The sequence below is a fragment of the Candidatus Avelusimicrobium luingense genome, assembly GCF_902757105.1.
GTDB lineage: Bacteria > Elusimicrobiota > Elusimicrobia > Elusimicrobiales > Elusimicrobiaceae > Avelusimicrobium > Avelusimicrobium luingense.
The window spans coordinates 170,989-228,659 of record NZ_CACVTK010000002.1; the positions used below are offsets into that span (position 1 = coordinate 170,989).

Below are 57,671 nucleotides of genomic sequence, written 5' to 3' on the forward strand. Positions count from 1 at the left end.
CAAACCGAGCCCGTCGGTGAGCATCCCGGTTACCGTTCCGGCCCGGTACGCGATACGGAGCGCATCGCCGAAACTGCGTTTAGAAGCAGCGGCCACGCGCACGTTGGCATCTACGGCAATACGCATACCCAGTTGCCCTACGAGCAGAGAAAATACCGCCCCCAAAATAAAAGCACCCGCACGACCAAACGCGGCAATCAGTTTTACTTTTTCGGGAGATAATCCGGCAAAGCGTTCCATAGAATCTTGCGAAACAGGAACGATATACACCGATAAGAACAAACAAACAGTTAATAATCCGATAAGCGGCAAAATTGTTTTTAATTGCCGTTTAAGATAGGCGTTTGCGCCTTCTTCAATAGCGCTCCATACTTTAATCATTTCCGGAGTGCCTTTATCTTCACTCATCACTTGCTTGCGCAAGAATAACGCATACAATAACCCTAACAAAGCGATGAAAAGCACACCAAATAATGCGTACTGTTCAAAGCAGCGTAGGGAACCAATTCCGTACCACATGTTTTTCTCCTTATTTTTAAGATGACGACCCGACTATCTATATTATAAGAATCCCGCTCAAAATGTGCAAGCCTTACCGGATAACAAAAGAAACATCCCCCGCCAATTGGCAGGGGATGTTTTTCAAAACAATAGATTTTTATTTATCCGCACCACAGCATTTCTTATATTTTTTGCCGCTTCCGCACGGACAAGGGTCATTACGTCCGACACGTGGGCCTTCATGCACGACGGTTTCCACTTTTTGCACCGGTGCGCCGCCTTCGGCACGCAGTTCGGCTTCGTGGGTTTTCATCCACTTTTTCATTTGGCGGATACTCTTAAAGTCCACTCCATCTTGTTCCATACGTTTGGCGATATCAATAAAACGCTTTTTGACTTGCGGATCTTTGAGTTTGCCTTTAAGCATAGCCGGCAAGGCATCAATTTCCCGTTCAATGCGTTCCTCTATAGATTCCTTTTTTTGCGGCGCGGACTTATCCGCGTTTTGTTTTTTCTTAAACGGATTCCAAATCATACGACTCCTCAAATTTATTTAGAAATTAACTGCTCTATAAAATTTTTAATAATTTCCGCTTTTTCAAAATAATGTTTTTCACGCGGAATAACCAAGCGGTTGGGATGTTTTTCCCAGATCTTCAAAATTTTGTCATCAATTTCAAAGGCTTGTTGCAAGTTTTCCGTACGGACATTCGTAGCCTGATAAAAATCTTTCTCAGGCGGTGGCGACAAGTGAATTACCCCGTCATAAAGAGCCAACTCTTTTTCTAAAGTTGTTCCCATGGCCTTGAAGAAATCTTCCGGCCCGTACGGCCAATATACCGCTCCGTCAATAGAGCCGCGGTCACAGACCATGACTTTAGCATCTGATGTACGCTCGGCCAGTTGCTCTAACTGGTGTACGGTATAGAAAATAATGTTTTGAGCGTGCTCAATATGTACCGGGCTGTTATCTTTACGGGGAAAACCGCCACTATACACAAGCGTCGCCGCTTCTTGCACAAGTGCAATTTTGTTACCGAACGTCTCTTTCAAAATAGAAAGGGCCGTTGTTTTGCCGCCGCTGGGGCCGCCGGTTAAAACGATTTTTTTCATAATTATCCTTTTATAATTTTTTCTACAAAATTTTTAATGGCTTCCGCTTTTTCTAAAAAGCGTTCTGTCCCACCGATAACCATACGGTTGGGATGCTTTTGCCAAATATCTTTAATTTTACGGTCAATTTCAAAGGCCTGGTCTAAACTTTCCGTACGAACATGCGTAGATTGATAAAACGCAGGATTCGTCGGCGGGGACAAGTGCAGTACCGCATCATACCGGGCCAGTTCGGCCTCTAAAGACGTTCCCATCTGCTCAAAAAAATCATCTACTCCGCCGGGCCAATACACAGCAGCGTCCACGGTGCCGCGGTCGCAAACAATAAGCGGAGCATCGGATGATTTTTCCGCCAGACTTTCCAATTGTTTGGTAGTAAAAAAGATAATTTTTTGGGCCGCTTCAATATGCGGGATGCTGTTATCGGTACGCGGGAAACCGCCGCTAAACACAAGCGTTGCCGCTTCGCGCACAAGTTCTACTTGCGGGCCGAATGTTTCTTTCAAAACAGATAAGGCCGTCGTTTTCCCGCTGTTCGGGCCGCCGGTCAGAGCGATTTTTTTACGTTTCATGGGTGAGTTGCCTCCGGGGCGGCCGTTTTTTTGGCGGCTGCCTCTAATTCCTTTAAGTATAACACTTTTAACTCATTAAATTCTTGTTTTTTTTCAGCCGGGATATCCCGCACCGCCGAATTACGGTTTTTCATCTTAAGAAAATCAACAAATTTTTCCTTTTCTTTTATGCGGAAATCCAAATGCGGCCCGGTAGAAAGCCCCGTGCTACCGATATATCCGACCGTTTGGCCCTGTTTTACTTTTGCGCCAACCTTGACCCCTTTCCCGAAACTTTTTAAGTGTCCGTACATGGTGGTATAACCGTTAGCGTGTTTAATTTCCACAAAATTTCCAAAGCCCCCTTTCCAGCCGGCAAAGCGTACCGTACCGTCGGCTACTGTTTGGACGGGAGTCCCCACCGGGGCTGCGTAATCAATACCCAAATGCGGGCGGCGAATTTTCAAAATAGGATGTAAACGCCCATAAGAAAAGCGTGATGAAATGCGGTAATTGCGAAAACTAATCGGCGATTTTAAGAACATCTTTTTACTGACTTTACCCGTTTCATCGTAAAAATCATCTTCAAAGTAAAAAACGTAGGTCGTAGTTTTTGTTTCCGCGCCGGTGTAAGAAGCGGCCAATAAATCTTGGCTGGTAATTTCGCCGGTAGACGTATAATTTTCTTCCCACAGGGCGGTGTATTTATCGCCGTTGCGGGTATCGGTATTAAAATCAATTGTCCACGAGAAAGCATCCGTAAAATCTAAAATCAGCGGCACTTCTAATCCTTGCGAAAGCATAGAGTTAAACAGCGAATTTTTCACTTCACCCGCCGCCGTTTTGATACGGGTTTTAATTTCCACATCACTCACTCCGCCGACAAGTCCGCCGTCTACATTAGCCACAAAGAACCGCTTGAAACCTTGCGTAAGCAGCAACATCACAAATTGTCCGTTTTCTACGGAAAGCGAATACGTATCTTTTCTTTGCAGTTTGCGCGTATCTACGAGTTTACTTAACTGGGCCACAATTTGCGCGACATCTTGTTTGGAAAGCCCGGCTTCTTGCAAGGCTACATAAATCGGTTTTTCGCCGACGGTAAAAACTTGCTGAGGGATTTCGCGCGTTTGCATATTTTCTCGCGCTTGGGCATTTTTCTGCTGCGTAATATGCAAAGTGACCAGCGTAGAAACGATTATCACCGCTAAAACGAGTGTATAAAAAATCAAATCGTGATACCGCCGATAGTGTGTAGTAAAAAACGTCAAAAATTTTTCTTTCATACGTGCAGAAAAGGGGCGGAAAATTCCGCCCCTGACAGGTTTATTTTTGATCTTTCAAGAACGAGCAAAGAGCAATTGCGTTGAGTTTGACTTTGGGGTCATCGGCACGAGAAGGCAAGATAACCGGAATTTTCGGCCCGACGAGCACAGCGGCGGCTTCCATATGGTCACCAAAGAACGCGAGTGCTTTGTAGAGCGGGTTGGCCGCATCCAAATCGGGCAGCATTAAAATATCCGCATTACCGGGAACTTGTTTATCTTTGATGCCTTTTTCAGCGGCTTTTTCGGCAGATAACGAGATATACAAATCGTACGGACCTTCCACTACGCAACCGTTAATTTTGCCTTCGGCATTCATTTGCGCCAAAGTGGCGGCTTCTACGGTGCTGGGGATTTTTTCATTGACTTTTTCCACCGGGCATACGCAGGCGACTTTCGGGGTTTCCACACCGAGTTTGTGCATGGTGTTGACGGCATTTTGTACAATTTTGACTTTTTGTTCTAACGTCGGCGCGATAACAACCGCAGAGTCGGTTACGGCAAACGGTTTTTTGTATTTCGGCGTGCTGAAAAGCACAAAGTGGGATAACAAAGCCCCTTCCGGAACGAGGTGGGCTTCTTTATTCAAAATGGCTTTCATGTAGTATTTGGTATCTACTAACCCTTTGATTAAGAAGTCGCCTTTGCCGGCTAAAATTTGGTCAACGGCCAATTTGCACATCGTGGGGACATCTTCGCAATCAATAAATTCAAACTTGCTTTCATCAAGTCCCACCGATTTGACCATTTCTTTTACGGCGTTAATCGGCCCAATTAAAATACCATGGGAGATGAGTCCGTTTTCGTCAGCCATTTTAATGGCTTCAAGGGCTTCGTGATTGTTGGCCCCGGGTACTACTACACGGTTAGATTTGCCTTTAACTTGGGCAATCAAATCCGCAAAACTGTTGAATTTCATAGTTTTTCTCCTTACTGATTTATAAACTAAAATTACGTATATTGCTGTACGATTTTCGGGTCGCTCAGCGCACGGGTAGCGGCCACACGCAACGCGTCTTTTTCTTCGCTGCCCGGAAACACATACAAGGGGGCTAACCACCCCACTTGCCGCCCGATTTCTTGCGGGATATATTTACTGTACATCAGTCCTCCCGTAAGCGCAATAAAATCTATTTTCCCTTCTAACACAACGGCCATCGCGCCGATATATTTAGCCATTTGGTAAATCATCGCGTCCAATGCTTCTTTGGCTTGGGTGGGTGAACAAGCAATCAAGGAACCGGGCCGTTTTTTACCGGTTCGGATAAATTCTTCCAATTCCTTTACGTCCGATGTGCCCGTATAAGCAATCAGGCCGCCTTTACCGCGCAGTTTCAAGCGAATTTCGCGCTCGGTCAACTCGCCCGAAAAGCACATCTGCACCAGTTTGGCCCCCGGCACACTGCCGCTTCGTTGCGGCGTCATGGGGCCTTCGCCTTCATAACCGTTGGTAACATCCACGACTTTCCCTTGGCGGTGCGCTCCGATGGAAATTCCGCCACCGCCATGACAAACAATGCAGTTTAATTTCTCATACGGTTTGCCGATTTTATCGGCAATCAAACGCGCCACCCGTTTTTGGCTTAAGGCGTGAAAAATGGAAATACGCGGATTGTCTGGCATGCCTGAATAACGTGCAAGCGGCTGGAGTTCGTCAATAACGACCGGGTTGGCGACAAAGCAAGGGCATTTGGCATAGCGCGCAATATCACGTGCCAAAATACCGCCTAAATTACTGGGGTGGATACCGCCGTATTTGCCGGTTTCCAAATCGCTGACCATTTTATCGTTAACGGCATAGACACCGCCTTGCACGGAACGAATAAAACCACCGCGCCCGATTACGGCATCAATTTCAGTCAGCGGAACATGGTGGTCTAACAGATAATCTAAAATGATTTTACGGCGAAGGGGTAATTGTTCGGTTACGTTTTTGCCTTCGTAAGGTTCCAAGTCGGCCATGGAATAGCGAACGGTCACTTCAAAGACGGCCTTTTCGCTCCGGTAATAACCGATATCATCCGATGTAGAACCCGGATTGATAACCAGTATATTAAAGTCCATGTGTCCCCCTTATAACTTCTTATATTTTAACAAAATATACGGCAAGGGGACAAACGGAAAAACTCTTTACTCTCTAATTCTAAATACGTTACACGGGTTATGAGTACAAGAAGTTTTTACGACAAACGTACCGCCTTCTTTTTGGCAAAGTTTTCCGTATTTATCGGAATTAGTGGCAGAAAACGACCAGCAAACTTCAGTGCCCAAATCAGGCCGTTCCCAATAGAGCGCATACCCGTTTTGTAAATTTTTGGTATCTTCACAGTGCACACGTTTGGGCCCTAAATCTACGCCGCAATTTCCCCACGGATAGGTACACGTGCTTTTATTAGCCGATAAAGTACATCCTGTTAAATCTACCGATAACGCTTCCAAATCGTTGGTATATTCTCCGTTAGCCATGTGGTAAATTTCTTCTGCCTCCATTAGCGCCTTGACGTTGGCTTTTAAGGTTGCATAACGGCTGCGCATAACCGCCGCTTCGTATTTGGGCAGAGCCACACTGGCCAAAATACCGATAATCAAAACCACCACCAATAATTCTATTAACGTAAAACCACCTGTACTGCTTAATTTGTTATGTTGCATAATTTTTCTCCTTTTGGACATTATACCCTATCATTTCATGCGTTGGCTGATACGTTCCGCCAGCGATTTAGCAAAAAACAATTGCACTTCGTTAAGCGGCAAATTTCCCACCAACCGGCGCAAAAAGGCTTTGCGTTGTTCGGTAGTCAAATCGGGCCGCAAGTTGGCCTTTTCGCAAAGGGTATATAATTTTTCTACTAAAATTTCTTTTTGCGCGTCCGTCGGCGCCTCCGGAGAGAACTCCCCCACCGGACGCAGCGGCGCAAAACCGCTTCGGCGTGATAATTCGTAACACGTTAAAATAACGGCTTGTGCCAAATTGATAGACGGTTGTTTGGAAACGGTAGGGATATTCAAAACGGCCACACACCGCTCAATATCATCACCGGACAAACCTGTTTTTTCGTTTCCAAACACCAACGCAATTTTACCTTGCGGTGCTTTTTCCAAACGCGTATTTAAGACGGGCAGTGTTACAATTTCCTGCTCCAAATGGCGGTTGCGTAGTGCCGTAGCCGCGAGTGAAAAAGAAGTATCGGCTAGGGCTTCGTCCAAAGTTTGATATTGCACCGCGTGTTGCATAATATCTTCCGCGCCTACCGCGCTGACGGCTTCGCGCCACGCAACGGCAAACGGATCTACTACGCGCAAATCGGACAAACCGAAATTGGCCATTGCCCGCGCGGCGGCCCCGATATTATTAGGGTCACGTGGACGGACTAAAACAACACAAAAGGTTTTCATTTAAGAGCATCTCCCCAAGTTTCGGCAAAGGTAGGGTGGGCAAATATTACTTCGCGCAATTGCGCTACGGTTAGTCCGGCCTCTAACGCAACGGCGGCAATATGTATCAGTTCCGTAGCGTTTGTCCCCACGGAACATGCCCCGATAAGTTGACCGGTTTTTGCGTCGCTTAACCACTCCACATATCCGTCGGTTTGCGTTTGAGCAACGGCACGGCCGTTGGCTAAAAAGAACGATTTATGCGCTTTTATTTCAATACCTTGCGTTTGTGCTTGCGTGCGCGAAAGACCGATAGAGGCAATCTCCGGCGTTGTATAAATAGCACGCGGGACACGTTCATTGTGATAGACCGCGGGCACACCGCATAAATTACTGGCCGCCACTTCGCCTTGCCGGGTAGCCGCGTGGGCTAATTGCAAAAGGCCCGTTACGTCGCCCGCGGCATAAATATGCGGTTTAAGTTGCAAGGTTTGCGGGTTCACTTGCACCCCTTTTCGCGCGGCTTCTACGCCGATACGCTCTAAATGCAGTTCGCTTGTGTCCACCGTGCGCCCGATAGCGGCTAATACGTGCGGCACCTGTAATTTTTCACCATCGGATAAAGTTAATTCTATGCCGTCCTGTGTTTTTACGGCACCGGTTACGCTGGTTCCCATGTGCAAATGAATGCCGCGTTTGGTAAATTGTTGGGTAAGTACACGCGAAATGTTTTCATCTTCCTGCGGCAATAACCGCGGTTGCAATTCTATCAAATGGACTTCCACGCCAAACGCTTGTAAAAAATCGGCCATTTCACACCCGATGACACCACCGCCGATCACCGCCATAGATTTAGGCAAATTTTCCATGGTAAAGAAATTGGAATTATCGTAAATTTGTCCGCGCAACGTATCTAACGGAGCCGGATAAAAAGCGGTAGAACCCGTGGCAATAATGGCACCGTCAAAAGAAATCGTTTTTTCGCCTTCGGCGGTGGAAACCGACAGCGTATGCTCATCTATAAAACAAGCCGTTGCGTTCATCACCGTTACTTGGGCTTTTTTAAGTAGGAAAGAAATACCTTGCGCAAGTTTTTGCGTGGCGGCCCGTTGGCGGGTTTTTAATTGGGAGAAATCACGCGTATTAAACAACGCCTGCGCGTGTTGTAAGCCATCCGTTGTACACAGTGCGGCAGCCGAAAAAGCCGTTTGAAAGCGGTGGGCTCCGTCCAAAAACGATTTAGACGGTATGCACCCGCAATTTAAGCATACTCCGCCTAGTTTATCTTTTTCAATTAAGGTTACCTTTGCTCCTAACGATGCGGCTTTGAGTGCCGCCGGATAACCGGCCGGGCCACCCCCGATTACAACCACAGATTTCATGTTGCCCCCTTGGAAACAGTCTTAACTCTATTACCATTGTAGCATTAAAAACAGTATAATAAAAAAAGAATATATGACGACAAGTAAATCCCCTTCCCACACCGGGCATCGCCGACGTTTGCATGCACGCATTGATAACAGCGGGTTTGATTCATTTTTAGATCACGAAATTTTAGAGTTGCTACTCACCTGTGTGATTGCCCGCAAAGATACAAAACCGATTGCATGGGATTTGTTAAACCGTTTCGGCTCTATAACCCATGTATTAGATGCCGATGAAACCTCTTTATTAGATACGCCCGGAGTCGGCCCGAAAACCGCACATTTCTTAAAACTGATACACGAAACGATAAAACGCTATATGCGTGCACGGATACCCAAACAGATTAAACTGACTTCCCCACAAAATATTTTAGATTATTGTCATACTTCCTTATCCGGTAAAAAAGAAGAATTATTGGAAGTCATTTTTCTATCCGCACGTTGCACGGTATTACGCTCGCGCATTATGGCCATAGGCTCCATCACAAAAATTACCGTTGAGCCCCGCCAAATTATTGAAGAAGCCTTAAAAGAAAAAGCCTCCGGAATTATAATCGTGCATAATCATCCGTCGGGAAACCCGACACCGTCAACTGAAGATATCACGTGGACCAAACAACTGGAAAAGGCCGCAAAATTATTCAATATTATTTTATGGGAACATTTTATTATGGCCCAAGGTTCACATTTTAGTTTTCGCGGCAACAACCTATTGGATCCGCCACCCCAACTGCAAAAACGTTAATTTTCCCGCGCATAGGTATAAGCCATCACCCGTTTAGCCCCGGCTTGCCGTAAGGCTATTGCACAACCTTCCAACGTGGCCCCTGTTGTGGCCACATCATCAATCAGCAAAATTACTTTCCCCTTAATCTGTGACGGATAAGGGCACGAAAACGCGTTTGTCATATTAGACAACCGCGCTTTACGCCCCAATCGGGTTTGGCTAACCGTATCGCGCAAGCGCACAAGCAGATGAGTCGCCAGTGGCAAACCTGTCTGTTGTGAAAAATAACGGGCCAATAATTCACTTTGATTATATCCGCGTCTGCGCTTTTTAGTCTTGAATAATGGTACGGGGATGACAAGTTGTGCAGCGGATAATTCCGGATAATGCGCGAAGTTTTGAGCCATTTGTGTTCCCATTGTTTTAGCAAAATAATCGGCTCCGTTATACTTAAGCCCATGGACAAGCGCCCGCGAAGAAGCATTAAATATCCACGCGGAGCGGATGAGTTTGCATTTATACTGTTTGGCTTTACTGCCCCGGCAAGCAAAGCAATGTGCTCCGCCCGACGGCAAATTAACGCCGCAACGCAAACAGATCAGCGGACCGGGACGGACCAGCGTTTGGGAGCAGGCAGGGCATAAATAGGTTTCGCAGTTCCACGACAAATCGCACCCGCAACAAGCGCAAGTCCGCGGGAAAAGAACATGCAGAAAAAGACGAGAAAAGTTAACGAAAAAACCGTTCATACTAAAATTGTACTGTCATATTAGCGGCTACATTATAGGAAATATAATCTTCCGTTTTGACGTATGCGTGCTCCAACATCGTAACGCCGCCGCCAAACGTAAAACGTAAGTTTTGAGAAAATTCATAATCTAATGAAGTGGTTAAATCGTATTTTTTGTAGTTATCCAATACTTCCACGGCGGAACGTTTATCGGTGTAACTGATATTGGTGTTCCAAATAATACGGTTCGTGGCCGAGTAAATACGGTTGATAAACGGCAACTTCAACCCATGAGGCAAATTGAAATCCCACCGCAAATTCAAACTCGGGATAGTCTCTTGCGTGCTTTGGCTGATTTTGCCTTGTACCAGCCATTTTTCAAAAGAGGTATGCGTAATTTTAGGAGTGACACGTAAAGACTTAATGTAAAAAGAAGTTTGGGCCGATAAATTTTTCTCGCGCACACGCTCTAAACTTATGTTGGTACGTAAATCATCTTTATCTGAAGATTTATATTGTGCATTGAGCACCGTATCTAAATAATTCCACAACATAAACCGCAAATCCGCCCCGTATTGGCAAGTATCTTGCGTATCGGTACCTGTATTGGTTTGTTCTACCAAACTGTACGATAATTTCAAGTTACTGTTAGAAACCCAATGTTGGGCAAAAACGAATTTTTCCAAATCGGAAATAGAGAATGTTAAATCGGGCAGCGTCATACTGGTAGAATTATAGAGCGTGCCGGTTTGGTCATTTTTCTGTAACGTCTTACTAAAGTTATTGATAATGGAAATCGTTTGCAGCGGGGCGAGCACGCCGGATAATTCATACCGAGAAAGCGGATTCCACCGCTGGGTAGATGTAAAGGTATCACGCAAGGTCATATTTTTACGGTACCCGTAACGCCCCACATCATTAAGCGAACTGCGAATCCATAACTCTTTGCGCGAATCAAACCCGCTGTCCACATCGCTCCAAGCATCCGCGTCCTGGATGCGGTATCCCGACGAAATAACAAACGTACTTAACAGTTTATTATTCGGCAACAAATCACTCCCGTTAAGGGTTAACGATAAACCACCGTCCGCATTACGGGTAATTGTCTTGACTTCGCCCACCCCCACCGAGACCGATGAGCCGGAAGCCGTTAATGTTTTGGCGGACAAATTGTTGTTTTCCACCGTGCTGATATTATAACTGGCCGACGGGGCCAACCACTTGGCGATTTTCCACGTACTGTTAAAACCGGTACGCTGGGTTAAGGCTTTGGGATAGTGCAGTTGGGTGTCGCCCGTAGTTTCGTAGCGGGTGCGGTCTTCGGTACTTTTACGCAAATTGTACGACGGAGTAAAATTAAAATTGTTCGTGGGTTGATAGGTAAATTTAACATTCATTTTTTGGGTATTTTCGTCGGTATTATAATAAGTAACGGACTCTGCATGCCGCACTCGTGCATAATCTATGGACGAATCTGTAATATGATATCCGGCCGAAATGTTTTTGAATACCCCGACGGAATGGCTCAACGTGGCCCCATACGTACGGGCATCATCTTGACGTTGCAAAAGTTGGTAATCGGTTTGGTCTTGTGTATATTCCACACCAATACGAGGGAATTTATCCTTTATAAAATCGCCGCGCACTACGGCATTTTGCCGCTCCACCTTACCTTTATCTAATAAAGAAATGGTGTTATAGTCAGTCGTATCCGTGATAAGCGGCGTTGTAACGGTACTGCGCAGTAATGTGGCGCTCATCGGAAATTCTTTAATGCGGTTAACTTTGACAAAATATTCTTCTTCGGTCGTTTCTTGATTTTTGGCAACCGAGAGCGGTGTTTCAAAGTTACTGTCTTGATGCTTATATTTCGCTCCGACACTTCCCCAGCCGTCCCAGTTCATGGTCAAATCGCCTTTATATGCTTCACCGGTGAGCGTAATGGCATCTGCCAAGTGAATCACATTCAACCACACTTCCCCGTCCGTTACGTCGGTACCGGAACCGGTCGGCTTTTGCACACCGGCTAAAATTAAACTGACTTCGCGGAAATTGAGCAAACCGCCGGGAGCCCGATAATTAAAAATTTTCACTCCATAATTCGGGGCGGACACATCCACAAAAGAATCGGGGATTCCGTCACCGTTTTTATCTACCATTTTGACGGAAATTAACCGCCAACCCGTAAAATCTAACGGCACAACAATCTTATCGTAATTATTTTGCGTACCGACTTTTAAGAAAAATTCCGCCCCCGTATTAGCCGCTTTACTGTGCAGTAAGAAACGAAATTCGCGGTGTTGTGAAAAATCCATACTCTTAAAGTTGCGGTTAGCATAATGTTCGCCGGTCAGCACCGCAATGGCCGGGTCCGAATCGTCGGTTACGCTGCTCCATCCGGTTGTATTAAATTTAAGCCGCAAGGCTTGGTCCAACACATTGGCCGAATCTAACGTACTGCGGTAATTTTGTATGGAGCCGTATAAATAATTAAACACTTCCTGCCCGTCACCGGGAGAACTGAAAATCGGTTCATAGGTAATGTTATCTACATTGTTAATACCGGAGACGGAAAATTCCGACGTTTCAGCCGTCGTGTTCCAAGCCGTTCCGGTAAGACCGACCGTAGCAATTTTGATTTGTCCTTTTAAGTTCGCCCCTTTTTTAAGCGTAATACGCAAATGGCGTACGGCCGTCCACTGGGTTTTATCCGTCATAGTAAAAGGCATTGAATAGGTTTGCCAGGTCGTATTTTGACCGGGGGCCCCCTGAGCGGGATCAAACGTAATCGCCCGACCGGCAAACCCGAAGTTTCCTTCGCCGTTCCATAATGCCAAGGCATCATCTTCTTCAAATTTCCCGTTGCCGTTTAAATCTTGCGTATCAATACGCCCGTTGGGTTGTGCTTCGGGGTTGTATAGATTATTTACAAACGGATTATACCGTTGTTCGGTGCCGTCGGGATTGGTATAGAGCCAACCGATATCTTCGTTGGGGGCTAACGTATTGCGGCAATAAATATCTTCCGTCTTGGGCACGCCTGCTCCGCATTGGGTTGTCATGCCGGAAGCGTTATCGGAATATTCGGAGATATTACCGAAAGTAAAGTTCACGTCCGGACCGCCTGCCTCCCCCAAAATGGTCAATTCAAATGAGGTTTTAGAGGATAAATCTATCCCGCTTTGGCTTAAGGGATATACAATAGAAACTTCATCGCGTCCGTCAAAATCTATACCTTTGGTAAAATCGTAATTTAAAACCAATACTTGTTGTTTATCGTTGGTAGAAGCGATGGCATGCGGGTTAATTTCCAACGCGGGCAAATCTTGTGTATCCCAACGGATAGCATCTAAAAAGTTAGTCAAACCGCGGGCATTAAAAGAAGGATCGGGGTTAGCGGCAATTACCCAATCTTTGAAAATCATAGAGCCGCCCACTTGTTCGCTCGTATCGTTCATACTATCCACCATGGCGTAACCAAACATATTTTGCTTTTTCTGGCTACGGGCACCTTCGGCGCTGAAATCTACATTCACTTTTTCTCCTAATTTAATATCGCGCCCTTTGATATCCGCCCCATATACAAGCAACTCTTTATTGTAAGCCCCTACTTGCGGAACCGTAGACGGTTTTTCTCCCCCCTCTTTAATCATGGTGGCACCCATAATAATTTTGTCAAACAATTTATAATCAAGCCGCCCGCCTAAAACGGAATTGTTGGAACTCGTGCCGGTCAGGGTATCGTAGGTAATATCAATAACGGAATTTTCGGTAATTTCATCGCCTTTGTAAAAGGTAATAAAACCGGATGTATAATCAATATAATAATCGTTATTACGCGCCAACGGGCGTCCGTTTAGAGTAACACGTTCGGATTGCACCACAATATCCGACTCAATAAAATAGGTTTTAACGGTAGATTCGTATTGCACCTTGAAAGTGCGGTTTTTAGACGAAGTCGGAGTAGTATTATATAAGCCGGGGTCATCAGACATACGGCTATCCAACTCAAAAATACCTTTATCAAAATCCATGGTAATCGTGGTAGGATATACTTGCGACGGCGTGGCCGACGGCCCGACGGTTTGCCCGTTTGCATCCAATAATACAAGGGCGAAATTACCTTTTCCGTTGTCTTGCGTGATGTTTTGCGCGCCGATACGGTAATAGGTTTTCATTTCCAACTTATTAGCCGTTTCGGTAGCCGTATTTTCCCAAGGTTTATCGTTCTCGGTTTTGATAAGTTTAATCGTATTGGGAGTAGTCCCGAATTCGCTTAAAGCGCGGCCCTGTGTATTGCGGTAATCTACGGCGATTACACTTTGGGCCGTAATGGAACGTTTAAAAGTAATGATACCGCGGGCATAATCTACCGTATAGTCCACCCCGCGTGTTAACAACTCCCATTGTGCGGTATAAGTCAACGTACCCAAATAATCGGTAGCGGTTTTTTCCACCGGCACAAAAGTTTGCGAAGTCGTATTGCTATTCAAGTAAATTTCTTCAGTACCGGGGGAAATGTTTTGCACATGTCCGGGGGTGCGCCAATCATCATACGCATCCGGTTGCAGTTGGACATCCCCGTGAATGTTTCCGCCGAAAGTTAAATCGTAATACGTACGGCGCAGATAATCGATATCTTTCAGCGATACGATTTCGGACACCCGCGAGCCGACAAATTGCTTTTGTTTGCTCGTCCCTTTAGTTTGAGAACCGATTAAATAGAGATTGGCGTTTTTGTGTTGCAAGTGCATTTTGGCACCGAACAATTGTTTTTGATAGGCGATTAAATCGGTCTGCGGCAACGCCAAATCAATATCACCAAATTCGGCTAGTTGTACAAATTCGCCCGGTTTGCCGCGGTAGGCCACCGAGAGGGTTTTATCCTGTTCGCGCTGATCGTCATAGTCAATATCCACAAACACGCGGTCCATGATTTTACCTTGCATTTTTAATTGCATTTCTTGGTTCATTTCCACGTTGCGTTGGTTGGTGTTGGTGGTGCTGGCGCTTTTGGAAGGTTCTTTGTATTTTTTAGCGGCCATTTTAAGCCCCAGCACATACCGCCCCGTCAAGGCGATACTCGTACCATACAAAGGCAAAGACAAGGTGGGGTTTAGCAAGGTCAAATCCGGGATTGGCTCGGGGGCTTTATCCAACTCATAGGCTCCTTCTACCGAGGTAACGGCTTGCCGCCAAAAAGTGTCGGAATAGTGCAACAAAGCCGCGTCGTCCGGCTGGTCTTCCAACGCCAAGGCGGCTTCTTGTTTAGCGGCTTGTTCTTCTTCAAAAATCGCATATTGGTCTTTATCCACCAAACTGTAAGGCAACGTTTGTGCATAAGACACAAGCGGACTTGCCACCAGTTGGACAGTTATCAGCCAAGCGACAAACAACCGCAGTATTTTCATAAAACGGAAAAATACCTCATTTTTTCATTTTATCACATTTCGCGCACGCACGCGCGCATTACCCGCGTTCGGGCTTTTCCGGCCCATCGGATATTTGTTAAAATAGCAATATGTCCGTTTCTATATTTAACCGCTATATTGCCAAAAGCCTACTCACGTTTTTTGCAGGCGTAGTCAGCGTGCTTACGTTTGTAATTTTTATGAATTACTTTCTGCGCGTGTTGGATATGGCGATGACATACGGTACAAGTTTGGGATGGATTTTATCATCGCTACTAAACATTTTGCCCGATGTGTTTTGTTTAAGTGCCCCGATGGCATTTCAAATTGCGGTCTTGCTGACCTTAACCAACATGAGCGAACAGGGCGAATTGATTGCGTTGCGCGCCGCCGGGTTTTCCTTCAAAGAAATGGTCAAACCGTTACTAGTATGCGCCCTTGTACTTTCCGTGATACTTATTATCTTGGGCAACTGGCTTACCCCCCGCAGTTATAAACAATTTATCAATTTGCGCGAAGAAGCATACAGCAAAATTACCAAAGTAACGCTGGAGCCGAAAACATTTATCAATTTAGGCGATTGGGATTTGTATGTGGAAGATCTGAACAAACAAACGAACACCGCCAGCCAAATTCACTTGGTGAACAAAAAAGATTCCGGAGCCATGAGCACCAAAGTCAATGCTTCCACCGGGCACATTGTACTGACCGATACGGCTATCGGGTTGCAACTCAAAGACGGGCAAATGCAACGCGTGGATAGCAAAGATCCTTCCTCTATGATTGCCGCCAACTTTGACGATTACACCATGAGCATTTCACTCACTAAAACCAACGAACGGCGCCTACGCGTAGGCGAAATGACCACTACCAAATTATTACGCCATTTACGTAATGACCCGCTTACCCAAACGCTTAAAAACGAATTCAGAAGTGCCATCAGTATGCGTAATGTGCTCGCGGTATCGCCACTGATTTTACTGCTAGTTAGTTGCCCGATTGGGTTTTCGCTGGGGAAACGTACCAATAAAGGGGTGGGGATGGCACTGAGTGTAGCCATTATTTTCTCGTTTTATTTACTGATGACATTAGGGCTTTCACTCGGTAAAAAATATGCATTATTATCTTATCCCGGGCCCTGGTTACCGGTGGTAGTGGGTATTATTGTTGGATATTATTTATGGAAAAAACGACTCAATATGTAGGCCGCCCCAAACGGTTATTTCGTTATATTGCCGCCAAATTTTGGGGGCCGTTCTTCTTTGCCATGGGCATTTTTGCCGCGCTTGTAGTATTGGGCGATATGTTTGAGAAAATGAAGAACTTGGGTAACGGCGTTACGACGTTGGGCGACGTCATGACGTATGCCTTTCTGACTTTTCCTAACTGGCTGGCAACAATTATGCCGGTGGCTTGTTTGTTAGGGGCGATTTCCGTTATTTCCGAAATGGTAGCGAATGGCGAATGGACAGCCTGCGTAGCGGGCGGTTTTGCCCCGCGGGATTTGTTCAAACCGGTCATTGCGTGTATTTTAATTGTCTGTGCGGGGACGATGTTGTTACAAGAATTTATCGTTCCGCCCATTAACGTCAAAGCCAATTATGTGTATTATACCCGCATTAAACCGCACCCCGGCTATAACCAGTATTTGGAAAGCGATGTTTTGATTAAAATTTCCCCCCAACAAATGCTCTATGCCAAATTGGTAGATTTAAGCACCGGCACCATGACTCAAGTATCGTTAGATACTTACGATGACGATTGGGATATTGCCGAGCAAACTACCGCCCAAGAAATGGTATGGGATAAAGCAGCCGGACAATGGGTTTTTCACAACGGCACCAACCGCGTTTTTACCGATAAAACCGATACCCAAGACGAACCGTTTGAATCACGCGTTTCGCCGCTGGATATCCGCCCGGACCAAATGTCCATCGGGCGCGTGTCGGAAGAAATTATGGGCGTGCGCGGGCTGACAAAACGTATCAATTTTCATAAGCGCACCGGTATAGCCTCGTATTCAGCCGAAACACTGCGGCAAAGCAAACTGGCCACCCCATTTGCCACGCTGGTGATGTGCCTTTTAGGTATGCCGTTTGCCATTAGCACGCGGCGCAAGAGTAAAATTTTGAATATTATTGCCTCTATGGTGATTGCGTTTTCGTTCTGGGGGATGATTAAGTTTTTCACGTCCATAGGCGAGAACGGATATTTGAATCCGTTTTTAGCGGGTTGGGGGCCGGTGATATTATTTGGAGCATTAGTCTTTTTTGAATTTAAGTGGATGAAATTGTAACAAGTTTTTCTCTGTTACCGACACACCAAGAGCCGTCATGATTAGACGGCTCTTTTCTGTTTTGCCAGCCGCCCATTGAATAAGAACGGCCCTGCTGCGCACAACTTCTCTACATAGAAATACCGGGAATAAATAGACGCGGGCACAACGATTCGTTGTGCCCGCGTTCCTGCTTATAAAAGTGAATTTCCGCCGTTATTTAATCTTTCTAAATGCTCGCCACAAGACGGCTAACAATCCCAAAATCACATACAGTGAAAATACAATAAATACCACGTCTTGCGGGAATTTAATCGTCATAACTACCAAAAACACCACAAACAATAAAAACCACGGGCTGTGGGCTTTTTCGCGTTTAGCCTTAAATGCGGCATACGGCACATTAGATACCATCAAGAGCGACAATACCAACATCGCAAACCAGACGAAGTTATACAGATGAGGTAAATACATCGTTAAAAGTTGAATATTACGTCCGCCGGCATTGCCTTCCATAATACTGTACGAAATAGCAAACGACGCTAAAATACCCGCCGCCGCCGGAGTAGGCAACCCGCAGAAGTATTTTTTAGAACTTTCGCCCGCATACGCCATTGAATTAAATTTGGCTAGGCGTAATACGCCGAAACAGGCATACACACAGGCAATCGGGGCCCCCCAAGTGGGTTGCGTATGAAGTACAAAAAAGTACATAAGCATCGCCGGGGCGGTGCAGAACGAAACAGCATCAGCCAGCGAATCCATTTCAATACCGAAATTGCTTTCTGTACCTAACAAACGCGCCATGCGCCCGTCAAACATATCAAAGATCATCGCAAATAAAATCAGCCACCCGGCATTTGCGTAACTGCCCTTAGCGGCCGCTAAAATAGAGAAAAACCCACACGCCAAATTACCCAGCGTGAAAAGCGACGGTACCGTTACCGCGCCGGTATGTTTCAATTTTTCTACAACTTTAGTTTCTTTTTTTTCGTCTGCCATAGTTTATTTCCATAACGCAAGAACGGTAATGCCGCCTTGCACTTTTTGTCCTTCTTTTACTACAACGCGCACTTTGTTTTTCGGCAAATAGACCGCTACTTGCGAGCCAAAGCGCACAAGCCCGACCCGTTCACCGATTTTTACTTCTTGCCCGGTATGGCGCCAACATTCAATACGGCGTGCAATCGCACCGGTAATTTGTTCCACGTGGGCAAAATTTTCCGGCTGACCGTCTTTGAAAATCTGAATTAAATTGCGTTCGTTTTTGTTAGCATCCGGATGGTCGGCAAATAAAAAGGTCCCTTTATTATAAAAAATTTCACCGATTTTTCCGTGGAGAGTAGAACGTTGGACGTGTACGTCAAAAATAGAAAGGAAAATGCGTACCACTACCGAATTGGGATCATCTTCGGTTTTAATAGAAAGCACCGTTCCGTCAGCCGGGCAAGCAATTTCGTCGTCGGCAAAAACAGTATTGCGGTTTGGATCGCGAAAGAAATACGCACAAAAACAAGCCGCTACCAAAAAGATAACGCATAACGTGTTCCAGTGCAATAACAAACTGCAAAAGGCCAAGATGGCTCCCAGCCCGAACAATTTAAGCCCTAATGGCAAAACGGTAGACACCCAACTAAAACTTTTGGACAAGGTACGTTTGATATCTTCTAACATAGGAGTTTACTGCCGGTGGGATAGATTTGAATGGCAGATTTTAAAGAGTGGGCAGGGGGGGACTTGAACCCCCACGACCTTGCGGTCAACAGATTTTAAGTCTGTCGCGTCTGCCATTCCGCCACCAGCCCTCTGTAATTATTATAGCAAAAAATAAGGTAACGGGTGCAAGAGATTTTTGAAATTCTCCATGCAATCATCGGCTTATTTTTCCGGCAGTTTAAGCGAGTTGTAAAACTTGCGGCAAAATAAACTTTTCACGCCCGCGCTTTTAAGTGCGCTTTGCAATTCGCGGTCATCGGTAACGGCAATCACCCGTTGCCCGGTGCCGGCTAAAAATTCCGCCCGCTCACAAATGATTTGGTCGGCACTATCTCCTTCCGTAAACGAAATATGCACTCCCCCGCGGTAAAGCGGCCCAATAGGGCGAAATGAACCGTCAAAAATGACTTCATAGGTATGCATATTATAACGGTCACAAAGGGAAATTTCTTCTAAGAAATCTAAAAAATCAGCCGTCACTTCTTCTTCCGTACGGGCAAATTCATATAGAAAACTTCGTACCAAATTTAAGCCGTCTATTAAATAGGTAGTAGGTTTAGTGCTGGTATATTGCATGATAAGGTTGCCTTTATTATCAAAAATTGTTATAAGAAAATGATACAATATAATACCGTTCTAAAAAAGCGGTCTTTGACAATTTCCGTATTTTCGGGGGTGTAATAGATTCGACGGGTATCTGTTGCCACTCGGGAGCAAGTGCCGGTTGGCCAGGCCGGCTAAAATAGGGCCAAAAAAATAAGCAACAACAATCAAGTTGCCTGGGCTAACGCTTAGTCCACGGCGCCTTTTGTGTTTTCCATGCGCGAAAGGAACGCCGTCAAACCATGGAATGCTACCCAGCAGGCGCGGTTCGTCTTGCCGGGTATAAGACACACGAACCAAACTGCTAACGTGCCGTCTTGCGCTTAGTTAGCAGTAAATCAGCAAGACTAAACTTGTAGCGTCCGGGAGGAGAAGATGTTCGGACGGGGGTGCGAATCCCCCCACCTCCACTTTTATCTGCGGAAATTGGAATATATAATAAGGAGATTTTATGGCAACGGATATTCGGTTTGGAACAGACGGTTGGAGAGGTATTATCGCGTGGGATTTTACATTTGAAAATGTACGCCGCACCGCACAAGCCCTTGCAGATTACATCAACGAAAACGCTCCGGCGGAAGGACAAGGCAAATCGCCTAAAATTTTTGTTGGGTTTGACCGCCGTTTTATGTCCGATATTTTTGCCAAAGAAATCGCCCACATTTTCCGCTCCAACAAATTAGACGTTACTCTTTCCGATCGTCCGGTTACCAGTCCCTTAGCGGCTTGTTTAAGTTTAAGCAAATTTTGGATTAGCATTATGGTAACGGCCAGCCACAACCCGGCCCAATATAATGGTATTAAAGTGAAACTGGCCGGGGGAGCAGCGTCCGTGCGCGTTACCCGCGATATTGAAGAACTGATTGATAAAAGTTCCATCTTGGCTATTTACGGTCAAGAAGCCCCACAAAAAGATTTAACCGATGTCTATTTGAAATATGTTACCTCACGCGTTAATTTGAAAAAGATTAAAACGCTCAAAGGCAAAGTAGTCGTAGATTATATGTACGGAGCGGCTGCCGGATATGTGGAAAAAATCCTCGGGGACAAACAAGTCATTGCTTTACGCGCCGAACACGATACCACCTTTGGCGGAGGCCAACCCGAACCGGTAGAGAAGAATTTAAGCGAACTGAAAAAAACCGTTGTTGCCAAAAAAGCAGTATTAGGTATTGCTTTTGACGGTGACGGAGACCGCGTAGCACTTGTGGATGAAAAGGGCACCTATTTAACGCCTTGTTTAATTGCCGCCGTATTGTGCGATTATTTCATTAAACATAAAAAACTAAAAGGGAAAATCGTGCAAACCGTTTCTATGGGGTATCTGCTCAAACGTATTGCCCGCAAATATGAAATGTTATTTGAAGAAGTCTGTGTCGGTTTCAAACACGTGGCTGAGTTAATGGCGTTGGAAGATATCGCCTTTGGCGTAGAAGAATCGGGCGGTTTTGCTTGGAAAAACAGTTTGCCGGATCGCGACGGTTTATTGGTTGCCTTAGCCTTTTTAGAAGTAATGACAGCCACCGGCAAAAAAGCCAGCGAACTGTGCGCGCAAATTGCACAAGAGTACGGCGCGTCGGTATATTTACGGCGTGATATTGTGCTTAACAAACCGCTTGTCAAAGAAGTATTTACCGATAAAATTCGCCGCAAAGTACCCAAAAAAATCGGCACGCACAAAGTGGCGGAAATGCTTACTTTTGACGGACTTAAAATTTTATTTGATAACGACGAATGGCTTTTATTGCGTCCGTCCGGCACCGAACCGGTGTTGCGTATTTATGCCGAAAGCACCACTAAAAAAGATACACAAGCCTTATTGGACTTTGGCGAAAAATTAACAGCACCTTTTTTAAAATAACCTATGCTGACTTTAGCCCTAGTAGATGATTCCGGAATTTTACGTGCCGCTCTTAAAAATGTATTAGAAGCGGACGGGTACCGCGTCCTGATAGAAGCGGAAAATTCAAGTGAACTATTTAGCCAACTGGAAAAAAATCCGGTAGATGTGGTGTTGCTGGATGTGTTTTTCCCAACGGAAAATGGGTTGGATATTTTAGCGGAACTTAAAAGACGCTATCCCAAAGTACATGTACTCATGGTAACCGGCATGCAACAAAACAGTATTTTGGAAGAAGCCCAAAAACGCGGGGCGGACGGTGTATTATATAAACCGTTTGATACCGATGATTTACTGACGGCTATAAAACGGCTGAAATAATTTGTAAAAACCCCGGGTTTTACCCCGGGGTTTTTTATTAAAGTTTGTATATCTTAAGCGTTCCGCCCAATTGTTCGGCAGCCCAACGGTACGTTTCTCCCGTAATTTCCTGTCCGCCCATACTCTTACATACTTGATTGGCTACCTTATCAGTTGCTAATGCCAAACACCGCGTTTCATTGGGATGAGCGGAATTTTCGGCCCACCGGAGATATCCGTTCTTTGTATTTGTATTTCCCCCAAAGATATTGGGCGTTCCATAATCCAGTACATCAAATATGACACCATTGGGGCATCTGATTCCATAAGAAGTAGAAGCACCTGAACAATTAGCAGGAGCCTCTATCACCCAACCCAAATCTTCCCCGGAATCTGCCGGGTATCCACCATTGGATAAATAATAAAGTTCCAATGATTTTTTATAACCGTCCACAATCGGTATCAAAGCCGATAAACGGCTTTTGGCTACGGCTACCTGATACTGCGGCAACGCTACCGCCGCCAGTATGCCGATAATAAGCACAACGACTAATAATTCTATCAGCGTAAAACCACTCGCAGAGTTCTGCATATGTTTTGTCATAAAAGGTCTCCTTTTCAAAAGGGTTGCGTAAATTGAAGAAATTATCACAACAAAACCCGCGCCAATTTTTTTGTTTCGGGAATCGCCCATCCGGCGAGTACTACCAATTTTTGTGGCGCCAATAGATCATTACCAGCCACACCAAAATCAAACAAATTCCCATCAGCATCCAAAATGCGTCGGGATGGCCGGCCAGCGGGAGTGCCACGTTCATACCGTACGCACTAACGACTAATGTAGGCACCATCATCCAAATGGTAATGACGTTTAATTTTTTAATTAACAAGTTAAGATTATTACTTACAATAGAAGCACGCGCACCCAAGAGTTGCGCTAAAATGTTGGAGTGGATATCGGCTTGTGTTTTGCATTGCATATTTTCCACAATCATATCATCTAGCATTTCCTCATCGCGTTCTTCAAAACCGATACGCGCTGACAGGTTACGCATTTTCTCAAACACAAATCCGTTTGATGTAATGGCTTCGGCGTAGTACACCAAACTTTTTTCCAAACTAAACAGATTGAGCAGATAAGTATTATCCATTGATTCCGTCATTTTATCTTCAATTTCTTCGGAAATCATATGAATAATACGCAAGTGTTCCACGTAATGGGAAATTGCATTATAAACAAGTTTCAAAAAAATCTCTTTAATGGAATTAACGGCTAAAAACCGCTTACCCACAAAAAGCGGGATATCATCCGCCAGAACAACAATCAATTTGTCTTCAAATAAAAACATCCCTACGGAAGCGACCTTAAATTCCAACTGGTCTTTGCCGGAATAATTTTTAGGACGTTTGTAAATCATTACAATATGTTCCGGCTCAAACTCCAAACGCGGGAGTTCATCGGGGTCTAATGCGGAAGAAAGCGTATGCTCATCAATTTGGTAATTATCCACCAAAAACCGTTGTTCTTCGGCCGTCGGATTAGTATAGACATACACTTGTGCTTTATCGTTGTCCGTCTCTTGTAATTTTTTGGCTGAGATAATATATTTTTTAAGCATAGTATCTTCCTAATTACGCAATTAGTAATGCGTCTGTTCTAAATTTTCCTGCATTGGCTCAATGGCCTTTAAGCGGCTCCAAAAATCGTCAATAGATTGGATACGTTCTTTGGGATCTTCTTTAAGGGCATCTTCCAACAATGCATCCACTTCTTTGGGCACAAACGGCGCCAGTGTAGAAGCCGGTACAATCTTTTTATGGGCGATATCAAACCCTTTGACCGTCCACGGCACTTGTCCGACAAGTGCTTCATACAAACAAATAGCGAGCGAATAAACGTCCGATTGTTTGCGCATAAATCCGCGTTGTTGTTCCGGGGCCATATAAGCAGGAGTTCCGGCCACTGTCCGCGCGCCGGTTTCTTGATCCACCACCCGTTTGGCCACCCCGAAATCCATGACCTTGGCTTTGTTGTCGCCGTAAATCATAATGTTACCGGGTTTCAAGTCACAATGCACAATGTCTTGCGAGTGGGCATAATGCAACCCGCGGCAGACATATTCAAAAATTTGCTTAACCGCCGAAAACGGCAACCGTCCGTCAATATCTAACCGGGTTTCTAACGTTTGTCCGTCCACATATTCAAACACTAAATAGAGGGAACTTTCCGACTCAATAACCGTATAAATTTCCACAATACAAGGGTGACGCAACAACGCCACCATTCGTGCTTCGGCCAAAAATTGTTCACGCACATAAGCGCTGCGTACCAGTTCCGGTCGGACACGCTTAATAGCCACTTTACGTTTCAGGGCTTTATCGTACGCCTCGTACACTTTTCCCATGCCGCCTTCACCGATTTGACGGATAAAATCGTACTGCTCTTTCACTTCCACTTCCCGGCGAGAAAACGCATTTTTCGGTTTGCGGAAAACATCTTCATACCGCCAATACACATACAACAAAATGGCTACGATTACCGCCAAGAAATAAAGCACAATCCACAACGACGCGGAAGAACGTTGCGCCGGGGCTTTTTCTTCTTTTTTCGGTGACGCTAAAAAGAGTTTTGCATTCAGTTGGTCGCGTAATTTTTGGGCGAGTTTGGAATTGGGTTTTAATTTTTGTGCAATATCCAAATCGATTTGGCAACGTTCATATTTGCCTTGTTGGAAATACGCCCCCGCGCGCAAGATATACGCACGAGCGTCTTGCGGGGCAACGGCAATGGCTTGTCCGGCGGAATAAATGACATCATCATACTTGCCGAGTCCGTCATAAGCAATCGCCAAGAGCAAATAAAAACGGTTATCCAAAAAATTTTGATTCGTTAGTTCATTGATACGGCTAATAACTTCCGTAAATTTTTTTTCGCGTAATTGTTGATTTAAGGAAGCGATTTCTTCATCGCGTGCTTCTTGATCAAACACCGGCGTGGAAATTATATTATCGTTAGAAGAAAAACTCCCCCCAATTAATAGCGGCGCAGAAGCCGGCGCAGTAGACACAGCGACACGCGGCGCAGCAAACAAGCCCGCGCTTACACTGAGCAAACAGCACGCTAAAAGGAGTTTTTTCCCTTGCATATAGATATTCTAGCACAAAATTACCGCTTATCGGATATTTTTTTCGTCAGCAAGTCCGGTAAATAATTCATATAATATAAGCATGAAGAAACAAGCCATTGGAATTTTTGACTCCGGCCTGGGCGGATTAACGATTTTACAGGCGGTGCGCCACACGTTGCCGCACGAAGATTTAATTTATTTCGGGGACAGTGCCAACGTACCTTACGGCTCTAAATCCAAACAAACTGTTACCCGTTTTTCGTTAGACATTGCCCGTTTTTTAGAAGAGCAAGGCGTTAAACTGATTATTGTGGCGTGTAATACCGCCTCGGCATTGGCACTTACGCAACTGCGCAAACAATGCCACGTGCCGGTACTTGGCGTATTGGAACCGGGTGCGTTAAAAGCCGCCCAAACTACCCGCAACGGCAAAGTAGCCGTTTTGGGAACGGAAGCCACCGTTAAGAGCGAGGCTTACCCTAAAGCCATTTTGAAATACCGCCCCCGTACAAACATTATCCAACAAGCCTGTGCTTTATTTGTTCCGCTGGTGGAAGAAAATTGGGCTAACACTCCCGCTACCCGGTTAGTGGCGCAAACATATTTAGCCCCTGTTATCCGCCACCGATGCGATACCGTCATTTTAGGTTGTACGCACTATCCGGTACTTAAAAAAGTGATTGCGGATATTCTCGGCCCCAAAGTACAGTTGGTAGATTCAGCCGAAACATTGGCGCAAGCCGCACAAGAATTTTTATACACGCATCACCAACAAGCCACCACAGGGCGCGGCAAACTGACTGTTTATGCCAGTGATGACCCCGCCCGGTTCAAACGTTTGGCTTCCTGTTTGCTAGCAGATGACATCGGCACGGTCCGCTTAAAAAAATTAAACGCATGACCATATATACCGACAACCGTTTACTATCGGCAGGTTTAATTGGCGGAACGCTCTCTCGTCACCGCGGCGATATGCGCGATATCTCCCGGCAAAATGCCGTTTATACTGATTTATCTATCCCTTCCGAAAAGATTTTACACTTTCATCAAATTCATAGCGACACGCTTATTTCTATCACAAGCGAACAAGAGGCCACCCGTTTGGTAAATGCGCCCGAAGCAGATGCCGATGCGTGGCTGCTTACCGTTTCCGGTTGGGGGGCGGCTATTCAAACTGCCGATTGCGCTCCGCTATTTTTATTTGACGAACAAGGCAAAGCCTTTGCATTGGCCCATTGCGGGTGGCGAAGCGTAGTAAAAAAATTACCGTTCAAAACAGCGCAAGCGCTTAAACAAACAGGACTTTGCGGCAAAATTTTCGGGTGGATCGGACCGCATATTCAAGTATGTTGTTTTGAAGTGCAAGAAGATGTAGCCGCGCAATTTTCCCCCACCAGTTTGCACCGCAAAAACGGAAAAATTTTTGTCAATTTGAATTTAGAAATTATTAGTCAGTTGCAAGAAGCGGGCCTGTCGCCCAATGACATTAAAACGCCCTATTATTGCACTTGCGGTGATGAAAAAAATTTCTTTTCGTGGCGGCGCGACCACGTTCGCCAAAATTTACTTTCATTTATTTACAAACCGTAAGCGGAAAATGTTACAATAAAAGCACTATGGAAAATGCAAAAATTTTACTGGCCGACGATTCACACGCTATTCGCTTTTTAGTATCCGAAATTTTAACTAATGCCGGATTTACCGTCATTGAAGCCGAAGACGGACAAGAAGCCCTTGAAAAAACATACAAAGAAAACCCCGATTTATTGATTTTGGATTATGAAATGCCCAAAAAGAACGGGTTTGAAGTGGTGCAGGAAGTCCGCAGCCGCACCGGTTATTTGCATACACCTATTATCATCTTTACCGCCAATACCGAAAAAAACACCAAATTAGAAGGGCTCGGTATGGACATTGACGATTATTTAACCAAACCCGCCGACGAAGACGAAATCGTTGCGCGCGTGCGGTTACTGCTTAAACGTAACAAACAAAAAATGGACTGCAACCCGCTTACACGCTTGCCGGGAAATCCGTCCATACAAGCCCGCGTGGAAAACGAAATTGCCAGCGGAAAAACGTTTGCGGTGCTGTATTGCGATTTAAATAATTTCAAATCGTTTAACGATAAATACGGTTTTGAAGCGGGCGACCGCGTGTTAAAAACAACGGCTGATATTTTAGTACAAGCCGCCAAACAAGATCCCAATGCTTTTGTAGGGCATATCGGCGGGGATGATTTTATTATCGTATGCGCCTTTGAATATGCGGAAAAAATTGCCCAAGAAATTACCCGCCGCATTGATGAAGTCGCCCCATCGTTTTATAACGAAGAAGACCGCCAACAAGGTTTTATGTTAGGGCATAACCGCAAAGGAGAAGCCGAAAAATTCAACTTTTTGGCTATCGGTATCGGCATTGTGCATAACACCAAACGCCCGTTAGAATCGTTTGCGCGCGTGAGCCACATCGGAGCGGAACTTAAGGGTCTTGCCAAACAACACACCCAAGGCAGTTACTACGTATTAGACAGACGGGGATAAATTAAGGCAATCTATATACTCTTTCGTGAGGGTAAGAAGTTTTTGCACCGTTAAATATTTTTTGGCAATAACTTCCAGCCGCTTTTGCGAACACAGGTTCTTCTATACATAAAATTTCATCTAAAGGGACTTGTTCATCCGTCAAAGAATTTTGCTTGGACCACTGCCATTGAAATGAGCCGCCACGATATGGCCCAGTCAGACGTTCCATACGAACAGCTATATTTTTGGCACTATCATTAGAAAATACAATATTCCAATCGGTTCCGGCATAAACATTTTGATAATTTGAAATCCATACGCGGGTGTTTCCCGTCCATGATGGAATCTTAATATCTACATCCAAATCATCTAAATTGCTTGGCCAATTACCCGAAGATAAGTAATACACTTTCCCGGCTTCTCCTACACTTTTAAGTAATGCAAGGGCTTGAACGGCTTTACTTTTTTCCACCGCTTTTTGATATTGTGGCAACGCCACGCTTGCTAAAATACCAATAATCAAAACCACCACTAATAATTCTATTAATGTAAAACCTTCTAAATGGCTCGGTATTTGTTCTTTCATACAAGGACTCCTTTTTTAATGATTTGTATCTTTTTATAAAATATAACAAAAAAAAAAACAATGTCAAGCATTTTCTGAAAAAGGACAAAAAAAGCGGACAAACCCAAAAAGTTTGTCCGCATTTTTAATAAACAAAATATCCGCTACACAATAATCAATCTAACCGCCATCACAATTAAAATAATTCCGGCAACAAGTTCCACTTTTTTACTGGCAATCGTTTTGGAATTCGGGTTGCCCAAGTGAAAACCCAATAACGTCATACCAAATGTGATAAGCGCTAAAAAGACAAATTGCGGGAAGAAAGCCGTATCCATTGTTTCGGCGGCATATCCCACCAAAAACGCATTGAACCCAATTAACGAAGATACTTTTAACAGTTTAGAGGTGTTGCCGACTTCGGTGGTGCGGAAACTCGGTGATTTTTCAATAGACTCTAACATAAATTTAATACCGAGTAACAACAAGAACGCAAATGCCACCCAGTTGTGTGCAAAATACACCCAATTGCGAAAGAAAATCATACTGATAATATATCCAAGCGCAAAGCCCAACGTATTAAATCCGGCAAAAAACAATGCCAGTTTAATAGAGAAAACACTTCTGTCTGTGGTGATATTCATGGCAGACATGTTAGCGCTGACCATATTATCTACGCAAATACAAATAAAAATAATAATTACCGATATAATACCCATACGCACCTCGCTAGTTAAGATACCTGCATTCTACCAAATGCCCAGCCCTTCAAGCAACAACTTTACACCGAGCAGGATTAACACCACTCCCCCCACCATTTCCATACGTTGCCCGAATTTTTTTCCAAGCCACATGCCGAAATAAAACCCGATCCAACTTGTTATAAATACAAATACTACCATGGTTGCGGCCATCAATCCCCAAGGCATTTGCGTCGGGGCGAGCCCCATACCCACCAGCCACGCATCTATGCTGGTGGCTACCGCCAACAACACTAATGATTTAATATCCCACGAGCGGAAGGTTTCTTCCGGCTCGGTTTTCGGGCGGCCTTCCCAAATCATATGTCCGCCTATCCATATAAGCACGCCAAACGACACCCATACCGCATAGGCATGGAGCAGTTTTCCTACCTCTATACCTAACAGCCACCCCACGCTAAGCATAATAAAATGTGCTAAAGCAAAAGCGCTGCTGGCTTTAAGTTCATCTCGCCACGGGACGTGCCCGCGCGCGGCGCACCCGGCGGCAACCGTTACGGCTAGGTTGTCCATGCATAAACTTAAAGCAATCAATACCACCGATACGAAAATCATAGAATTATGATATCATTTTTAATATGGAATCTCTAAAAGAACTGTATAAAATCGGTATGGGGCCGTCCAGCAGTCACACGATGGGCCCGCGCAAAGCGGCTGAAAACTTCAACCGCACCTATCCGCAAGCCGTCTCTTTGCGGGTAACGTTGTACGGCTCGCTGGCCGCTACCGGCAAAGGCCACTTGACCGATTTTACCGTCAAAGAAGCATTTTATCCTAAACCCGTTACTATTTTATGGGAGCCCAACACTTTTTTGCCGCGTCACCCCAACGCTTTAAAATTAGAAGCGTTAGACCAAGCCGGACACATATTGGGCACCCAAACCGTTTACAGCGTAGGCGGTGGAGAAATTCGCACCGATGATAATTTTGACGAGCCGCGCCAATCGGTTTATCCGCATAAAAACATGGAAGAAATTTTGGATTATACTTCCCAACATAAAATGCTCTTGTGGCAGTATGTGGAAGAATGTGAAGGTACACAAATTTGGGATTACTTAAAAACCGTTTGGCAAGCCATGCAAGATACCATGAACCGCGGACTTCAAAAACGCGGCGTTTTGCCCGGCTCGCTTAATTTAGAACGTAAAGCCCAACGCTACTTATATAAAGCGGAAACTTCGCCGAGATATGTGCGGCGTATCAACAATTTATTTTCTTACGCGCTTGCATGCGCGGAAGAAAACGCTTCGGGCGGACAAGTCGTAACCGCGCCAACTTGCGGCTCGTGCGGCGTAGTACCGTCTGTCTGCCGCCTACTCAAAGAAATTTATGAATTTGACGATAGCGTCATCTTGCACGCGTTAGCCACCGCCGGACTGATGGGCAATTTAGCCAAAACGAACGCCTCTATTTCCGGAGCGGAAGTAGGGTGCCAAGGCGAAGTCGGCGTAGCGTGCGCCATGGCCGCGGCGGCTTCGTGCCAATTGGAAGGTGGCGACAACTGCCGTATCGCGTATGCCGCCGAAATGGGGCTTGAACACCACTTAGGTTTAACGTGCGATCCGGTGGACGGACTGGTGCAAATTCCGTGCATTGAACGCAACGCGCTGGCCGCGTCGCGCGCGTTAGATTGTGCAACGTATGCGCTCATGTCCGACGGCGACAACCGCGTCTCGTATGATGACGTACTTGCCACCATGATGCAAACAGGACTTGATATGCACCATGATTATCGCGAAACATCGCGTGGAGGCCTAGCCCGGTTTTTCAAGAAGCATTGGCTTAACGTCAAACGCAAAACAAAAACGTTTGCGCGCAAACGTCGCAAAAACAAAAAATAATTCGTCTCAGTTTTATAGGGCAAGTTGCCCCGAACTCATTTAATTTGGTAAAATATAGTACCGAATTTTATGGTGGATGTAGCTCAGCTGGTTAGAGCGCCGGTCTGTGGAACCGGAGGTCGCGGGTTCAAATCTCGTCATCCACCCCATTTTTTTATACAACTTTTGTATGGAAAACACTTCGCCTATTTCACTTTTTATTATCGCGCATAATGAAGCACACCGTATTGCGGCGTGCATAGAAAGCACCCGCGGGCTGGTACGCGAAATTATTGTCATTGATGACTTTTCCACCGACGACACCGCAAAAATCTCCCGCGAATTAGGAGCACAAGTTTTTCAGCGTAAATTTGACGGGTTTACCAATCAAAAGAATTTTGCGCTTTCTAAAGTGACTAGCCCTTGGGCGCTAAATTTAGATGCGGACGAACGCTTAAGTCCGTCACTTAAAGAAGAAATTACCCAAGCCATACAAAATGAAAATATCGCCGGATACGAACTTCCGTTTTGCAATTATTTTTTAGGCCAAAAAATGCGCTTTAGCGGCTTAAACAAAGAAAAACATTTACGTTTAGTACGCACGCAACAGGCCCGGTATGTCGGCGGACTTGTACACGAAGGATTAGAAATCGGCGGGAAGATTGCCTGTTTAAAAAACCCCGTCAATCATTTTTCGTATGATACCATAGAAGCGTATTTTACGAAATTCAATTCTTACACTTCTCTCGCCGCCGAACAAATGCACAAAAACGGTAAACGCTTTTGTTTATGCAGTCTGCTTCTCCGGTTGCCATTTGAGTTTTTGAAACGCTATGTTATCAAATTGGGTTTTTTAGATGGCGTACGCGGGCTTTTATGGGCGACCTTTTCCACTTATTACGTCTTTGTAAAATATATGAAATTGTGGCAACTGGAGCAAAAATCTAAATGAGTTGGGCTTGGGCGTTACTCCTGGTAGGTATCATTTATTTCTTTTGGAAATATCCGGCCTTGCGCCGCACCTGGTATTGGCCACCACGGCGCGGACTGGTTGCCTTTATGTATCACCATATCCGTCCGTTACCCGAAACACCCGACGGGGCGGATCCGTTTTCCGTTTCGCCGGAACTGTTTGAAAAACAACTGTTGTTTTTGAAACAAAACGGCTATACGGCTGTTAGCGAAGCAGAAATCGTACACGCTTATAAAACCGGGGAAACAACTGTTCAAAAACCTGTTTTACTAACCTTTGATGACGGCCACGCGGATAACTACACGACTCTTTTCCCCTTGCTTAAGAAATATCAAATACCCGCGCTTATTTTTTTGATTACAGATAGTATCGGTACCCCCGGTTATTTAACGTGGGAACAAATAAACGAAATGAAACAAAGCGGTCTTGTTTCATTTGGCTCGCACACCTGTTCACATCGGCGGCTACGCAGTTTATCCGACGAAGAAATTGAGCAAGAAGTTATTAAGAGCAAACACGTTTTGGAAGAAAAACTCCACACTCCCGTATATAGTTTTTGTTATCCGTTTGGTGCAGGCGGATTTGATAAACGTGTGCGTCCGCTCATATTAAAAGCCGGATACCTGCTTGATTTTAGCACCCAAAAAGGGGTTAACCCCTGGCCTTGGAAAGGGAAATCTTCTTTACGGCGCGCTTTCCCGCGCGGGGGCGAAAATTTGTGGGAATATCACTTGCAACTGACCCGCGGGCGCAGCCGGTTATAAACTTTTCCCATCTACTTCTAAAAAATACTTGTTCGGAGTTATAGAATTGATATAATCTATGTAGCACAGGTTTCTTAACCGGATGCTCTATTTATGATTTATACAGTTACTTTTAATCCGTCTTTAGATTATGTGATGTTTCTCCCCACTCTCAACGTTGGGGGTGTAAGCCGGGCCGAACGGGAAGTGATTTTCCCCGGTGGCAAAGGAATCAATGTAGCGGTAGTGCTTGAACGGCTGGGGCATGCGTGCACTGCTTTGGGTTTCAAGGCCGGATATACCGGAGAAACCATTTTGTCTATGTTGCGCGGTCATTTACCCCGAGTAGATTTTATTTCACTGTCCCAGGGGCAAAACCGCATCAATGTCAAAATCAAATCTACCCAAGAAAGTGATGTCAACGGACGCGGGCCCGAAGTTCCCGCCCCGTATATAGAAAATTTACTTCATAAATTAAACCAACTCCAACCCAATGACGTGCTTGTTCTATCCGGGGCCGTCAGCGCCGGAGTTTCGTCCGATGTCTATGCCCGCATCGTTGCGCAACTGCAACCGCGCGGAGTATTATGTGTAGTAGATGCCGTCGGTCCGTTATTAAAAGCCGCCTTGCCTTTCCGCCCGTTTTTGATTAAACCCAATGCCGCCGAACTTGCGCATCTGTTCGGGGTAACTATTTCAAACGAAGAAGAACTTTTGCAGTATGCCCGCAAAGCCCAAGAACAAGGCGCGCAAAACGTGTTGGTATCTTGTGCCGAAAACGGGGCTTTGCTCCTGACCGAACAAGGACAAGTCCTGCGCGCGCCTGCCGTGACATTAACCGGCCCGGTAGTCAATTCGGTCGGGGCCGGTGACAGCATGGTAGCCGGATTTTTAGCCGGTTGGCTCCATACACACCGTTATGATGTTGCTTTACAATGGGCCGTTGCCGCCGGCGGAGCCTGCGTGATGAACGAATGGCTTCCGGAGAAAAAAGACATTTTGGCTTTTATACCACAGGAGAAAACAGCATGAAAATTACCGATTTAATTACCCCTACCGCCATCCGGTTAGGAGCGACTTGTACCACAAAACAAGACGCCCTCATCCAAATTACCCAACTCATGCATGCGCAAGGGAATTTGAACGATTTGGAAAGATACCGACAAGCCGTTTTTGCCCGTGAACAAGAAAGCAGTACCGGCGTAGGGGAAGGAATTGCTATTCCTCATGCCAAAACGGCTGCCGTCGCGCGGCCCGGTTTAGCCGCCATGACGGTACCGAACGGTGTAGAATTTGATTCGTTAGACGGTGCGCCTGTGCACTTACTATTTTTAATTGCCGCGCCGGACAATGCCGCCAATACTCATATTGATATGTTAAGCCGGCTCTCCACCTTACTGATGGACGAAAATTTCCGTGCCCGTCTGCTAGCCGCTAAAACGCCCGAAGAATTTTTACAAGAAATTGACCGCACCGAACAGGCCGCTTATCCGGCAGAAACGCCGAAGGCTCCGGCGACGTCCGCTACTTATGATGTATTAGCCGTTACTGCGTGCCCCACCGGAATTGCCCATACATTTATGGCCGCCGAAGCCTTGGAAAAAGCCGCTAAAAAAGCGGGCATTTCACTCAAAGTAGAAACGAACGGATCCAGCGGCATAAAAAATGCATTAAGTGCCGAAGAAATTGAACAAGCCAAAGCCATTATCGTTGCCGCCGATAAAACGGTAGAAACCGCTCGGTTTGACGGTAAAAAAGTTATCTTTACACAAGTAGCCGAAGGCATCCACCACCCCGCCGAATTATTAACCCGCGCGGTGCAAGGTGAGGCCCCTATTTTTCATGCAGAAAAATCGGTACGCTCGGTAGAAACACAAACAGATAACGCATGGCGTAAAATTTATAAACATCTGATGAACGGGGTATCCCATATGTTGCCGTTTGTTATCGGTGGCGGCATTTTAATTGCGCTCTCCTTTTTGGTGGACGGAGAAAATACCGCTACGGCGCAATTTGGCACCGGAACACCGCTGGCCGCTTTCTTAAACCAAATCGGCGGACTTGCGTTCAGTATGATGTTCCCGATTTTAGCCGGATATATTGCCCTGTCCATTGCAGACCGCCCTGCTTTAATGCCCGGTATCGTAGGCGGATTACTCGCCAAAACCGGATTTTCAGGCTATTTACCGCAAGAATTATGGCAACCGTCCGGCTTTTTAGGAGCGTTGGCCGCCGGATTTATTGCCGGGTATCTCATGCTCGGCTTGAAAAAACTCTGCAACCGTTTGCCCGCCACGCTGGAAGGTATTAAACCCGTACTCATTTACCCCGTTGTAGGGATTTTGGCTATCGGGGCTATTATGGCCTTTATCATCAATCCACCCATGGCTTGGTTTAATACGGCTATTAACAGTTTCTTGGCCAATTTAAGCACCGGTAGTAAAGTAGTATTAGGGTTTGTATTAGGGGGCATGATGTCTATTGATTTCGGCGGCCCGATTAACAAAACCGCTTATGTTTTCGGTACGGCGGCGCTAGTCAGCCAACAATACGAAATTATGGCTGCCGTTATGGCGGGCGGCATGGTACCGCCGCTGGCGATTGCTCTAAGCACCTTGTTCTTTAAGAACCGCTATACTCCCGCAGAACGTCAAACAACTGCCGGGAATTTTGTCATGGGCCTATCGTTTATTACCGAAGGGGCTATCCCGTTTGCCGCGTCCGACCCGTTACGCGTGATTCCTTCCTGTGCGTTAGGTTCTGCCGTAGCGGGGGCACTGAGCATGTATTTTGGTTGCGGCTTACCAGCGCCGCACGGTGGTATTTTTGTGGTAGGAATTATGACGCACGCCACTCTTTTTATAGTATCATTAGGAGTAGGGGCTTTAGTCGGTATGGCATTACTGGCCCTACTTAAAAAGCCGCTCCCTGCGGGAAAATAAGGAGAATGTATGAAAGAATTTACCTATGTTATCCAAGATCCGGCTGGCATTCACGCCCGCCCGGCCGGTATTTTAGTTAAACAGGCCAACACCTTCAAAAGCACAATCCGTATTACCAAGGCCGACAAAGTGGGTGACTTAAAACGTATTTTTTCCGTCATGGCATTGGGCGCCAAGCAAGGCGATACCGTCACCCTACATATAGAAGGCGAAGACGAAGAACAAGCCGCCAGCGCTATTGAAGCGTGCTTAAAAGAAAATTTCTAAAAGTATGAAACAACTTCAGGGTTTAGGCGTTTTCCCCCAATTAACCATCGGGCCGGTATATGTTTTTCGCCCGGCCACATGTGACGTTACCGCTGCGCATATTACGGAACCGGAAAATGAATATGCCCGTTTTGACACAGCACGCCGCCAAGCCCAAGCAGAATTACACCAACTCTATCAAAAAACATTAGATAAAAACGGCGAAGAAAGCGCCGCTATTTTTGATATTCACCAACTCATGTTAGACGACGCAGATTTTTTGCAAAGTGTCCGCGATTTTATTTATAACGATACCTATAATGCCGCCTATGCCGTAGAAAAAACGGGTGAAAAATTTGCCCAACTTTTTGCCCAAATGGACGACGATTATATGAAAGCCCGCGCCGCAGATGTGCAAGATATTTCGCATCGGGTAGTGCGTATTTTATGCGGCAAAACAGATACACCGGATTCATTACAAACGCCGTCTGTCATTGTAGCGGAAGATTTAACTCCCAGCCAAATTGTACTTTTTGACGAAAAATATATTTTAGGTTTTGTAACAGCCAAAGGGACGGCCAATTCACACGCGGCTATTTTAGCACACACCAAAGGGCTGGCGGCCATCGTTTCCATGGGGCCGGAAGTGTTATCATTAGTCAACGGACAAACGGTTATTTTAGATGGAGAACACGGCACCTTGACCGTTGATCCGGACACTACAACTCTTAAAAAAGCCCAACAGCAGTTACAAGCCCAACAGAAACAACAAGCGGCTTTACAAGCACTCAAAGGAACGCCCGACCAAACCAAAGACGGGCGGTCGGTATTACTTTATGCTAACGTCAGTACCGCGCAAGAATTACACGATGCACTCCAAGCCGATGCGCGCGGTATCGGCTTATTTCGCACGGAATTTTTGTACTTAAAATCCGCCACGTATCCCACGGAAGAAGAACTTTTTAACGTCTATCGGGACGTAGTCCAACACATGCAAGGCAAACTCGTTGTTTTCCGCACCTTAGATATCGGTGCGGATAAAACCGCTCCGTATTTTAATTTGCCCGATGAAGAAAATCCGGCGCTTGGGTTGCGCGCTATTCGGTTGTGTTTAACTCGTCCGGAATTATTCAAACCCCAACTGCGTGCTTTACTGCGCGCATCGGCCTTTGGTAAAACGGCTATTATGTATCCGATGATTGCCTCGGTGTCCGAAGTTCAACAAGCCCAAAATATATTGGCGCAAGTCAAACAGGAACTTCGTCAAGCCCGTATTGCTTTTGATGAAAATATCCAAACGGGAATTATGATAGAAACCCCCGCCGCCGCACTTATTAGTGATGAACTGGCCCCGTTAGTAGATTTCTTTAGTATCGGAACCAATGATTTAACACAATATACCTGCGCGTTAGACCGTCAAAACCAGAATTTATCGGTTTTTACCGATACACACCACCCGGCCGTACTCAAATTGATTGCCTTAACGGCCAAAAATGCGCATGCTGCCGGAAAATGGGTGGGAATTTGCGGAGAACTGGCTGCCGACAGAACATTAACTAAAACTTTCTTACAGATGGGCATAGACGAATTATCGGTTTCGGCGCCGTTCATCTTGCCGCTACGGCAAGCCATACAGCAAACAGACTTACGCCAAGCCGACTAACCTACATCTTTTCAATCAATTGCTTTAAGACGAGAAAATTAAGCACTAGCGTAATGGGAGTAATGAGTATTTTAGCGGCTATGGCCAAGGCGGCTTGCGGTAATAATCCGCTTGCCAGCAATACCCCATGAATCCGTACCAGCAACCACGAAACGCTACACACAAGCACTATCTGATACAGTACATACAACACATATTTCACCCATAACGGCAGGGCACTGTGACTTTTGAAAATATAACGCGTGGAAAAAATAAACACAAAGGAAATACCGGCAAACGCCCCGCAGATGTTACACCAAAATAACGGTACGGCACAAAACGCCAGCAATGTATAGAGCGCAAAATCTAACAGCCACCCGATACCGCTAACACCTATAAAAATGCCACCTTGCCGTACTAATTTATTCATGTAGAAATTGCTCCAATTCTTCCGGAGTGCCTAACACGTGTACTTGCGAGGAAGGGATATCGGTAATATAAATTTTCCCGCCTTTTTGAAGTAAATAATCATACAACGGCGCCACGTATTTTTCCTTTAACGCTTGCGGGCGCGTGTAAAATTGGCGGTAGAGTTCTTCATACAATTTACACGTCTTAAAATAATAGGCTCCTAATGTACAATGATCGGAAATACGTTCTTTTTCTTTAATTTCCGCCACTTCCCCTTTATCATTTAACCGCACAAAACTCCAATGCGTTCCCGGGGCTTGGAAACAAGGAATAAAGCCGTCGCCTTTGAGTTGTGCGCTGTTCATCGCACCGGGCTGCACATACGTATCAATGTTATAAATCAGTAGCGCGTTTTCTGCCTTCCAATAGCGGGCGGCCAACAAGGCAGTAGTGGCTTGACCATCGGTTAATTGATCCAGCACAATAATTTGATAGGAAGAAATACCTAACAAAGTACACTTTTCGCGAATAAATTTTTCTACGTCGGTTTGTTCGTCCTTTAAGGCAATAAATGTATAGCGGCAGGCTTGCTCTTTGAAACCGTCCAAACTGATAAGCGCCCACTCAAAAAGCGTTTTGCCTTTGGCTTCAATCATATATTTGGGTTGACGGTATCCGCACGCCCGAAAGCGCGAGCCGATGCCCCCCATCGTAATGATGATTTCAAGATTTTTATTTGTCACACACATTCTCCGGCAAGCGGTCTGCGGCGCAAATTTTTTCCAATTGTTCGGGTGAGTTTTCTAAAAATTCGCGCGGGCGTACGGTACGGTCATCAATATAAAAACCCTTATGGCCGGGCCAAATTTTCCCATATATAATTTCATCATAGGGGATATCCCACTTTTCTAACCATTTGGTCAAAACAGCGGCCGTATATTTATTGATGAGCCCCAGATTACCGTTATAGGAATTCATATTGCGGGAAGTGTATAAGATAATTTTGGCGCCGTCCGCATGGCAGGCTTTCAGTTTTTCTACCATAGCGCTATACGGGACTAAATCTTCGTATTTTTGCTCCGGCTTTTTAATGGGGCACAATGTCCCGTCCACATCTATTACCAGCGAATAGCCCTTATACATATTGTTTAACCTCGTTTAATAGGTTTTGAATATTCAAGATAAACCCGAATACCTTGTACGGATTATCCATGTGTAGCGGTAGTAACGATAAAAATAACGAAATTTCATACACACGCACCGCCACATAATCAAACCCGTTTTGTTCTACTTTCTGTTGGAACAAGGCGCGGTAAGGGGCGTTATCAAACGGGATGTCTAATTCAAACTTTAACTGCTCGCCCAGTTTAATATCAAAAAGGCCGCTATTGAAAAAATCATACCGTCCGCAAATACAATGACTTAGTTTTGCTAAATCATAATACGGGTTTGTCCACATTTCTTCTTCGGTAAGAGCCCCTTTGGGATCAATAAATTTTAAGGTACGGGTTGACTTGTGATACAAGGCATTGGCAAACCCCGGGTCTCCGTGTCCGATCACTTGGCAGTTGGGAGCGCGCAGGTTTTTTTCCATTTGTTTTTTAAGGTCAAAATAAGCATCTACCAACTCATCCAAACGGACGTGGCCGGCCTCTAAAAATTGTGACAGTTTCGTATAAGCCGGATGCGCTTGTAATTGGATAGTCCGTTCTTTTACTTTATCCACATACAGGGCATCTGCCGTTTTTTGATACACTTGGGCCGAACACATACGGCGTGAACGCACGCTAAAAAAGTGGAAATACATATCCAAAATCGTTTCAAATTCTTCCGGTTCAATAGAACCATGTACCCATTTAATAGCCAAATCGGTCATATACAACCGTTCCATGGTGTAACTGGCTGTATCTTTATCTTCGCGATAGTTATACGGAAGAACGAACCAAGGTTTCATCTCGTCGGGCAACAAATGATAAAACGTATATTCTTTTTTCAATTTGTCTTTATCGGTAGAAGATTTAGTTAACGTATATTTTGTTTCGGTTAGTGTATTAAAATACCGTGCTTCAAAATTTCCCGTTAGACACGCTACTAACCGCGATACTTGTGCCAAATTGCTCACTCCTTCTATGGGAAACTCTTGATTAATATAGTTAACCGCATCCGAAGACGTTACTCCCGCCAACCGGTTTTTGCAAAAGGGCAAATAGGTTTTTACATCGGGAAACATCATACCTACCAGTTGTTTATCCGCGCACATTTTCCACGGAGAATCTATATAATTTAATTTTTGAAACGATAACAACGCTTTTTTCTCATCCGTAATAAACCAGTTGGAAAACAGGTGTAATACCCGCACATCTTCGCCGACAAACGGCTTTAACTGTTCTTCCACCGTCTCGTATTGCGTCGCCGCATCTATCCGTTTAATAATCGCACCGGGGAAACAGGTTTGCAACAGCCCCAGCACCGTTTCTTCCACGCGGCGGCGCCCGATGACCACTTCGGCAAAAGTTTTCGTGCCGATAATATCTTGCACCATTTCGTTTTTGACAATATCGTTATCGTAACAAATAATTATTCTCATAAATTTTCTCGCGTTTGAAAAATAATTTCCCGACTTGTAATAAAACATAAGTAATCGCTAATAAGACGATACTCAATGCTACAAATTCTCTAAGCGTAGGGCAGGGCCCGTTGGTAAGCGCGGCCGATAAATAGGACGTAATTTTAGCCGTTAATTGAGCAAAGGGTACGCTCTTGGAAACAATCCACAGGTTAATCAGTTCCATGCCCCATGCCAGCACGGATAAAGCATACAAGATAATTCCCCGGCCTTGTACGACACTTTTAACTTGCCGGTGAATATGCGCCAAAACATCTAAATATTTAAGATAACGCAGTGTGGACGGTGTGGCCGCTGCGGCCAAGTAATAATTCTTCCAAAAAGTGTAAAAGCCGGGGAAAATAAAATACGCTCCCAGCAAAACGGCCATAACAAATAAAAACAAACAAACCAATAGCCCCACCGAACTTTTGGCTAATAACCCCAATATCAAAAGCCAAGTAACTAACGCACTTAAATCCATAAAACGGTCTAACAAGACGATGATTGTTCCCTTCCAAAAATCTTTGAGTAAAACGCCGTAACAGTACATCCTAAAAAATTCGCCCAACTTATACGGCAACAGCAAACTAACCGGAGTCACCTTACAGTAAGTTTTGAGATATTCCCACGTATTGACCGGATTGCCGTACATCGCCAAATACAATCGCAGGGCTTTGATGATATGAACCCCCAATACGGTAAAAAACAAAGACAATAACCCCACCCTGCAGGACCCAAATAACGGTACCAAAACAGGTTGATAGGTTATCCCGAATACGATAAGCGCGCAAGCGAGTACCGCCGTATTGATAAAACAATACCAAAAACGATTATTTTTTCGTCGTGTTACAGATGATATCGGCTTCATACTTGTCAATAATACGAGTGCGGTGTTCCTGTTGCATGAAAGATTTTTTTCCCACTACATACGAGCATAGCATTTTAAGTACTGTAATGGCTTGGCTAGTTAATTTTACATTAGATACTTGGTCGGTTTCACGCCAGCAAATCGGGAAAAATTTTACCTTGTGTTTATAATAGGCAGAGCCCAATACCATGGCATAATTAAATAATAAACTATCGGGATATCGGCGGTAAAATTCATCTTTTAATATCGCCGTCTTATATACATTTAATCCGGATCCCAAATCATACACGTTACTTCCCGTTCCCAAAGAAAACAGCATATCATATACGCGGTTGCCAAACGTGCGGAACTTGGAATATCCTTGCAGTTTAGAACCTTTCATAAAACGGGCTCCCAAAAAACAATCGTACGCCTGATATTCGCCGGATTCCAAATACGGCAGCAAATTGGCAATATCTCCTTGATCGTCCCCATGCAACACAATGACATAATCAAACCCGTTTTTGCATGCGTATGCAAAAGCCACTTTATGCGATCCGCCCAACCCGTAATTATCTTTATTACGCAGTAGTGTAAGCGGCAGTTGCGGGTGAGACTTGGCAAACTCAATAACGGCTTGTTCTCCGTTATCGGTGCTGCGGTTATTAACCACTAAAATTTCTGTAATAAAAGATTGTATTTGCGGTGTAAATTGAGCAAGCACCCGCGTGATTTGTTTTTCACAATTATACATGGGAATAAATACAAGAATTTTAGGGTTCATTTAATGCACCTCACGAAGTTTAAGAAATTCTATCTTTTTTACAGGCGGCAAGTCTGCCGGTAACGCATTGTCCGTCACTCGAATTTGCAAAGAGGAATGGTCATTTAACAGCCAATGCGCCACGGCCCCTAACGGAATAAGTAATTTCCCCTTATCCATCCCGCTAAATAATTTATGATTTTCTCCGGACTCATCTGTCCAACTTATTTCCACGCGGCGTTGCGGATTGTAATTCTTTTTAACAAAATACTTGGCAAATCCTAAATTAGTCGGTAATTTATGCCAACCCGCCATATCATAAAGAGCATATTCAAAAGATTGGTCTTGCCCGTCAAATTCTATATACATAAAATCAGCATCGTCGCCGTAGAGCGGCTTGGAAAAATGGATTTGCAGACTATTTGATAACACTTTTGTTTCAAATGACACTTGCGGTGTTGAAAATATCGGCCGAAGCGATTTTATGGATTGCCCCCAAGCCGCAAATGTTTTATTGACAAACAAATCTTTACCATAAGGCAACAAACGGTGTCGTTGCAAAATTTGTTCGGTAGAAACGGAACCGTCATTAGGACGAAAAACATTTCTGGCTGGGTCATAGACATAGTTTTTACCTGTTATCAAATAATGATTAAGTAATGCCGTGGTCTCTTGTGCAGCGTCAAAGCCTTTTATTGTCATCGGTTCAAGTACAGATGATCCTTTAATATCTTGCGCATAATAGAGCCCAAATACGGATAAACCGAAATAGGGAAAAGGCAATTTCGGTTGCAAGGATTCCTGTTTCAAAAAATCTCCAGTAGTTTTTTTAACAAACCCTTGCCCGGCTTTGTTCAATTGTAATGGTTCCAGTTGGACGGTATCTTCCGATAACGTTATATACGGTTGTAATTTTTTCGTTTCCGTCAATATCCCCCAAGAATAAGAAAAAAATGGCACACATAAAGCCAACCCTATGAGTATCTGTTTTATCTTTATAGTACGCCCATACTGCAATACATAGACCACAAACATAACCGCCATCGCACTAAATATGCCAATATTCCGGGCAAACAAAGAATTAGTATCTAACCGTACCATGGTATAAGAAAAAGCAACAAGCGGCAAAATTACCAGTGACAAAACGATACATCCATCGCGTACCTGCACCCTATTTATTTTTTCATACTTATTCAAGTGAAATACATAAAGAGCAAAAGCAAATCCCCCCCATACCAATACCGCCGGAAATAAGAATGTAAACAAATATCCAACCGACAAACGTATGCCCAAAGGGGCAAACAAAACTATTGGAAAAGAAAATTGCTGTCCAAAGCGCGAAATACCGTCGGCCAATACGGTCTGAGCGGCCATCGCACGAATGTGGTGAAAGGTTCCCTGCAACCAAGGCACCGCTAGCAACACAGGAAGGAAACAAATGCACCACTTAAGTAAAAAACCGTTCTTTTGACTTTCCTTGCGTAATTGCCCGGAAGTAATAAACGTAATAATTTGATAAATTCCCAAGGGGGCAAAAGCCAAACATACCGCCGCCCCATATACAGGATAATAAAGTCCGTGAAACAAACTGGTTAATAACCAAACTTTAAGCCATAGATTTCTGTTTTCTATGAGTTTAGGCCAGGAGAGCAGTAACATAATCGGCAAGATAAATAAACTACGGTTTATATATACCGAACTTCCACCGATAAACACAAGAGCGATTAAAAACAGCGAAGTATTTTTTAGGTACAACTTCAACAAGCCAAGTACTAATACAGAAATGATCCATAAAAATAAAGTCTCTGTTATATAATAATGCGAAAGAAGCCCCGCTCCCATCCATTCAAAAAAAGCCCCTTGCACAACAGAGTACATCCCTGATACGGGAATATAGTGCACAAAGGCTTTTTGACCCATTTGGAACAATTGATGAAACCCGATAATGTTTTCAAAGGGGTGATGTAAATCTACCGGGATTTGTAATCCCTTAGAAGAACTCACTAAAAATCCGGCTATTGCCACGTACACCCCAAATGATAAAATTTGATTTAAGGTAGCCGGAGTGTGCCAATATTTTTTCAGATTGGCTATCCCCGATATAATTAACCCCGCCATCACCCCATATACAAATAGACGTATGCGCAGCAGCGGCTTAACGGTAACAATTTCCCCATTTAACAAATAACGGTCCGCCACATAAACTAAAAGCAGTGCAGGTAAAATAATTTGCATAATTAAGACACTTTTTTGAAAAAGTACAGATTTATAAGAAGGACGTAAGCATATTACACAAATACTTATCAAAGCAACAATTGCAGGGGAATGTTTATTAATCGTATGCGTTCCCCCAAACCATGCATACAACATATACAATGCATATACTGTAAAAATAGATAGAAAGAAGAAAATCATGTCATCTATAAGATGTTCCTTATCACGCCAAGAAGCAATACATACAAGCAAAAAAAATGAGAAAATATCAAATTTGAGTTTACCGACTACAAGTATGGAATAAATCATTATACAACTCACTATCCCCACGATAAACCGCTCCACACTAATAGTTTTACCTGGGGAATCGGTGAATTTAGCATTATAAGGCCCATACATATAATAACCCATATATACTAGTAAACCGGCCAATGACAAGAAATAAATTAAAAACATCTCCGCAGATTTATTGGAAAGGACTTGAGATGTCCATTCGACAATGATATCTGTATATACTTGCGGCTGATTGCCTGTAACGGCTAAAAAGATAAGCGTAAACAAAGCGCCGGCTACGGTCATGAGCCCTAAAAACCCGGCCGGACGAAGTGATTTGATTTTTTGGGGAAAAGACATAAAAAACACTCCGATACCGTTTTTGATTATATCATTTTTTCTCTTCCTTCCGCAAAACGTCTCAGATTTTTCCTGCGAATTACAACCCGGCGCGGCTGCAATATGTTATGATAAGTGATATAAGGAGAATCGCCATGAAAAATAAAATTTTTGAAGATTTGTTTGTATTAGAACTTGCCAATAACCACTGGGGGCATGTGGAACGCGGGTTAAAAATCATTGAAAACTTTTCACAGATTGTCCGCTTTAATAACGTCCGCGCGTCCATTAAATTACAATTTCGCGACGTAGATACCTTTATTCACCAAGATTTCAGAGACCGCCAAGATATCCGCTACATTAAAAAAACCATGGCGACTAAAATGGATATCAAACAATACCAACTGCTCGTAGATGCTATACGCAAAAGCGGTTGTATCCCCATGGCGACTCCGTTTGATGAATATTCGGTAGATACGTGCGTTAAATTGGGCGTAGCGATTATTAAAATTGCCAGTTCCGACTTAAACGACTGGATCTTAATTGAAAAAATTGCCACCACCCGCAAACCCGTTATCGTATCCACCGGGGGCAGTTCCCTTAAAAATATTGATGATTTGGTAACCTTCTTTGAGCACCGCGATATTCCGCTGGCCATTAACCATTGTGTCAGTGTGTATCCATCGGAAAAAGAAGAATTGGAACTCAACCAAATTGACTTCTTAAAAAACCGCTATCCGGGACACGTCATTGGTTTTTCCACCCATGAATATAACGAGCGTTTGGAAGAATCTATCCAAATGGCCTACGCCAAAGGCGCACGCACCTTTGAGCGGCACATTGATATTGATGCGGATAATATTCCGGTTTCCCCTTATTGTTCGTTGCCTCAAGATATTGATCGTTGGATAAAAGCCTATCAACGAGCGGTTATTTGTTGCGGTCACAGTCCGGACACCAAACACTTGCCCGCCCGCAAAGAAATTACCTATTTAGATGCACTTGTGCGCGGCGTATATGCGCGGTGGGATTTACCCAAAGGGCATAAACTGACCGACGATGACGTCTATTTGGCTATTCCATTACAAAAAGGCCAAATTTCCTGTCGGGAACTGATGCGCGGCGAAGTGTTACTGTCCGATATCAAAAAAGACGAACCTATTAAAATCGACCAGATTGACAGTCCCTACGCTCATAACGAAAGCCTAAAACGATTGATTGAAGAACGCGGGTTATAATATGAAATTATCCGATTATTTAGTTAAAAAACTAGAGCAATACGGTGTGCGCCGTACCTTTATGATAACAGGCGGCGGAGCCATGCACTTAAATGATAGTTTCGGACAAAGTAAAAAAATTCATTTGCTTTTTAATCATCATGAACAAGCCGCCGCTATTGCGGCCGAAGGGTACGCACGCGCCACGGGGAAATTGGCCGTTGTATGCGTAACGACCGGCCCGGGCGGGCTTAACTGCTTAAACGGAGTGTTTGGCGCGTGGACGGACAGCGCCCCCATTTTATTTATTTCGGGCCAAGTAAAAACTTCCACCACGTTAGCCTCTTGTCCGCAACTTCCGTTGCGCCAACTGGGTGACCAAGAAACCGATATTATCAGCGTGGTCACTCCGCTCACCAAATTTGCACGTACCGTTACCGATCCGCAAGATATTGATGCCGTGTTGGATGAAGCCATTTTTCACGCCACGACCGGACGCCCCGGCCCGGTATGGGTAGATATTCCTATCAATGTGCAAGCCGCACAAATTAACGAAAAGAAATTAAAAAAATTTCGCACGCCCGCAAAGAAAAAGCAAGTGTCAATACTCCCTTGCAAGAAGGCCGCCACTTGGCTGACAAACGCCAAAAAGCCGCTTGTGGTCGTCGGGCATGGGGTGCGGTTAAGCGGCGCGCAAAAATTATTAGATACATTTTTGCGGCAAACCAAAATTCCCGCAGTAACTACATTTAACGGATTTGATTTAGTGGCGGACGATTGCCCGAACTTCGCCGGACGTATTGGCACGGTCGGGCAGCGTGCGGGGAATTTTACGTTGCAAAATGCAGACGTCATTTTGTTTTTGGGTACGCGCAACAACATTCGGCAAGTAAGTTATAATTGGGAAAATTTTGCCAAAAACGCCCAGAAAATCGTCGTAGATATTGATCCGGCCGAATTACAAAAACCCACCGTCAAACCCGATTTACCGATTTGTGCCGATGTTAAAAATGTACTGGAAATTTTGATCCGTATGCTTAAAAAACCGCTCGGCACAGACGCGTGGAGAAAGCATTGCCAAAAGTTACGGCATGAATTTTTACCGTTGCAAGAATTTACCTTCCGCCCCACGGACAAAATACACCCGTATTTATTTATAGACGAACTCAGCCGCCAAACGCCGCCCGACACCTTGTTGGTCGCTTCCAACGGCACGGCTTGCGTAGCGTTGTTTCAAGCGGTCAAACTGAAAAAAGGCCAACGGGCATTTTTGAATTCCGGTTGTGCGTCCATGGGCTATGGCTTGCCTGCCGCTCTCGGGGCGTGCGCAGCCACCAATAAACCCGTCGTCTGTTTGGAAGGGGATGGCAGTATTATGATGAATTTGCAAGAATTGCAAACGGTTAAAACAAATAAATTACCGCTTAAAATTTTTGTGCTAAAAAACGGCGTCTATAAATCTATTATTCAAACGCAAACTAATTTTTTCAAAGGCCGTTTGACCGGGTGTAATGCCCAAAGCGGCGTAGAAGTACCCGATTTCGTGCAGGTTGCTAAAGCCTTCGGCTTACCGGCCGTACGTTTGCAAAAAAACCGAGATTTGAAAAAAGGCATTGCGCGCGTATTGGCTGCCAAAGGCCCTATCGTGTGCGAAGTGGATTGCACCGAAGATTATATTTTCTCGCCCAAATTATCGGCGCGTAAATTACCCGACGGCACGATGATTAGCCCGACGTTGGAAGACATGTTTCCGTTCTTACCGCGCGAAACGTTTGAAAAAGCAAAGATGTAAAAACGAAAAAGGAAATTCCTATGAAAAGCAATAAAGCATTTACACTTATTGAATTATTAGTGGTCGTGCTCATCATCGGCATACTTGCCGGAGTTGCGTTGCCGCAATATCAAAAAGCAGTAACAAAAACCCGTTATGCCACCTTAATGCATTTGACGGAAAGTATTTACGAGGCCGAACAAGTTTATCATATGGCTAACGGAACTTATGGCGATTTTGACGTATTGGATGTAGATATCCCCCACAATTCTTCCAGCGCGCCTACCAGACGTCAGATTAACGGAGATGTTTTCTGCACAATAGAACTATCTACGCAGTATATTTATTGTCATAACAGCAAGTATCATTTATCGTACTTGCGTCTGTTTTACAACACGAACCGCTACTGCATCCCGTATAATAACAATGCGATGGCTACCAAAATTTGCAAGCAGGAAACAAACGGTGCTACCGCCGATGCAAGTACCGGCTGGTATCTTTATCCTTAATTTCTTAAACAACTCAAAAATAAACGGTGTTAACTTTTTAGTTAGCACCGTTTATTTTGTGTAATAATCCGTATTTTATTTCAGCAACTTTTCAAAATCTTCCACCGTAACCGGGCGCGAGAAATAATACCCTTGTGCCAAATCGCACCCGATTTCACGCAAGAATTTCATTTGTTCTTCCGTTTCCACGCCTTCGGCTACAACGGTAGCATCAATAGATTTAATCATTTCCACCGCTCCGCGTACTACTTTGCGCGCAGTAGAATTTTGTTGTTCGCAGCCGCTGATAAATTCTTTATCCAGTTTAATCGTATCAAACTGTAAACTCTTCAGCACGTTCAGCGACGAATACCCGGAACCGAAATCATCCATCGCCACCGAGAAGCCTTTATTATGCAACCCGCGCACTACATTCTGCGCCAGTTCACGGTTACTTAAGATGACGCTTTCGGTCAGTTCCACTTCCACCAAATGATGCGGCACTTTGTAATTATCCACAATATGCGTCATCTGCGGAATATAGCGCGAATCATTTAAGTGCAACCGTGAAAAATTGACGGCTATGGGCACTTGCCGTTTGCCTTCCTGTTGCCATTTGGCCAAATGTTTAGCCACTTGCTCCAAAATAAACATATCCAGTTTCAAAATAAATCCGTTACGCTCAAACAAAGGGATAAAATCATCGGGCCGCACCACACCGCGTCCGTTGTGATTCCATCGCACCAACGCCTCGGCTCCTTCCATTTTCCCGGTTTGGAAATCGTATTTAGGTTGCAACATCAGCACAAACGAGCCGTCGGCAAGGGCTTGTTCCATCGCGTTTTCCAACTGACGTTCTTGCACGATACGCAAACGTTCTTTTTCGTCATAGAATTGAATAAATTCTTTGGGGGTACGTTTGGCATTTTCCAACGCCAAGTGGGCGCGGTCCATCGCCATATAGAAGGGAACTTCCTGTGTAATTTCATACACGCCGAACACACCGTCCACCATTACGCACGAATCAATGCTCGTGCAATCACGCCGGATAAGCGATAACAGTTTGGTCAACCGCGCACGCAATTCGTGGCGATCTTCAAACGCCAAAAGTAATACAAAGTTATCGGCGAAATTGCGGCAAACAAATTCGTTAGGCATCAGTTTCTCGCGGAAGATATGCGACGCTCGTTTTAATACCAAATTACCGCGCTCAAAGCCGAGCATATCGTTAATAACTTTGAATTTTAACATGTCAAAAATCACTAAGGCGGCATGATTATTTAAGGCTTGCAACCGACGGGAGAACAATACCGTCATCCGGTTTAAGTTATCGGATCCCGTGAGCGGATCGACAAACGCCGTATTAAAAAGTTGGCGATTGCTGTACGAACGCAGGCCGAGCATGTATAACCCCAAGGCGCCGAATAGCAAGAAGATAAACATAAACAAACCGAAGGTGATCCACGCCACACGTTGGGTTTGCTCTTGAATAAAATCAGTCGGCAAGACGGCTAGTAAATACCAATCGTTTATCGGCAACGCTTCGCCATAGAGCAAGCGGTATTGGCCGTCCAACTGATAGCGCATAAATACTTTTTCGCCCTGTTCAATATGCATACGCAACCGGGCCAGAGAGTGCCCTTTGACAAATCCCGCCCGCTCTAATACCGTATAGACATTGTCAAACGGCACGGTACGGCCGGACGTTTCTACCGTCCCGTCACGCGCAATTACTAACGCGTTACTGTTATCGCCTAACGAAGAAAGGGTAAGCGCCGCGCGGTAGCGCTCGGTCGGGATGAGCGCGAACAGCGCGCCCACCGGCGTCATGCCATCGTGCAAAGAAGCGGCTTGCACAAATACACTTTTGTTACTGGTGGGATCCTGTTGACGGGCCGAAACGAACGTATCTTGATCCAAGGCCCGAATCAGCACGTCTTTTTGCCACGACTCATCTAACGAATCGGGGCGGGCGAGCATAGCGTTTTCGTCGCTTAACGGGATAATACCTAAATTTTCAAACTCGTTATATTTAACTTGCAGGTGTAAAAACCGTTCCAATTTTTCCGTTTCGTTCCACGGGTAACTGGCTTGTACCGTCAGGGCGATCGTATCCACTACCCGTTGGTCGGCTTCCACGGCGCGGCGGAAGTTCTCGGCGGTTTCACTTGTTTCTGCGATAACGTTGGCCGTTGCATCGCGTTCAATAAGCGTACCGATATAATGCCAATAAAAGGCCACGCCGGCACTCATCCCAACGATAACTACCAAAAACAATGCCAACAGTACCATCAGCGAAATACGTTTCATAATTAAGCCCGTCCTTTCGGTGCGTTTGTTTGTTGTGCGCGGAAAAAACCTATCACCTGTTGCGAATAAGCAAAAAACGGATAAAACGGGTTATCAGTTTTGCGCGCATCCTGCTCACTAAGTTCAACATGAAATAAATTTTCTTTGGAAACCGCAAACAACCGCACTTGTCCGGGGCTCGTCGGTAGCGGCAATTCTTCCCCCAACGAAACACGTTGCATTTGTGCCGTCAATTTGCTGGCATGCGCTAGCATATGTGCGGCGGCATCTTGCAACGGTGCGTTATCATGCCCGCCGATAAAACCGCCGATACCGCTTTGACTGTTATTTTCAAAATACAAACTGCTGTCCCCGAGCGAATTGGTGGCTACAAAAATATGTTTGGTTTGTACGCCGTCAGTTACCGCCATTTCCACACCGGCCACGCAAATTTTATCCGCGCCCAGTTCCATCACGCCTTTGCGGTTTTCCAAATTATTAACGTCCAACCAAAAAGCACGCATATTTTTATAGGCTTGTTTCATACGGTTTTTCCTTTGCATAAATGATATCATTTTCGCCGACTTTTTTACTGAAAATTTCGCATTACATAATTGCGTGGTTTTGGGTATAATAAAAAGAAAAGCCGTACAGGGGGTATTATGAAAAAACGTGCTGTAATTTTGATGATGGACTCTTTCGGCATCGGCAATGCCGAGGACGCCGCCCAATTTCACGACGAAGGGGCCGATACTTTGGGGCATATCGCTACCAAACGCGGGCACTTAAATTTACCGAATTTAGCCGCGCTGGGGTTATTCAAAGCGGCTCAGGCCTCTACCGGCAAAGAAGTACAAGCCGGGCCGCAAACCGCAGCGAAAGTGAATCTGCCGTCCAAATACGGATTTATGCGAGAAATCAGCCGTGGGAAAGATACGTCGTCGGGCCATTGGGAGATGGCAGGATGCCCCGTTGATTTTGATTGGGGATACTTCAAACCCGATTATCCGTCTTTTCCGCAAGCACTTGTAGATGAAATTTGCGCCAAAGCCAAATTGCCCGGCATTTTAGGCAACAAAGCCGCGTCGGGAACGGCTATTATTGAAGAATTAGGCGAAGAACATATCAAAACCGGAAAACCGATTTGCTATACGTCGGCAGATAGTGTGTTTCAAATTGCCGCGCACGAGAAATATTTCGGCCTGGATAATTTGTACCGCGTGTGCGAAGTTGCCTTTGAATGTGTTAAACCTTATAACATTGCGCGCGTGATTGCGCGTCCGTTTGTGGGCGAGAAAAAAGGTGAATTTCAACGTACTAAAAATCGCCACGATTATTCCGTTACGCCGCCGCACGCTACCGTATTAGACGCTATTAAAAATGCGGGCGGAAGTGTCATCTCCGTCGGAAAAATCAGCGATATTTTTGCTAAACAAGGCATTACCAAAGCCGTCAAAGCATCCGGGTTGGAAGAATTATGGAACGTTACTTTACAAGAAGCAAAAACCGCACCGGACTTTAGCGTAGTATTTACCAACTTCGTTGATTTTGATATGGTGTGGGGCCACCGTCGCGACGTGGAAGGATATGCTAAAGGGTTAGAATATTTTGATACGCGCTTGCCCGATTTGGCCGCCCAACTGGATGAAAACGATATCGTTTTTATTACCGCCGACCACGGATGCGATCCCACTTACACAGGTACCGATCACACGCGCGAACACGTACCGGTAATTATGTTCGGTAAAAATGTAAAGCCGCAGTTTATCGGCAGACGCGATACGTATGCGGACCTTGGGCAGACGTTGGCTGATTATTTCAAGTTGCCGCCGCTGGCTGTTGGAAAAAGTTTTTTAGATAAGTAACAAAAAACCCCCGGCTACTCACCGGGGGTTTTTAAATACAATCTATTTATTCAAACCAATCGTAATCATACAACGCACGGACAAATTGTTTTCCCATCACCTTGCTGCAAAATCTTCCGCGCGTAGTATCCGGTATAGACACGGCATTGCCTGTATATTCCACACAATACAATGTATTGCCGTCAAACGCCCCGCTTGTATCTTTGATATAGGCAACCCCTGTACATGGATATTTCCCTTCCGTGAACACACCAAATACATCATTCCATCTGTTGGGGCTTTTTCCGATAACAATGGCATATCCTTTGCCTTCTTTTTTAGTAATTCCCGAACCAATGGCTAGCGCGCATGCCGTACCGGTTTTATCTTGCAACGGCAAATCTACATCCAACACTTCAAAATTGTCCGGCCATTCTCCGTTGGCCATTTCATAACTATGAGCCGCCGTAGCCACCGCCGATACTGCTGTGTATAATTGTGCCGCACGTGATTTTGCTACCGCTTTTTGATATTGCGGCAAGGCCACTCCTGCCAAAATGCCGATAATTAGCACAACAACTAATAATTCTATCAGCGTAAAACCACTTAAACATCCCCTTAAATTATTCTTCATATAATTTCTCCTTTAAGTTATTTCATGTGTTCAAGTTCGTCTAGCCACAACGCACACGAAGCATCGCTGGGCATGCGCCAATCGCCACGCGGAGAAAGGCCCACGCTTCCCACTTTTGGTCCGTCTGCAGAGCAAGAACGCTTAAACTGTTGGGCAAAAAAGCGACGCATAAAAACCGTCAGCCATTTTTTAATAACCGCGGATGTAAATTTCCCCTTAAACGCATACGTAGCCAAGTGAAAAATTTTCTCCGGCCCAAAACCGTTACGTACGAAATGATACAAGAAGAAATCATGCAATTCATACGGGCCGACAAGGTCTTCCGTTTTCTGTGCGATTTTTCCTTTTTTATCGGCCGGGAGCAGTTCGGGGCTGATCGGTGTATCCAGCACGTCTTCCAACACACGGCGCACCGCGTTTGTTTCTTGCGCACTGATCCAAGTTACCAACGAACGCACCAGCGTTTTGGGCACACCGGCATTTACACCATACATAGACATATGGTCACCGTTATACGTGGCCCAACCCAACGCAAATTCCGACAAATCACCCGTCCCTACCACTAGGCCGCCCGTTTCGTTAGCCAGATCCATCAATATTTGCGTGCGCTCACGCGCTTGGGCATTTTCGTACGTTACATTTTTGATTTTCTCGTCGTGCCCAATATCTTTAAAATGTTGTAAGCACGCTTGTTTAATACTGATTTCGCGTTGCGTGATACCTAAATTTTTCATCAAAGACAGTGCGTTTTGATACGTCCTGTCCGTCGTGCCGAAACCGGGCATTGTTACGCCGGTAATATTTTTGCGCGGCAAGCCCAATTTATCAAAGGCCCGCACCGTAATAAGCAACGCAAGCGTGGAATCTAACCCACCGCTTATACCAATAAATGCGGTCTTGGCGTGTGCAGCCACTAGGCGACTGGCCAATCCGGTTACTTGTATATTTACCGCATCTTGGCAATGTTCCGCCAGTTGCAACCCTTGCGGCACAAACGGCAAAGCAGCAAGCGGACGCGTGAGCGAAAACGGTTTTTGCAATACATAATTTCCGTCGGAAACTACTAAATACGGTTCGTTAGCGTCTTGCGCGCAATCGGCGCGAAACGCGGAAGAAACAGCCCGGCGGTTGCGCAAACGTTCCACATCAATTTCCGTACTGATTAATTGCGATTTAGCAGCAAACCGTTCCGCGCACGCAAGCGGTTCGCCGTTCTCATAAATAAATGCATTTCCGTCAAATACAAAATCGGTGGTAGATTCGCCAAACCCACTATTTACATATATATACCCGCACAGACAACGCGCCGATTGTTGCGCAACCAATTCGTGCGTGTACTTATCTGCCGCAACCAAAGCAGGGCGGGCCGATAAATTGCAAATAATCTCTGCCCCTTGGAAGGCGGCAAACGAAGATGGCGGTACGGTTGCCCATAAATCATTACCGATTTCCACCCCGATTTTTACCCCGTTCACTTCTATTACTTGTTGAATCGTGGCGGGAACCATTTGTCCGCACAGGCCGACTTCACTTTCCCCCCACTCGGCTCCGCTGACAAACCAGCGTTTTTCTTCGTCGGATAAATAGATTTTAGGCAAAACGCTTAACACGCTTCCGCGGTAGCACACCGCCGCCGCATTTAATAAGGCATTGTCCGCACGAACCGGAAGCCCTACCATAAACACAAGCGGTAATGTTTGCGTACGGTTGAGCAATTGCGCCAGTTCCAATTCGGCTCGTTCAATCAGGGACGGCTTCAAAAACAAATCGCCGCAAGTAGAACTTGTTATGCCTAACTCGGGGAACACAACCATTTCCGCTTGTTCTTTAACGGCTTGGCGCAATAATTTTTCCGTTTGCGCCGTATTGAAATTAACATCGGCTACTTTGACGGCAGGAACCGCTGCGGCTACTTTTACAAAACCATATTTATCCATAAAAAGGCCTCTGTGTGTTATTTTTTATATTGTAGTAATTAGTCGTGTATAGCCACAACCTCATATCCGGCATTTTGAACGGCTTGCAGAAGCACCTCGTCGGGCACCGGCTCTGCCGCTTCTACCAAGGCCGTTTTATGGGCCAAATCTACTTGCGCCCGCACCCCGGCAATAGCATTTAAGGCACGCGCCACATGCGCGGCACAATGGCCGCAACTCATACCTTCAATCACAAGCGTTTTTCGCATAATAAAGGGTCTCCCGGTTTGTCCACTGTATCAAATTTTCCCTTATAATTAGTATACTATTTGATTAGGAGAAATGCGCGATGAAACTATCGGTTATCGTACCTGTTTTTAATGAAGAAAGCGTCTTGCCGCAACTACGCACACGATTAGAGCCGGCCGTGCAACAATGCACGCCCGATTATGAAGTGCTTTTTATTAACGACGGCTCCACAGACGGCACATTGGCCTTGCTTAAAACATGGGCCGAAAACGATAAGCGTATTAAAATCGTCTCGCTTTCGCGTAATTTTGGCAAAGAAGCCGCCCTGACGGCCGGGTTGGCCGCCGCCACGGGAGACGGGGTGGCCGTTTTGGACGCAGACTTGCAAGACCCGCCTGAAATCCTCCCGCAATTATGGGAAAAATTCCAACAAGGTTTTGATAATATCTATGGTGTGCGTAAAGACCGCACCGCCGATTCCTTTTTCAAGCGTATCAGCGCAGGCACATTTTACAAAGTATATAACCGACTTGCCGACTCGCCGATTCCTTACAACGCGGGCGATTGCCGGCTTTTGAGTCGCCGCGCCGTAGAGGCGGTATTGGCACTGCCGGAACGTGAGCGGTTTATGAAAGGGCTGTTTTCGTGGGCAGGGTTCAAAAGTATAGGGGTGCCGTTCGTGCGCGAGAGCCGCGGTGCCGGACACACCAAATGGAACTATTGGAAACTGTGGAATTTTGCCTTAAACGGACTCACCGCATCCACCACATTGCCGCTAAAATTATGGACGTATTTCGGCCTATTTGTATCCTGTGGTGCCTTTGGATATGCCGGCTGGGCAGCCTACAAAAAAATAGTTTTTGGCAACCCGGTCAGCGGGTGGACATCGCTGATGGTAGCGATTTTGTTTTTTAGCGGGGTGCAACTGATTACGTTAGGTGTTATCGGCGAGTATTTAAGCCGCATTTTTAACGAAGTCAAACAACGCCCGACTTATTGGATAGACGAGAAAATAAATTTATGATTACACTTTTAGTTATTTTGTTAATGTTGGGATTAAATGCGCTGTTGGCCGCGTATGAAATGGCCCTTGCGTCCATTTCGCGCACGCGTTTGTCGCTACTTGTACAAAGCAAATGCCCGGGGGCAGAAGCCGCCTTGTACATGAAAGACCATTTGGAAGGCAGTTTGGCAGTTGTTCAAATCGGAATTACGCTTGTGGGGGCGGTGGCGGCGGCGTTTGGCGGCTCCGACGCGGGAAGCCGGTTTGCCCCGTGGCTTCGCGAGCACTTATATCTTTCCCGCCATGTAGCCAATGCGTTAGCGATGATTATGGTCGTTTTGCCGCTTAGTTTTATTACCATTGTTTTTGCCGAACTTACCCCCAAAACGTTTGCTATAAAAAACAAAGAACTTGTTGTATTGCGACTTTCTCCGTCGTTGCGTGTATTGTATGCGATACTCGCACCGATTGTTAACATTATGGAATCTATTGTACGCACGATCACCCGCAAATTTTCCCGCACACCCGATCAAAAAGAACTCCAACGCACCGCGTTGGAAGATTTACGCACCGCAGCGGCGATTGCGTCTTCGTCACGTTTATTCGGCAAGACGGAAGAAAAAATCGTGCTTACAAGTGCCCAATTTTGTTTGCGTAAAATTCGCGAAATTCAAGTGCCGCTGGAACAAGTCTATATGCTCAATGCCGACGATTCTATCGCCGATACCTTCATTAAAGCACATTTGGATATGCATACGCGTTTCCCCGTGCGCGGCAACCCCGAGGATTCGCAGGATATTATCGGATATTTGAACTTTAAGGACATTTTCCTTTCCACCAAAGTGGCTCAAGGCGGCCCGACCACTGCACGCAATATCGTCCGTCCGATTTTACGTTTGGAAGCCGATACCATTATCTCTGCCGCGCTTGAGAAAATGATGAAAAGCAAACAACATATTTGTTTGGTGACAGACGATAAGATGATTACCGGCATTTTGACGCTGGAAGATATTTTTGAAGAAATGGTAGGCGAAATTGAAGATGAGTACGACTTTTTCCCTGCCTATATCCGCCCGTTCGGGCAAGCACTGGCCGCCAGCGCCCCCGCCAAAATGGTAGATATCTTTGAACGGCTTGATTTGCCCGTTCCCGCCGACGTTACCCCCACCACCACCGTAGAGCAATGGGTCAGCCAGAAACTCGGGCACGAACCGACTAAAAACGAGAAGATTCACCAAAACGGTATTTTGTTGGAAACCCGCAAATTCCGCCGGCATAAAATGATGGAAGTGCTTATTAGCAAAGCGAATTAAGGCACTAGATAATAATTCCCCAAGTCACCGCTCTGTACTGTTTGCGTGGCTTTGAAAATTTGTCTGCAATACTTCAAACTTTTGGCCGAATCTACCGTCACCCCACCGGCTCCTGCACTTTTTACAACACAAGTCATTGTGTGGGCACAAACGCCAAGACCATTTGCGGGTGGCGGGCAAGCCCAATCGCCAAAAT

Annotated in this window: 55 protein-coding genes, 2 tRNA genes and 1 other RNA gene (2 of these 58 only partly in view); 23 read left to right on the top strand and 35 right to left on the bottom strand. The window is 45.2% G+C overall.

What is annotated here, in order from left to right:
* The 10 genes from ACQY3H_RS02285 to lpdA form a co-directional block, all read right to left on the bottom strand.
* Window positions 1-519, bottom strand: the 5' end (the start) of a protein-coding gene (locus tag ACQY3H_RS02285; RefSeq protein WP_428074440.1) for a sodium-translocating pyrophosphatase. 1,848 nt of this gene lie to the left of the window's left edge; only the first 519 of its 2,367 coding nucleotides appear in the window; it begins with the start codon at window positions 517-519; its stop codon lies beyond the left edge, outside the window.
* A gap of 139 nt (window positions 520-658) precedes the next feature.
* The gene (locus tag ACQY3H_RS02290) at window positions 659-1,036 is read right to left on the bottom strand and encodes an SEC-C metal-binding domain-containing protein (RefSeq protein WP_428074442.1); all 378 of its coding nucleotides are present in this window, start codon (window positions 1,034-1,036) and stop codon (window positions 659-661) included.
* Between the two features lie 14 nt (window positions 1,037-1,050).
* Window positions 1,051-1,614, bottom strand: coding sequence for an ATP/GTP-binding protein (locus tag ACQY3H_RS02295; RefSeq protein WP_428074444.1), 564 nt, complete (start codon window positions 1,612-1,614; stop codon window positions 1,051-1,053).
* Window positions 1,615-1,616: 2 nt separating this feature from the next.
* Window positions 1,617-2,186 (bottom strand): ATP/GTP-binding protein, encoded by a 570-nt coding sequence (locus ACQY3H_RS02300; RefSeq protein ID WP_428074446.1) that lies wholly within the window; start codon window positions 2,184-2,186, stop codon window positions 1,617-1,619.
* Window positions 2,183-3,451, bottom strand: coding sequence for a peptidoglycan DD-metalloendopeptidase family protein (locus ACQY3H_RS02305; RefSeq protein ID WP_428074448.1), 1,269 nt, complete (start codon window positions 3,449-3,451; stop codon window positions 2,183-2,185). Before ACQY3H_RS02305 ends, ACQY3H_RS02300 begins: the two co-directional genes overlap by 4 nt.
* A 40-nt stretch (window positions 3,452-3,491) precedes the next feature.
* Window positions 3,492-4,409: a phosphate acyltransferase gene (locus ACQY3H_RS02310; protein ID WP_428074450.1), complete on the bottom strand. Its 918-nt coding sequence runs from the start codon at window positions 4,407-4,409 to the stop codon at window positions 3,492-3,494.
* 32 nt (window positions 4,410-4,441) lie between these two features.
* On the bottom strand, window positions 4,442-5,554 hold the full coding sequence (buk, locus tag ACQY3H_RS02315) for a butyrate kinase (protein WP_428074452.1): 1,113 nt from the start codon (window positions 5,552-5,554) through the stop codon (window positions 4,442-4,444).
* 66 nt (window positions 5,555-5,620) lie between these two features.
* Entirely contained in the window at window positions 5,621-6,142 is a 522-nt protein-coding gene (locus ACQY3H_RS02320) for a type IV pilin protein (RefSeq protein WP_428074454.1), read from the bottom strand.
* 30 nt (window positions 6,143-6,172) lie between these two features.
* Window positions 6,173-6,886: an RNA methyltransferase gene (locus ACQY3H_RS02325; protein ID WP_428074456.1), complete on the bottom strand. Its 714-nt coding sequence runs from the start codon at window positions 6,884-6,886 to the stop codon at window positions 6,173-6,175.
* Window positions 6,883-8,247: a dihydrolipoyl dehydrogenase gene (gene lpdA, locus ACQY3H_RS02330; protein ID WP_428074458.1), complete on the bottom strand. Its 1,365-nt coding sequence runs from the start codon at window positions 8,245-8,247 to the stop codon at window positions 6,883-6,885. The genes ACQY3H_RS02325 and lpdA overlap by 4 nt, the downstream gene beginning before the upstream one ends.
* Window positions 8,248-8,320: 73 nt before the next feature.
* Here lpdA and radC point away from each other — a divergent pair, with 73 nt between their 5' ends.
* Complete coding sequence (gene radC / locus ACQY3H_RS02335; RefSeq protein ID WP_428074460.1) at window positions 8,321-9,034, top strand: RadC family protein; 714 nt, start codon at window positions 8,321-8,323, stop codon at window positions 9,032-9,034.
* Here the strand turns inward: radC and ACQY3H_RS02340 are convergent.
* The gene (locus ACQY3H_RS02340) at window positions 9,031-9,765 is read right to left on the bottom strand and encodes a ComF family protein (protein WP_428074462.1); all 735 of its coding nucleotides are present in this window, start codon (window positions 9,763-9,765) and stop codon (window positions 9,031-9,033) included. The genes radC and ACQY3H_RS02340 overlap by 4 nt on opposite strands.
* Before the next feature lies 1 nt (window position 9,766).
* Window positions 9,767-15,157, bottom strand: a complete 5,391-nt coding sequence (locus ACQY3H_RS02345; RefSeq protein ID WP_428074464.1) for a hypothetical protein — start codon at window positions 15,155-15,157, stop codon at window positions 9,767-9,769.
* 110 nt (window positions 15,158-15,267) lie between these two features.
* On the opposite strand from ACQY3H_RS02345, the gene ACQY3H_RS02350 reads away from it, so the two are divergent.
* Together ACQY3H_RS02350 and ACQY3H_RS02355 are read left to right on the top strand one after the other, a co-directional pair.
* Window positions 15,268-16,362, top strand: a complete 1,095-nt coding sequence (locus tag ACQY3H_RS02350; RefSeq protein ID WP_428074466.1) for an LptF/LptG family permease — start codon at window positions 15,268-15,270, stop codon at window positions 16,360-16,362.
* A complete protein-coding gene (locus tag ACQY3H_RS02355; RefSeq protein WP_428074468.1) occupies window positions 16,338-17,453 on the top strand; it encodes an LptF/LptG family permease in 1,116 nt (371 codons plus the stop codon). The genes ACQY3H_RS02350 and ACQY3H_RS02355 overlap by 25 nt, the downstream gene beginning before the upstream one ends.
* 195 nt (window positions 17,454-17,648) lie before the next feature.
* Here ACQY3H_RS02355 and pssA read toward each other — a convergent pair whose 3' ends face one another.
* From pssA to ACQY3H_RS02375, 4 genes are all read right to left on the bottom strand, one after another.
* The gene (pssA, locus tag ACQY3H_RS02360) at window positions 17,649-18,434 is read right to left on the bottom strand and encodes a CDP-diacylglycerol--serine O-phosphatidyltransferase (protein ID WP_428074470.1); all 786 of its coding nucleotides are present in this window, start codon (window positions 18,432-18,434) and stop codon (window positions 17,649-17,651) included.
* A 3-nt stretch (window positions 18,435-18,437) separates the two neighbouring features.
* The gene (locus tag ACQY3H_RS02365) at window positions 18,438-19,106 is read right to left on the bottom strand and encodes a phosphatidylserine decarboxylase (RefSeq protein WP_428074472.1); all 669 of its coding nucleotides are present in this window, start codon (window positions 19,104-19,106) and stop codon (window positions 18,438-18,440) included.
* Between the two features lie 48 nt (window positions 19,107-19,154).
* Window positions 19,155-19,237, bottom strand: a tRNA-Leu gene (locus ACQY3H_RS02370).
* A 73-nt stretch (window positions 19,238-19,310) separates the two neighbouring features.
* Window positions 19,311-19,724 carry an NYN domain-containing protein gene (locus ACQY3H_RS02375; protein WP_428074474.1) on the bottom strand — a complete coding sequence of 138 codons (414 nt, stop codon included), beginning with the start codon at window positions 19,722-19,724 and terminating at the stop codon, window positions 19,311-19,313.
* A 95-nt stretch (window positions 19,725-19,819) separates the two neighbouring features.
* Between ACQY3H_RS02375 and ssrA the strand changes: the two genes are divergently transcribed.
* The 3 genes from ssrA (at window position 19,820) to ACQY3H_RS02390 (ending at window position 21,972) form a co-directional block, all read left to right on the top strand.
* Window positions 19,820-20,164: a transfer-messenger RNA gene (ssrA, locus tag ACQY3H_RS02380) on the top strand.
* Window positions 20,165-20,202: 38 nt separating this feature from the next.
* On the top strand, window positions 20,203-21,612 hold the full coding sequence (locus ACQY3H_RS02385; protein ID WP_428074476.1) for a phosphoglucomutase/phosphomannomutase family protein: 1,410 nt from the start codon (window positions 20,203-20,205) through the stop codon (window positions 21,610-21,612).
* 3 nt (window positions 21,613-21,615) lie between these two features.
* Window positions 21,616-21,972, top strand: coding sequence for a response regulator (locus ACQY3H_RS02390; protein ID WP_428074478.1), 357 nt, complete (start codon window positions 21,616-21,618; stop codon window positions 21,970-21,972).
* A 37-nt stretch (window positions 21,973-22,009) separates the two neighbouring features.
* On the opposite strand, the gene ACQY3H_RS02395 is transcribed toward ACQY3H_RS02390, so the two are convergent.
* The 3 genes from ACQY3H_RS02395 to ACQY3H_RS02405 all read right to left on the bottom strand — a co-directional run bounded on the left by ACQY3H_RS02395 (window position 22,010) and on the right by ACQY3H_RS02405 (window position 25,097).
* Window positions 22,010-22,555: a type IV pilin protein gene (locus tag ACQY3H_RS02395; protein ID WP_428074480.1), complete on the bottom strand. Its 546-nt coding sequence runs from the start codon at window positions 22,553-22,555 to the stop codon at window positions 22,010-22,012.
* Window positions 22,556-22,655: 100 nt separating this feature from the next.
* On the bottom strand, window positions 22,656-23,570 hold the full coding sequence (locus ACQY3H_RS02400; RefSeq protein ID WP_428074482.1) for a magnesium transporter CorA family protein: 915 nt from the start codon (window positions 23,568-23,570) through the stop codon (window positions 22,656-22,658).
* Window positions 23,571-23,591: 21 nt separating this feature from the next.
* On the bottom strand, window positions 23,592-25,097 hold the full coding sequence (locus tag ACQY3H_RS02405; protein WP_428074484.1) for a protein kinase domain-containing protein: 1,506 nt from the start codon (window positions 25,095-25,097) through the stop codon (window positions 23,592-23,594).
* A gap of 82 nt (window positions 25,098-25,179) precedes the next feature.
* Between ACQY3H_RS02405 and murI the strand changes: the two genes are divergently transcribed.
* Genes murI through ACQY3H_RS02420 form a run of 3 tightly spaced genes read left to right on the top strand, consistent with a single transcriptional unit; the run spans window position 25,180 to window position 27,622 of the window.
* Window positions 25,180-25,980 (top strand): glutamate racemase, encoded by an 801-nt coding sequence (gene murI, locus ACQY3H_RS02410; protein WP_428074486.1) that lies wholly within the window; start codon window positions 25,180-25,182, stop codon window positions 25,978-25,980.
* On the top strand, window positions 25,977-26,669 hold the full coding sequence (locus tag ACQY3H_RS02415; protein ID WP_428074488.1) for a polyphenol oxidase family protein: 693 nt from the start codon (window positions 25,977-25,979) through the stop codon (window positions 26,667-26,669). The genes murI and ACQY3H_RS02415 overlap by 4 nt, the downstream gene beginning before the upstream one ends.
* A 26-nt stretch (window positions 26,670-26,695) precedes the next feature.
* Window positions 26,696-27,622, top strand: coding sequence for a GGDEF domain-containing response regulator (locus tag ACQY3H_RS02420; RefSeq protein ID WP_428074490.1), 927 nt, complete (start codon window positions 26,696-26,698; stop codon window positions 27,620-27,622).
* 1 nt (window position 27,623) lies between these two features.
* On the opposite strand, the gene ACQY3H_RS02425 is transcribed toward ACQY3H_RS02420, so the two are convergent.
* The 3 genes from ACQY3H_RS02425 to ACQY3H_RS02435 form a co-directional block, all read right to left on the bottom strand.
* The gene (locus ACQY3H_RS02425) at window positions 27,624-28,190 is read right to left on the bottom strand and encodes a type IV pilin protein (protein ID WP_428074492.1); all 567 of its coding nucleotides are present in this window, start codon (window positions 28,188-28,190) and stop codon (window positions 27,624-27,626) included.
* A 143-nt stretch (window positions 28,191-28,333) separates the two neighbouring features.
* Window positions 28,334-28,888: a manganese efflux pump gene (locus ACQY3H_RS02430; protein ID WP_428074494.1), complete on the bottom strand. Its 555-nt coding sequence runs from the start codon at window positions 28,886-28,888 to the stop codon at window positions 28,334-28,336.
* A gap of 30 nt (window positions 28,889-28,918) precedes the next feature.
* Entirely contained in the window at window positions 28,919-29,485 is a 567-nt protein-coding gene (locus ACQY3H_RS02435; RefSeq protein WP_428074496.1) for a manganese efflux pump MntP family protein, read from the bottom strand.
* Between the two features lie 23 nt (window positions 29,486-29,508).
* On the opposite strand from ACQY3H_RS02435, the gene ACQY3H_RS02440 reads away from it, so the two are divergent.
* The 8 genes from ACQY3H_RS02440 (at window position 29,509) to ptsP (ending at window position 37,317) form a co-directional block, all read left to right on the top strand.
* Window positions 29,509-30,771 (top strand): L-serine ammonia-lyase, encoded by a 1,263-nt coding sequence (locus ACQY3H_RS02440; protein WP_428074498.1) that lies wholly within the window; start codon window positions 29,509-29,511, stop codon window positions 30,769-30,771.
* A gap of 72 nt (window positions 30,772-30,843) precedes the next feature.
* Window positions 30,844-30,920 (top strand) — tRNA-His (locus tag ACQY3H_RS02445).
* A 20-nt stretch (window positions 30,921-30,940) separates the two neighbouring features.
* A complete protein-coding gene (locus ACQY3H_RS02450) occupies window positions 30,941-31,702 on the top strand; it encodes a glycosyltransferase family 2 protein (RefSeq protein ID WP_428074500.1) in 762 nt (253 codons plus the stop codon).
* Window positions 31,699-32,487, top strand: coding sequence for a polysaccharide deacetylase family protein (locus tag ACQY3H_RS02455; protein WP_428074502.1), 789 nt, complete (start codon window positions 31,699-31,701; stop codon window positions 32,485-32,487). Before ACQY3H_RS02450 ends, ACQY3H_RS02455 begins: the two co-directional genes overlap by 4 nt.
* A 93-nt stretch (window positions 32,488-32,580) precedes the next feature.
* Window positions 32,581-33,498, top strand: a complete 918-nt coding sequence (locus ACQY3H_RS02460; protein ID WP_428074504.1) for a 1-phosphofructokinase family hexose kinase — start codon at window positions 32,581-32,583, stop codon at window positions 33,496-33,498.
* Window positions 33,495-35,408, top strand: a complete 1,914-nt coding sequence (locus ACQY3H_RS02465) for a PTS fructose transporter subunit IIABC (protein WP_428074506.1) — start codon at window positions 33,495-33,497, stop codon at window positions 35,406-35,408. The genes ACQY3H_RS02460 and ACQY3H_RS02465 overlap by 4 nt, the downstream gene beginning before the upstream one ends.
* 9 nt (window positions 35,409-35,417) lie before the next feature.
* The gene (locus ACQY3H_RS02470; RefSeq protein WP_428074508.1) at window positions 35,418-35,675 is read left to right on the top strand and encodes an HPr family phosphocarrier protein; all 258 of its coding nucleotides are present in this window, start codon (window positions 35,418-35,420) and stop codon (window positions 35,673-35,675) included.
* Window positions 35,676-35,679: 4 nt separating this feature from the next.
* Window positions 35,680-37,317 (top strand): phosphoenolpyruvate--protein phosphotransferase, encoded by a 1,638-nt coding sequence (gene ptsP / locus ACQY3H_RS02475; protein ID WP_428074510.1) that lies wholly within the window; start codon window positions 35,680-35,682, stop codon window positions 37,315-37,317.
* 1 nt (window position 37,318) lies between these two features.
* On the opposite strand, the gene ACQY3H_RS02480 is transcribed toward ptsP, so the two are convergent.
* From ACQY3H_RS02480 to ACQY3H_RS02510, 7 genes are read right to left on the bottom strand one after another with little or no spacing between them, the layout of a single operon-like run.
* On the bottom strand, window positions 37,319-37,726 hold the full coding sequence (locus ACQY3H_RS02480; RefSeq protein WP_428074512.1) for a GtrA family protein: 408 nt from the start codon (window positions 37,724-37,726) through the stop codon (window positions 37,319-37,321).
* The gene (locus tag ACQY3H_RS02485) at window positions 37,719-38,417 is read right to left on the bottom strand and encodes a glycosyltransferase family 2 protein (RefSeq protein WP_428074815.1); all 699 of its coding nucleotides are present in this window, start codon (window positions 38,415-38,417) and stop codon (window positions 37,719-37,721) included. The genes ACQY3H_RS02480 and ACQY3H_RS02485 overlap by 8 nt, the downstream gene beginning before the upstream one ends.
* 22 nt (window positions 38,418-38,439) lie before the next feature.
* Window positions 38,440-38,850, bottom strand: coding sequence for a capsular biosynthesis protein (locus ACQY3H_RS02490; RefSeq protein ID WP_428074514.1), 411 nt, complete (start codon window positions 38,848-38,850; stop codon window positions 38,440-38,442).
* Window positions 38,843-40,294, bottom strand: coding sequence for a hypothetical protein (locus tag ACQY3H_RS02495; protein ID WP_428074516.1), 1,452 nt, complete (start codon window positions 40,292-40,294; stop codon window positions 38,843-38,845). The genes ACQY3H_RS02490 and ACQY3H_RS02495 overlap by 8 nt, the downstream gene beginning before the upstream one ends.
* A complete protein-coding gene (locus tag ACQY3H_RS02500) occupies window positions 40,269-41,183 on the bottom strand; it encodes a hypothetical protein (protein WP_428074518.1) in 915 nt (304 codons plus the stop codon). Before ACQY3H_RS02500 ends, ACQY3H_RS02495 begins: the two co-directional genes overlap by 26 nt.
* Window positions 41,146-41,946 (bottom strand): glycosyltransferase family 2 protein, encoded by an 801-nt coding sequence (locus ACQY3H_RS02505; RefSeq protein WP_428074520.1) that lies wholly within the window; start codon window positions 41,944-41,946, stop codon window positions 41,146-41,148. The genes ACQY3H_RS02500 and ACQY3H_RS02505 overlap by 38 nt, the downstream gene beginning before the upstream one ends.
* Entirely contained in the window at window positions 41,947-44,772 is a 2,826-nt protein-coding gene (locus ACQY3H_RS02510) for a hypothetical protein (protein ID WP_428074522.1), read from the bottom strand. It abuts the gene before it with no gap.
* 134 nt (window positions 44,773-44,906) lie between these two features.
* On the opposite strand from ACQY3H_RS02510, the gene ACQY3H_RS02515 reads away from it, so the two are divergent.
* Genes ACQY3H_RS02515 through ACQY3H_RS02525 form a run of 3 tightly spaced genes read left to right on the top strand, consistent with a single transcriptional unit; the run spans window position 44,907 to window position 48,248 of the window.
* Window positions 44,907-45,989: an N-acetylneuraminate synthase family protein gene (locus ACQY3H_RS02515; protein ID WP_428074524.1), complete on the top strand. Its 1,083-nt coding sequence runs from the start codon at window positions 44,907-44,909 to the stop codon at window positions 45,987-45,989.
* 1 nt (window position 45,990) lies between these two features.
* Window positions 45,991-47,760, top strand: coding sequence for a thiamine pyrophosphate-binding protein (locus ACQY3H_RS02520; protein ID WP_428074526.1), 1,770 nt, complete (start codon window positions 45,991-45,993; stop codon window positions 47,758-47,760).
* A gap of 20 nt (window positions 47,761-47,780) precedes the next feature.
* Window positions 47,781-48,248, top strand: coding sequence for a type IV pilin protein (locus tag ACQY3H_RS02525; protein ID WP_428074528.1), 468 nt, complete (start codon window positions 47,781-47,783; stop codon window positions 48,246-48,248).
* A gap of 75 nt (window positions 48,249-48,323) precedes the next feature.
* On the opposite strand, the gene ACQY3H_RS02530 is transcribed toward ACQY3H_RS02525, so the two are convergent.
* Both ACQY3H_RS02530 and ACQY3H_RS02535 read right to left on the bottom strand, forming a co-directional pair.
* Window positions 48,324-50,537, bottom strand: coding sequence for a putative bifunctional diguanylate cyclase/phosphodiesterase (locus tag ACQY3H_RS02530; RefSeq protein ID WP_428074530.1), 2,214 nt, complete (start codon window positions 50,535-50,537; stop codon window positions 48,324-48,326).
* Window positions 50,538-50,539: 2 nt separating this feature from the next.
* Window positions 50,540-51,061, bottom strand: coding sequence for a hypothetical protein (locus tag ACQY3H_RS02535; RefSeq protein WP_428074532.1), 522 nt, complete (start codon window positions 51,059-51,061; stop codon window positions 50,540-50,542).
* 117 nt (window positions 51,062-51,178) lie between these two features.
* Here ACQY3H_RS02535 and ACQY3H_RS02540 point away from each other — a divergent pair, with 117 nt between their 5' ends.
* Window positions 51,179-52,381: a phosphopentomutase gene (locus ACQY3H_RS02540; RefSeq protein ID WP_428074534.1), complete on the top strand. Its 1,203-nt coding sequence runs from the start codon at window positions 51,179-51,181 to the stop codon at window positions 52,379-52,381.
* A gap of 46 nt (window positions 52,382-52,427) precedes the next feature.
* On the opposite strand, the gene ACQY3H_RS02545 is transcribed toward ACQY3H_RS02540, so the two are convergent.
* Genes ACQY3H_RS02545 through ACQY3H_RS02555 form a run of 3 tightly spaced genes read right to left on the bottom strand, consistent with a single transcriptional unit; the run spans window position 52,428 to window position 55,179 of the window.
* Window positions 52,428-52,994 (bottom strand): type IV pilin protein, encoded by a 567-nt coding sequence (locus tag ACQY3H_RS02545; protein WP_428074536.1) that lies wholly within the window; start codon window positions 52,992-52,994, stop codon window positions 52,428-52,430.
* A gap of 17 nt (window positions 52,995-53,011) precedes the next feature.
* Complete coding sequence (locus ACQY3H_RS02550; RefSeq protein WP_428074538.1) at window positions 53,012-54,931, bottom strand: NAD(+) synthase; 1,920 nt, start codon at window positions 54,929-54,931, stop codon at window positions 53,012-53,014.
* 38 nt (window positions 54,932-54,969) lie between these two features.
* Window positions 54,970-55,179 (bottom strand): heavy-metal-associated domain-containing protein, encoded by a 210-nt coding sequence (locus tag ACQY3H_RS02555; RefSeq protein WP_428074540.1) that lies wholly within the window; start codon window positions 55,177-55,179, stop codon window positions 54,970-54,972.
* An 80-nt stretch (window positions 55,180-55,259) separates the two neighbouring features.
* Here ACQY3H_RS02555 and ACQY3H_RS02560 point away from each other — a divergent pair, with 80 nt between their 5' ends.
* Window positions 55,260-56,183 carry a glycosyltransferase family 2 protein gene (locus ACQY3H_RS02560; protein ID WP_428074542.1) on the top strand — a complete coding sequence of 308 codons (924 nt, stop codon included), beginning with the start codon at window positions 55,260-55,262 and terminating at the stop codon, window positions 56,181-56,183.
* Window positions 56,180-57,475 (top strand): hemolysin family protein, encoded by a 1,296-nt coding sequence (locus ACQY3H_RS02565; protein ID WP_428074544.1) that lies wholly within the window; start codon window positions 56,180-56,182, stop codon window positions 57,473-57,475. The genes ACQY3H_RS02560 and ACQY3H_RS02565 overlap by 4 nt, the downstream gene beginning before the upstream one ends.
* Here the strand turns inward: ACQY3H_RS02565 and ACQY3H_RS02570 are convergent.
* Window positions 57,472-57,671, bottom strand: the final stretch of a protein-coding gene (locus ACQY3H_RS02570; RefSeq protein WP_428074546.1) for a type IV pilin protein. The gene runs 403 nt beyond the window's last position; the window shows 200 of its 603 coding nt (coding positions 404-603); its start codon lies beyond the right edge, outside the window — the gene reads right to left on this strand; its stop codon occupies window positions 57,472-57,474. The genes ACQY3H_RS02565 and ACQY3H_RS02570 overlap by 4 nt on opposite strands.

Coding starts and splice junctions, on each gene's coding strand:
- ACQY3H_RS02290 (WP_428074442.1), bottom strand. CDS start 1,036: ATGATTTGGAATCCGTTTAAGAAAAAACAAAACGCGGATAAGTCCGCG.
- ACQY3H_RS02295 (WP_428074444.1), bottom strand. CDS start 1,614: ATGAAAAAAATCGTTTTAACCGGCGGCCCCAGCGGCGGCAAAACAACG.
- ACQY3H_RS02300 (WP_428074446.1), bottom strand. CDS start 2,186: ATGAAACGTAAAAAAATCGCTCTGACCGGCGGCCCGAACAGCGGGAAA.
- ACQY3H_RS02305 (WP_428074448.1), bottom strand. CDS start 3,451: ATGAAAGAAAAATTTTTGACGTTTTTTACTACACACTATCGGCGGTAT.
- ACQY3H_RS02310 (WP_428074450.1), bottom strand. CDS start 4,409: ATGAAATTCAACAGTTTTGCGGATTTGATTGCCCAAGTTAAAGGCAAA.
- buk (WP_428074452.1), bottom strand. CDS start 5,554: ATGGACTTTAATATACTGGTTATCAATCCGGGTTCTACATCGGATGAT.
- ACQY3H_RS02320 (WP_428074454.1), bottom strand. CDS start 6,142: ATGCAACATAACAAATTAAGCAGTACAGGTGGTTTTACGTTAATAGAA.
- ACQY3H_RS02325 (WP_428074456.1), bottom strand. CDS start 6,886: ATGAAAACCTTTTGTGTTGTTTTAGTCCGTCCACGTGACCCTAATAAT.
- lpdA (WP_428074458.1), bottom strand. CDS start 8,247: ATGAAATCTGTGGTTGTAATCGGGGGTGGCCCGGCCGGTTATCCGGCG.
- radC (WP_428074460.1), top strand. CDS start 8,321: ATGACGACAAGTAAATCCCCTTCCCACACCGGGCATCGCCGACGTTTG.
- ACQY3H_RS02340 (WP_428074462.1), bottom strand. CDS start 9,765: ATGAACGGTTTTTTCGTTAACTTTTCTCGTCTTTTTCTGCATGTTCTT.
- ACQY3H_RS02345 (WP_428074464.1), bottom strand. CDS start 15,157: ATGAAAATACTGCGGTTGTTTGTCGCTTGGCTGATAACTGTCCAACTG.
- ACQY3H_RS02350 (WP_428074466.1), top strand. CDS start 15,268: ATGTCCGTTTCTATATTTAACCGCTATATTGCCAAAAGCCTACTCACG.
- ACQY3H_RS02355 (WP_428074468.1), top strand. CDS start 16,338: ATGGAAAAAACGACTCAATATGTAGGCCGCCCCAAACGGTTATTTCGT.
- pssA (WP_428074470.1), bottom strand. CDS start 18,434: ATGGCAGACGAAAAAAAAGAAACTAAAGTTGTAGAAAAATTGAAACAT.
- ACQY3H_RS02365 (WP_428074472.1), bottom strand. CDS start 19,106: ATGTTAGAAGATATCAAACGTACCTTGTCCAAAAGTTTTAGTTGGGTG.
- ACQY3H_RS02375 (WP_428074474.1), bottom strand. CDS start 19,724: ATGCAATATACCAGCACTAAACCTACTACCTATTTAATAGACGGCTTA.
- ACQY3H_RS02385 (WP_428074476.1), top strand. CDS start 20,203: ATGGCAACGGATATTCGGTTTGGAACAGACGGTTGGAGAGGTATTATC.
- ACQY3H_RS02390 (WP_428074478.1), top strand. CDS start 21,616: ATGCTGACTTTAGCCCTAGTAGATGATTCCGGAATTTTACGTGCCGCT.
- ACQY3H_RS02395 (WP_428074480.1), bottom strand. CDS start 22,555: ATGACAAAACATATGCAGAACTCTGCGAGTGGTTTTACGCTGATAGAA.
- ACQY3H_RS02400 (WP_428074482.1), bottom strand. CDS start 23,570: ATGCTTAAAAAATATATTATCTCAGCCAAAAAATTACAAGAGACGGAC.
- ACQY3H_RS02405 (WP_428074484.1), bottom strand. CDS start 25,097: ATGCAAGGGAAAAAACTCCTTTTAGCGTGCTGTTTGCTCAGTGTAAGC.
- murI (WP_428074486.1), top strand. CDS start 25,180: ATGAAGAAACAAGCCATTGGAATTTTTGACTCCGGCCTGGGCGGATTA.
- ACQY3H_RS02415 (WP_428074488.1), top strand. CDS start 25,977: ATGACCATATATACCGACAACCGTTTACTATCGGCAGGTTTAATTGGC.
- ACQY3H_RS02420 (WP_428074490.1), top strand. CDS start 26,696: ATGGAAAATGCAAAAATTTTACTGGCCGACGATTCACACGCTATTCGC.
- ACQY3H_RS02425 (WP_428074492.1), bottom strand. CDS start 28,190: ATGAAAGAACAAATACCGAGCCATTTAGAAGGTTTTACATTAATAGAA.
- ACQY3H_RS02430 (WP_428074494.1), bottom strand. CDS start 28,888: ATGGGTATTATATCGGTAATTATTATTTTTATTTGTATTTGCGTAGAT.
- ACQY3H_RS02435 (WP_428074496.1), bottom strand. CDS start 29,485: ATGATTTTCGTATCGGTGGTATTGATTGCTTTAAGTTTATGCATGGAC.
- ACQY3H_RS02440 (WP_428074498.1), top strand. CDS start 29,509: ATGGAATCTCTAAAAGAACTGTATAAAATCGGTATGGGGCCGTCCAGC.
- ACQY3H_RS02450 (WP_428074500.1), top strand. CDS start 30,941: ATGGAAAACACTTCGCCTATTTCACTTTTTATTATCGCGCATAATGAA.
- ACQY3H_RS02455 (WP_428074502.1), top strand. CDS start 31,699: ATGAGTTGGGCTTGGGCGTTACTCCTGGTAGGTATCATTTATTTCTTT.
- ACQY3H_RS02460 (WP_428074504.1), top strand. CDS start 32,581: ATGATTTATACAGTTACTTTTAATCCGTCTTTAGATTATGTGATGTTT.
- ACQY3H_RS02465 (WP_428074506.1), top strand. CDS start 33,495: ATGAAAATTACCGATTTAATTACCCCTACCGCCATCCGGTTAGGAGCG.
- ACQY3H_RS02470 (WP_428074508.1), top strand. CDS start 35,418: ATGAAAGAATTTACCTATGTTATCCAAGATCCGGCTGGCATTCACGCC.
- ptsP (WP_428074510.1), top strand. CDS start 35,680: ATGAAACAACTTCAGGGTTTAGGCGTTTTCCCCCAATTAACCATCGGG.
- ACQY3H_RS02480 (WP_428074512.1), bottom strand. CDS start 37,726: ATGAATAAATTAGTACGGCAAGGTGGCATTTTTATAGGTGTTAGCGGT.
- ACQY3H_RS02485 (WP_428074815.1), bottom strand. CDS start 38,417: ATGGGGGGCATCGGCTCGCGCTTTCGGGCGTGCGGATACCGTCAACCC.
- ACQY3H_RS02490 (WP_428074514.1), bottom strand. CDS start 38,850: ATGTATAAGGGCTATTCGCTGGTAATAGATGTGGACGGGACATTGTGC.
- ACQY3H_RS02495 (WP_428074516.1), bottom strand. CDS start 40,294: ATGAGAATAATTATTTGTTACGATAACGATATTGTCAAAAACGAAATG.
- ACQY3H_RS02500 (WP_428074518.1), bottom strand. CDS start 41,183: ATGAAGCCGATATCATCTGTAACACGACGAAAAAATAATCGTTTTTGG.
- ACQY3H_RS02505 (WP_428074520.1), bottom strand. CDS start 41,946: ATGAACCCTAAAATTCTTGTATTTATTCCCATGTATAATTGTGAAAAA.
- ACQY3H_RS02510 (WP_428074522.1), bottom strand. CDS start 44,772: ATGTCTTTTCCCCAAAAAATCAAATCACTTCGTCCGGCCGGGTTTTTA.
- ACQY3H_RS02515 (WP_428074524.1), top strand. CDS start 44,907: ATGAAAAATAAAATTTTTGAAGATTTGTTTGTATTAGAACTTGCCAAT.
- ACQY3H_RS02520 (WP_428074526.1), top strand. CDS start 45,991: ATGAAATTATCCGATTATTTAGTTAAAAAACTAGAGCAATACGGTGTG.
- ACQY3H_RS02525 (WP_428074528.1), top strand. CDS start 47,781: ATGAAAAGCAATAAAGCATTTACACTTATTGAATTATTAGTGGTCGTG.
- ACQY3H_RS02530 (WP_428074530.1), bottom strand. CDS start 50,537: ATGAAACGTATTTCGCTGATGGTACTGTTGGCATTGTTTTTGGTAGTT.
- ACQY3H_RS02535 (WP_428074532.1), bottom strand. CDS start 51,061: ATGAAACAAGCCTATAAAAATATGCGTGCTTTTTGGTTGGACGTTAAT.
- ACQY3H_RS02540 (WP_428074534.1), top strand. CDS start 51,179: ATGAAAAAACGTGCTGTAATTTTGATGATGGACTCTTTCGGCATCGGC.
- ACQY3H_RS02545 (WP_428074536.1), bottom strand. CDS start 52,994: ATGAAGAATAATTTAAGGGGATGTTTAAGTGGTTTTACGCTGATAGAA.
- ACQY3H_RS02550 (WP_428074538.1), bottom strand. CDS start 54,931: ATGGATAAATATGGTTTTGTAAAAGTAGCCGCAGCGGTTCCTGCCGTC.
- ACQY3H_RS02555 (WP_428074540.1), bottom strand. CDS start 55,179: ATGCGAAAAACGCTTGTGATTGAAGGTATGAGTTGCGGCCATTGTGCC.
- ACQY3H_RS02560 (WP_428074542.1), top strand. CDS start 55,260: ATGAAACTATCGGTTATCGTACCTGTTTTTAATGAAGAAAGCGTCTTG.
- ACQY3H_RS02565 (WP_428074544.1), top strand. CDS start 56,180: ATGATTACACTTTTAGTTATTTTGTTAATGTTGGGATTAAATGCGCTG.